The organism is Caulobacter sp. GW821-FHT11A05, assembly GCF_058809015.1.
In genome coordinates, this window is sequence record NZ_JBXASF010000018.1 from 57,010 (window position 1) to 99,746 (window position 42,737).

A 42,737-nucleotide genomic window follows, 5' to 3' on the forward strand; every position below is an offset into this window, starting at 1 on the left:
GCGCGCGAACAGGGCGCCCATCTTCGGCTGCAGCGACATGGCCAGACCCATGTCGGACAGCTTCAGACGGCCGCTCATGAAGGCCATGGTGGCGTCCAGCTTGCCCGCGCCCATTTCCAGCAGGTCGGCCAGCGAAATGGTCATGGTCAGGTCGGCAGGCGCGTCTTCGTTGGTGACCGTTCCGCCATCGATGTGGATGAAACCGTCGCCCTTCAGGTCGAACTTCAGGCTCTTGCCCAGGCCCGAGTCCTCGCCAACAGCGGCCTTCACGCGATCAGTCACTTCTTGCAGAGTCGTCATAGCCGCTCTCCCTAGTTGTCCGGCGGCAAAGCGATAGCTTGGCCCCGCAGTCCGGGCAAGCGAACAGCGGTTTGAGCCGATAAAAAAGTGACGGGGGCGACACTTTCGCTTACGCTGAGACTCATTCGCAACAGGAGACGCAGATGGCCGACCTGACGCTGGAAGACCTCGACCGCCTGTACAAGCCGATGAGCCCGATCGTGAAGGCCAAGGTGCTGGACCGGGTCGATCCGCACGGCGCGAAGTTCATTTCCCTGTCGCCGTTCTGCGTCGTCTCGGCGGCCGGACCGGACGGGGCCATCGACGTCTCCCCGCGCGGCGGCGAGCCGGGCTTCGTCAAGCTGGAGGGCGAGCGGACCCTGTTCCTGCCCGACCGGCCGGGCAACAACCGCCTGGACGTCATCCGCAGCCTGCTGGCCGGTCCCGGGCGGATCGGCATGATGTTCATGATCCCCGGCGTCGACGACGTCTACCGGGTCAACGGCAGTGTCACGGCCACCGACGATCCGGCCCTGCTGGCGCGCTTCCCCGAGTTCGGCAAGCTGCCCCGGCTGCTGCTGCGCGTCGCCGTCGAGGAGGCCTTCCTGCACTGTCCCAAGGCGCTGATGCGCTCACGGCTGTGGGAGGCGGACGCCCAGATCGACCGAGCCCTGCTGCCCAGCGGCGCCGAAATGGTCATGGACCAGCTGGGCCTGGGCAAGCCGCCGGTCAGCAACGAGGTGATTTTGGACGGCTACAAGGAGCAGCTCTGATCCTCCCTCCCCGAATGGGGAGGGCAGGCCGAAGGCCGGGTGGGGCAGTGGGTAACCACCGCCGCCCGGTAAGGCTTCTCAGCGCATCACCTCAAAAGCCAGTGACCGACTTCCCCACCCGACGCGCGTAACCGCGCGTCTGCCCTCCCCAATTCGGGGAGGGAGGTTAGCCAAACACCACGCCCGAGTGCTTCGGTCCGGCGAATTCCATCCGCATCGGGGCCTTGGTGAAGCGCAGCCTGGCGGCGCCGGACAGGGCGGTGGGGTTGAACGCCGGAGAGCCCTTGAACATCGGCAGCGGCGCGCTCCTGCCGTCGGCCATTACCGCCGTGCCGGCCCCGCCGCCCGGGAAGGCCACCTGGACCATCCGGGGAGCCACCAGGCCGAACTTGCCGGCCGCCTTCTTGACGATGGCGTTGGCGTCGTTGAGGCAGCCCGCCACCTGGTGGGCGTCCATCTCGATCGCCGGCTTGGAGCCCCAGACCAGGCCGATGCGCACCGAATAGCCGCTGGCGCTGGGCCCTTCGAAGACCATCTTCGACTTGTCGGTCAGCTGGCGCAGGTTCGGCTCCTTCTCGAACCGGCCGTCGGCGGCGATCGGCACGTCGGTGCGCTTGCCGTCCTTGTCGATCCACCAGGCCTTCACGCCCTTGGGCGGATTGCCATTCTGGGTCAGGTAGAAGTCGACCTTCAGCCGGGCCTGCTCGGCCGGGGTCATGCGCAGGAAGTTGTCGAGGAAGACGAACACCTTGGAGACGTCGGTCTCCCGCGTCGCCGCCGCCGCCGGCTGGGCCAGCAACGGCACAGTCAGGAGCGGGGCAAAGAACAGGACGCGGCGGCTGACGGTCATTTCGGCTTCACAAGCTTGAGGGTCATGCGGTCGCTCTCGCCGATCGCATCATACTTGGCGTGGTCGAACCCCGCCTTGGGCGGCTGGCCCCGCGGCGCGGACAGTCTGGTCGGCGGCAAGGTCCATACCCCATAGGGGTGCTTTCTGTCGTCTTTTGGGTTGGCGTTGATCTCACTGTCGGCCAACAGCAAGAATCCTGCCTCTTTCGCCAGTTGGATTGCATAGTCCTGCTGCACATAGCCGTCAGCGGCCAGCGGGTCCTGTACAGCGCCCGGGATGCCGCGATGTTCCTCGATGCCCAGCAGGCCGCCGGGCTTCAGGGCGGCGAAGGCGTCGCGGAAGGCCTTGTCGGCGATGCCGGCCGCCATCCAATTGTGCAGATTGCGCAGGAACAGCACGAGATCGGCGGTTCCGGCCGGGGCCACTGGGCCGCTGGTCGGGCCAAAGGCCGTGACCTCGACGGCGCCATAGACCTTCTTGTTGTCGGACAGTTTGCGCTTGTAGGCCTCGACCACCTCGGCCGCCTGGGGGTCGGTCGCCTCCAGGTTGGCGACGTAGAGCTTACCGCCGGTCGCATCGAGGAAGGGGGCCAGGATATCGGTGTACCAGCCAGCCCCGGGCCAGAACTCGACCACCGTCTGGCCGGGCTTGAGGCCCCAGAAGGCGAGGCTTTCGACCGGATGGCGCCAGGCGTCGCGGGCCTTGTCGGCGGCGGCCCGCCAGTCGCCGGCCACGGCGTCGGCGATGGTCGAAACCTTGCCGATCTCGGCGGCTTTGGGATCGCCCTTGGGGGCCTCTTCCTTCTTCTGGCCGCAGCCCGCCAGGGCCAGGCCGGCCGCGCCGGCCAGCAGCGCCCGGCGCGACGGAAGGAGGAGTTCTGAACGCATGCGTACCGTCACTTCAAGGATCGCCCCCGCGCTCGCGAACGTGCCCATAGCGGCTATGGGCGGCCGCGTCAAAATCCCGTGGCTACTTCGGCTTCACGAAGCGAAGCGTCATGCGATCGCTTTCTCCAACGGAATCAAAGGGCGTGTGATCGAAGCTGGGGTCGTCAGGCTGCCCGCGAGGGGCCGATTGCCGCACCGGCGGCAGGGTCCAGACACCGAAGGGGTGATCCTTGTCGTCCTTGGGGTTGGCGTTGATCTCGCTCTTGGCCGCCAGCTTGAAACCGGCCTTCTCGGCGGCCGCGACGACGAAGGCGGTCGACATGTAGCCGGTCGGCGCGCCGTCGGCCTGCGGCAGCGGGTCGGCCCGGTGGTCTTCGACGCCCAGCATGCCGCCGGGTTTCAGCACCGCGAAGAAGTCGGCCATCACCTTGTCCAGCATGCCGCCGCCCAGCCAGTTGTGGACGTTGCGGGCGGTGATCACCAGGTCGGCCGAACCGGGCGCTCCCAGCGGCGCCGACTTGGGCCCGAAGTTGGCGTAGGCGATGTCGCCGAACACCGCCTTGTCGGCGTACTTGGCCTCGAAACTGGCCCGGCCCTTCTTCGCCCCCTCCGAGAGGGCGGGATTACCGAGGTCGGCGACGCCGGCGATATAGGTCCCGCCGGTGGCCTTGGCGTAGGGGGCCAGGATCTCGGTCCAGTAGCCGCTGCCGGGGCTGATTTCGATCACCGTCTGCCTGGGCTTCAGCCCCCAGAACACCAGGCTGTCGTAGGGATGGCGGTGCGGGTCGCGGGCCACATGCGCCGCGCCGCGCTGGGGCCCGGCGATGGCGGCCTTCAGGGCCTCGTCGGTCTTGTCCTTGGCGAAGGCGGCCCCGCCGCCCAGGGCCGTGGCCCCCATCAAAGCCAATGCCGTGCGTCGCGCGATCATGCCGTCTCTCCCCGAAAACGAAGCGGCACCCTATCCCTCCATTTGGGTCGGCGAAACCCTGTTCCCCTGCCCCTTGAAACCAAACAGGCGCTCACCAATTTAGACCTCGAAGGCGCCGCAATCGGGCCTTCACGGGTTCGCGGACGAGGCCATTCGGGTCGTCCAGAGAGCTCGGAAACCGCAACCTTGCTTATGCAAAGAAGGATGTGACTGACCATGCGTACGATCGATTTTTCGCCCCTGTACCGTTCCGTCGTCGGCTTCGACCGGCTCGCCACCCTGCTGGATTCGGCGGCCGCTCAGGACAGCCAGGCGGGCTATCCCCCCTACAACATCGAGCGCACCGGTGAAGACGCCTACCGCGTCGAGATCGCCGTCGCCGGCTTCCGTCCGGAAGAACTGGCCATCGAGGTCAAGGAAAACCTGCTGACCGTCACCGGCCGCAAGGCGGCCAACGACGAGCCCCGCAAGTACCTGCATCGCGGCCTGGCCGAGCGCAACTTCGAGCGCCGCTTCCAGCTCGCCGACTATGTGGTGGTGACCGACGCCAACCTCGCTGACGGCCTGCTGGCCATCAGCCTTGAGCGTCAGCTTCCGGAAGCCCTGAAGCCCCGCACCGTGACCATCAACACCACCCCCGCCTCGACTTTGATCGAGAGCGACAAGGCCGCCTAAGCCCCAAGGCTGGCCTCACCAAGGAAAGGGCGGCGTCCCCAGCGCCGCCCTTTTTCTTTGGACGTCGACAAGGCGTCCTACTGCTGCTGTAGCCCAATCGCCGAGGCCAGGTCGGCGTCGCGGAAGCTGGTCGAGACCAGCCTGGCTCCCGTCAGGTTGGCGCCGCGCAGGTCGGCCCCGTCGAGGATGGCGCTGGTCAGGTCGGCGGATTGGGCGTGGGCGTAGCGCAGGCAGGCCTGGTTCAAGGTCGCCGGGCTCTCACGGCCGGGGCCCAGGGGCAGCACCCCGATCGCCGCCCCGCGCAGGTCGGCCTTGGTCATGTTGGCCCCGGCCAGCTTGGCGCCGCGCAGGTCAGCCCGCTGCAGGTTGACCCCACGCAGGTCCGCTCCCTCGAAGTTGGCCCCCTGCAGCTGCGCCCCGGCCAGGTTCATGCCGACCAGGCAGGCGCCTTTGGCGCTGAGCGCCGTCAGCCGCATCCCCTTCATCGCCTCGCCCAGCGGCCGCAGGTCGGCGCCGTCGATCTTGGCGGGGGTTCCTTCCTTGCCGCCCGTTTCACACCAGGCGTGGTTGGCCTTGAGCCGCTCCAGGCAGGCGACGGCGGCGGTCAGCGCCTCGCGCGTCGGGCCCGACAGGGAGCCGGCCAGCTTGGCCCCGCTCATCTTGGCCGTCGAGGTGTCGACCCCCGACAGCACCGCCCCCGACAGGTCGGCGCCCTCGAGGTTGCAGCCCCCGACACTGGCCCCGGCCAGGTCGGCCCCGACCAGGTTGGCGTCCTTCAGGTTGGCGCCGGTCAGGGTCGCCCCCTTCAGCGAGCAGTCGGTGAAATCGGCCGCGAAGGCGGAGACGCCATGGAACTTCGAGCCGTCCAGGGTGGCGCCGGTGAAGATGGCCTCGTCGGCCGAGCCGATGCGCGGCTCCTGGCGCAGGCTGTTCAGACCCTTCTGCGGATGCGGAATGGCGATCTGCCCTTCCCGGAAATCGGCCTGGGTCAGGTCGGCCTGGGTCAGGTTGGCGCCGCGCAGGCAGGCCCCGCGCAGGTCGGCCCGCACCAGCGAGGCCTGGGTCAGGTTGGCCTTGCGCAGGTCCGAGCCGAACAGGTTGCAGCGGTCCAGCCGGGTGCGGATCATCCGGGCGCCGTCGAGGACCGAGGCCGACAGGTCGGCGTCGGCGAGATTGCGGCCGGCGAAATCGAGGCCAGACAGATTGAGGAAGCGCAGGGAGGCGCGTTTGCCCCCCGGCCTGCCCTCCAGGAAACGCTCATGGGCCGCAACCATCATGTCCAGCTCGCCCTGGGTCAGGCGGCGCCGGCCGGTCATCGGCGAGTTGGTCAAGGTCACCAAAGCCCTTCCCCCCGAAAGGTCCGAATCAGAAGGGCCCGAGTTTAGCCGAACATTGGGCGCCGAAGCGTTAAGCTTAATCGGCTCAGCGCGCGTTCAGCGGACTCCAGTCCAGCCCCCGCGCCCCGGCCCGGATGGCGTCGGTCAGGTCGGCGCCCTTGGTCTGGGCGCCCGTGAAGTTGGCGCGCGACACATCGGCGCCGTTCAGCCGCGCCTGGCGCATGTCCGAGCGGGCCAGGTCCGAGCCTTTCAGCTGGGCCCCGGTCAGGTCGACCGGCAGCAGCCGGTCGGCGGTGATCATCAACGGCCCCAGTTGGGCCTCGCGCAGGTCCGAACCCGACAGCTTGGCCCCGGCCAGCCGCGCGCCCCGCAGGTCGGCGCGGCGCAGATTGCAGTTGCGCAGGTCGGCCCCCTCCAGGTGGGCGCCCTGCAGCTGCACCCCCTCCAGGTTCAGGCCGTAGAAGACGGCGGCCCGGCCCGACAGGGCGGTGAGGTTCAGCCCTTTCAGCGAGCCCAGGGCCCGCAGGTCCGCCCCGTCGAACTTCGACGGCGCCCCGGCCGCGCCGGCCGTCTCGCACCAGCGGGCGTGGTCGCGGATCATCTTCTCATAGGGCAGGTCGGAGACCGGGGCCCCCGCCGCCTTGTCGGTCAGGGCGCCCTTCATGTCGGCGCCGTCGACCTTCCACATGGTGGTCTTGGCCCCGACCAGGATGGCGTCGTGCAGGTCGGCGCCCGACAGATCCGCCCCGGACAGGTCGGCCCCGGACAGGTCGGCCCCGCCCAGCGAGCATTGCTTGAGGTTGGCGCGGACCAGCTTGGCGTCCTTCAGGATGGCGTCGCTGAAGTCGGCCTTGACCGCCACCACACCCGACAGCCGCGACCGCTCCAGGTTCGCCCCGGACAGGTTGGCCCCGCGGGCGTCGCCGGCCCGCACGGCGTGCTCCAGGATACGCAGGCCCTTCTCCGCGTCGGCGGCGGCGATGGCCCCCTCGCGCAGGTCGGCCTCGAACATGTCGGCGCCCGACAGGTTGGCCCCGCGCAGGCAGGAGCCGCGCAGGTCGGCGCGGCGCAGCGAGGCCTCGGTGAAGTCGGCCCCCTGCATGTCGGCCCCGAAGAAGCTGGCGTTGTCGAGCTTGGCCCCGACCAGTTTGGCTTCGCTGAGTTGGGCGCCGGTGAAATCGGCGTCGCACAGATTGCGGCCGGAGAGGTTCAGGCCGGTCAGGTCGGTGAAGCTGAACACCGCGCGCGCGCCGCCGCCCCGGCCCGACCACAGGCGGTCATGGCGGGCGCAGATCAGATCGACATCGGCTTGCGTCAGGCGTCTGGGCCCGGACGCCGGCGCGGCACTCATGCGCTGGGGCTCCAATTGGCCCTCACAGATGCCTGATCTTGCTTAACTTTCGCCTTACACCTTTTGGGTCAGGAACCAGGCGGCGTAGTCGAGTTCGACCATCGCTTCGTCAGCCAGCAGCCCGACCTCGACCGCGATTCCCGCCGCCCGCAGACGCTCGGACCCCCGCCCCGAGGCAAACGGCGAGGGATCGTCACAGGCGATGACGACCCGCGCCACGCCGGCCTCGACCAGCAACTCCGAGCAGGAGGTCCCGCCGGACGACCGCGCGCCGCACGGCTCCAGGGTGACATAGGCCGTCGCGCCCCTGGCCTCGCCGGCGGCTTTCAACGCCTGATCCTCGGCATGCGGCCGCCCGCCGGCCGCGGTGGCGCCGGTGGCCAGGATCACGCCGTCCCGCGCCAGCACGCAGCCGACCACCGGATTGGGCGCGGTCTTGCCGAGATTGACCTTCGCCGCGGCGATGGCCGCCCGCATGAACTGCTCGTCCGTCATGGGCCCCTAAACTCCGCTCATCCCCGCGAAAGCGGGGACCCAGGTGTTTTTAGCGCAGGTTCGGCCGCGATGTTTGCCCGCCGCATACCCAGAAAACAAAAAAGCCTGGGTCCCCGCTTTCGCTGGGATGAGAGCCTTTTACTAAATAACTAGAAACATTCAACAATTTTTGCTATGATCCTCTACACAAGGCCTGCACAGGTACGGCAAATCAATGACTTAGCGCCGCGACCTGCACAGTTTCTACACAGGGGGGAATTATGGCATTCGTCACCGACAAAGAGGAACTCAAACCGGGCCTCATCCTTTTCCGCCGCGCCGACGTGGCGCACCGGAACTGGTACTGCCGCGTCCGGGTCGCGGGCGCGGACCGCTACAAGACGGTTTCCCTAAAGACACCCGATATCAATGCTGCCCGCTCGCTGGCGTGGGACCAGGACGGCGAAGTGCGTTACGCCATCAAGCACGACGTGCCGATTTTCAATCGCCCGTTCCGCGATGTCGCGAGGGAGTATCTGGCGACGCAAGAGGCGCGCTCACGGCGCGGCGAGATCAGCAAAATGCGTCCCATCAAGATGCAGGCGGTGATCGAGCAGACGCTAAACGACTATGTCGGCTCGACGCAGGTGCACCGCATCGGCGACGAGCTTTGGGAGGGCTATCCCGCATGGCGCCGCGAGAACGGCGAGGGCCGCAGCGCCCGCAACGGCGTGCGCGAGGTCGGGCCGGAGCTTGCCGGCAAGCTGGTCGCTCAGGAACGCGCGATGCGAGAGAAGTCGCGCACGTCGCGGGGCTTCCGCGCCCGCCCGTCGAAGACGGCGGACGTGGAGGCAGCCATTGCATCCAAGCTCGCCGCGCCCGTGCCGTTCGTCAGCGACGCCACCATTCGTTTTGAAATGTCGATTTTCGCCGCGATCATGAACTTCGCGATCAAGAAGCGCTACGTCCCGGCAAGCCAGCGCTACGACGAACGCCCCAAGCTCAAGAAGATGCGGCGGGACGAGTTCACGGTCGAAGAGTACCGCAAACTGCACAGCGTCGGCCGCCAATGGATTGGATCGAACACGGCGGGCGAGCCCAACGCCGCGCCGGCGACGTGGTATCGCACCGTCACGTACAACATGATCCTCATTGCCTGTAACACCGGCATGCGGCCTTCGGAGCTGAAGAACCTGCGCTGGCGCGATATCGGGCCGGCGAAGGATCGCGACGGCCGCGAGATCGTCGTGCTGTTCGTCCAGGGCAAGGGAAAATCACGCAACCTCGTCGCCCCGAAGAGCGTGGGCGACTACCTCGAACGCATCCGCAAAATCTCGAAGGCGACCCAGCCCGATGATCGCGTTTTCACGACCATCGACGGCAAGCCGAGCCAGTCTCTCTACAAGCACCTCATCGATGATTTGCTGACCCGCGCCGGCCTTCGCCTCGGCGCGGGCGGCACGCTGCGCTCGACCTACAGCTTCCGCCATACCTACGCGACATTCCGCCTTGGCGAAGGCGTCGACGTGTATTTCCTGGCCGAACAAATGGGGACATCGGTCAAGATGATCGAGGACCACTACGGCCACGTGAACACCATCAAACATGCTGACCGCGTTCTGCAAGGCATGGCCGGATGGGACCCGGAAGGGATCGCAGACGATGTAAGTGAGCAGAACGCCAAGCACGCCAAGGCAGCCTCCACCCGTCAAGCGACGGAGCCGCGCCGACAGGGCAAATCCTCGACCCGCAGTCCGGCCGGAAACAAGCAGCGAGCCTCGCTGCGCCGGAACTGACGGCGGGCTTCCCTTCCTGTCAGCTTTGCCGATGCGCCGCTGGCGCATCTGAATCGGCGAAATGACGAAGCGGGCAAGTGGATCAAAGGCGCGTCGAGCCTCGATGCGACCCGCTTGCCCGCGTCTTCCGCAGCTTGGCCCAGCTGCCGCCGGCATCTGGGATGGGCAGAGCAAGGCCTTCGCTCAATCACGCGCCCGCCGGGCGCGGCTTGATCAGTTTGCTTCCCTCATTCACGGCGTCCATGACGCCGCCGCCGAGCCTCATGTCCAGCATCAGCATGAGGTCGGTGAGATCGGCGTACTGGACGAATGCGCCCAGCCGCCGGTTGGCCTTCATCTGGGAGTCCTCGCTATGCAGCGCGGCGCCCCAGTTTTCTGAAAAGGCGCTGCTGGAATTTGCCGCGCGCGAGGTCGGCGTCAGCCGGATGAAGTCGAATCCCTTCAGCTCAGCGATGCGGCGGTTCAGGGCGTGGCTCAGCACCAGGTCTTGAATATCCTTGTCGGGAAATGCCCGGCGGTAGGCTCGCCGATAACGGCCGTAGGCCCGGTGCACCCACACCTGGAGAGGTTGGTGAAAGATCGCCGAATTGGGATGATCCCAAATGGGATATTGGGTGTCGATTGGCGGGGCCGGGTGGGCCCTGACGAGGAACGCCGTGCGGGCTCCGCGCCCGGAGAGCACCTGCACGATATCCCCCACATAGTCGGTGATCGCCTGCTCGTTGACCGCGCCAATGGGCACATGAAGACAGGTCGGGACGCCGAACCTGTTGAGTGCCCGGTCGCTGGCGATTGGGTCGATCATCTTTCATTACATCCGGCGACCGGTGATCAGTCACATCAGCGTTAACACGGGCAGATGGCATTGTGGCGCGCCACAATCATCACCACCTCGATATCGAGAGTGTCTGCTTCCTCCCGACTGGCAATCAACCGGAAGGAGGCAAACATGGACGAAGGCCCATGTTCTCAACGACGGCGTCCCAATTCCCGCCAAATAGCTCGGCGACGAAAACGGGTTGCCGCCTACGGAACTCGGCTTTTTTCCCTAGTGAATGCGTTGGGTGGCACCGAGGTTGTGTTTCAACTTGGGAGCCTGAGAGTGAAGACCACTGTTGGAACAATCTTGATCCACTGGGCGGTCGGATATCTCACCCCGTCGTTTTTCCACTGGGGCGTTCTGTTTTTCGGCTGAGTCCCGGGCACTGATGAGTCCTGTTGGCTTGGACGAAAAATGACCCCTGTTTGCGACAGCCTCGCGCAGGGGGTCTTTTATGCCCAGCCTGGGCGGCTAAAGCAGGCGCTCTCACCCCACCCTGCGAATAGTACGCCCACGTTGGCGCTCCGCTCGCCGCCAGACGGCGAGCCCCTAAACCCGCCGCCTTATCGCCCATACGAGCCGTGAGAGCGCCGCGACCAAGGCGGCCAGCGCGCCGATTACTGTGCTGATGTCCGTGCATGTCATAGATCCTCCTTTGTTGCCCGCGCGCGCCATGCGCGACGGATGAGGAGGCCCGACCGAGCAGTTGGCCGGTTCGGAACAGGCTGCTTGCACCGCCACGCGGGGCGGAGCTGCACAAGCCGTCAGGCGCGGAAGCGAGCCGCCTTGCAGGATCGGCCTGCTCGGTAAACTCCTCCAGCCGCTCGTCATGGGCGCAAGGGCACGCGAGGGTCTGTGCCATCACGGGCATTGCCGGAAATCGTCCTGGCCAGCCTTTGGATTTCGCCGCCACACGGCGTCCTCGTAAGTCGCGCAAGGTGGGGCCTTGGGCGTCGGGTTCAACGAGAATTGTCCCCTGGCTACGCCATTCCTCGCGCCCGCTTCGCTGCAAAATTCACGTACCGCCTGCGGCGTGAGCCCGCCGCTCCCGCGGCTCCTGAGGATGCGCATACGAGGCCGCGCGGTGCGGCGTCGGCAACCAAAGGAGGACACTATGAATATCGGCAATTTCACGCATGACGGCAAAAATTTCACCGGCACCATCGCCACCCTGGCGATCACCGCCCGGGTGACCATTCGACCGGTCAAGACGACGGCGAAGAGCGCCCCGGACTTCCGGGTCTACGCTGGCGACTTGGAGGTCGGCGCGGGCTGGAACAAGATCAGCAAGGACAAGCGCTCATTCGTCTCGATCAAGCTGGATGATCCCAGCTTCACCGCGCCGATCTATGCGGCGCTGTTCGAGGGCGAGGATGGCGAACACAGCTTGCTGTGGAATCGCTAGGTCGAAGGGGCGGCGCAAGCCGCCCCTTCTTAGGCCGGCCGATAGGCTCAGGGCTTCTTCCGATCGCTGTTGCCACGCGGATCGACCGTCGCAACCCCCTTTTCGTTCGTTGGCCCCTTTGGACCTGGCACTGTTTGGTTGAGTGGCGGGGGCTCCGCTTTGTGGTGCGGCACCCCACTTTGCTCAGCCGGATGGAAGACAACGCCGACGGCGACCGCTAGCGCACCGAGAATACCGTAGAAGGCAGACAGCTTGACGTCACTGGCAATAAAATTGCGAAAAGTAACCACCCACTTGGGGTCACGCTGTGAGATGTTGAATTGGTCTTTTCGACCACGCAATGCGAACAGGCCAGCAATTGCAACTTGCACAGCGCCGAGCACCACGTAATAGGCCTCAAAATGGCTACCGAGAAACAGGCCCGGAACCATCGAGAGCACGCCAGCCACTACGAGTAGCAGACGAGTGAACACCTATCCCCCCTGGAAGGCGAAAACGGCTTCGATTAACGTTGCAAAGGATCTTGGCGTAAAAATGTGAAAACGCAGCCCGCTCACGATATCGCCGAAGACTTCTTGGTCCATCATCACGGAACTGAAATATTCGTTCCGCTCGGCATGCATTTTGGTGATACCGGTATCTTTGACCTTCGACTGCTTTCGCAGGAACTCGGAATTCATCATCGACTGAATGAATTCCATGGCGATGTACTCGCAGATCGGGAACGCTGCAGTCTGTACGTACTTGTCTTCGGCCGCAGTGTATTTTCTGTTTGCGCGGACAAGGCTGCTCCCCTGTGTGAGAGCCGCAGTGTTGCCTTGAACGGCTTCTTGGATGGCTAAAGTGGCCTTTTCTACGAAATAGCGCGGCCGCTGCGGCGGGCTGATCGTAATAGGCTTCAGTTCGGCAACCCAAAAACCCAAGTGAGCCAGCTCTTTGCGGTGGCTCAGTTCCTTGAGGTCGATCTTGTGGAACATCGCCGTGCTGATCGCGGCGTCGTAGGCCTGAACGACCAAATTGGGCTCGAGCCTCAAGGGTACCTGGAGGCGTCGTGCATGTGATTTGGATAGCTCAAGAAGCTGCTCTTCGAGAAGGCGAATGCCTTCCGCGCGATCCGTAAAAAACGATGACAATAGTGCCCCCCGAGCAGCGCAGTCTCTTACCGACTATCGTCAGTCCGCTGCGCTTTCAAGTTGTATGATGCGCCAAGCTACTTCCGGCTTAACATAGATGCAACGAGACGGTCGTGCCGCTCGCGCAAATCGGCCTGGGCTTGGGCGCCGAAGCGCGCCTTGGCGTCCAGCAAATCGGCATCACGCTTGTTGGCGAGAGGTTTATAAGCCGCAGATTCTTCGAGCGGGGGGATCGGCCCCCGAGGGGCGATCTCGACCTTCGGCTCATAGAGTTCGCCTTGGGGAGCTTGCGTCTTCTTCACAACCGTAACCTCCGGCCCCCCGCCGAGCGAGGGACTCACGTAAAAGTGTGTATATGCGGGCTCTGCACTCCTAAGCAAGAGATGAGTGAGAACGTCAGCCGGCCAAATTTCGATCCCAAATAACTGTGGTTTTTGGGTCAGCATCCCGCCGATGGTCCGCGCGGGCCCGTCAGCGCCGCAAGTCAGCCGACGCTGAATATGGTTACGAGAGCATGCGATTGCAATGCGAGCAAAATGTGTCGCCTTTATTGGCGAAATTGGAGGTTTTGCGACACGATCTAGCCGCCTCAGTGGTAACACTAGAGCAATGTTTTGTTGCAAACCCGCAGTAAATTTTTTACAATGCTAATGTAGATTTGAAAAGAAGGAAGACTAATTTTGGAGTAACCACATGCCTGGCAAGAAAATTAAACAACTCGATAAACTATATGAACCAATAGTTGAGATCGCTCCGCGCGCAAAGCTCATCCCTCGGGAGCCCGATCAGACGCCTCCGGTGCCCTTCTCGGAAAAGGTTGATAGGAGGAAGTCCCGCAGCGGCCCGCACGAGGGGCGATAATTGCTGTGGATCAGCTGTGAATTATTTTACTCCGCACAATTTTTGGGCGCTTTTAACGCCACCGGGCCGGACTCATCGCGTTCATGTTGGTTAACGAGTTCTTAACGACCGCCATGGTAATGTGGGGGCGAACTCAGGATGCAGGTAGTCTATCGACGCCGAGATTACAGACGACCGTCATCGGCCAAGAGCCGATGACGCGGAGGCTAGCCTCCGCGACGAGCTGACCGCCAAGCTGGCGGGAGCGCAGGACGGGCTCACCCTCTTCATCGAGAACATGCGAGACGGCGCAGCCCTCGGGGTCGGCTCGGACGCACTCGCCATGGCCGAAGCGCAGCGCCACGCCCTGGGCAGGCTTGAGCACCGTATTGCGAACGCCGGCCCCGGCGGCCTGGCCGCCCTTCGGGCCGAGGTGTTCGCGGCGGTGGCCGCCACCCAGGCGACCCTGCCGCAAGCTGCCGCCGCCGCTTCAACGAAGGCGGCTGACGCACGACTGCATGCCGCGAGCGCCGCCGCGCACCGGACGGTTTCCGGGTTCGTCGACGACTATTATGAGAAGAAAATCTTCGATCCCTACCTCACCTTCGCCTCGGCGGCGGAAGAAGAGGCCTACCGGAAACGCGAGGCCGAGCGCCGCGTCGCCATCGAGCAGGCACTCGCCGAGGATACGCCGGAGAGCAATCTCCGCGCCCTCAAGCTCTCGGAAGAACAGTTGCGCGATGCCGGCGCGCATGGCGCCGACCGCAGCCCGGACTACCGCCCAGGCCTGGCGCGATTGGAGGCGGCCAAGGGTCCGCTGGAGGAACAACTGGCGCTGGCGAGCGAGCGCAACGGTGGCGTTGCTGCGCAGCGGGAAGAACGGCTTGCGGCTGTAGAGGAAACTGGCAGCGGTGCTGCTGCCAGCTTGCCGCCCGACTTGCTTAGCCTCATCCGCGAGAGCGGCATGGCCCCCGGCGACAGCGGTGAAGCGATCCGCACTGTCACAGCAAGCGGGTCCGGGAAGGCGGCAAGCCAGGGGCGCGCTTGACGACTACATGAGCTTCAGCGCCTTGCAATCGGTCGCGACCTTTTTGAAGTAGCCACTATCGCGCAGCATAAGCGGAAGCTCACGGGACTGGGTCTGGTCGAAATCGCTCTGAATGCGCGGATCGGTGAGGCCGAGTTTGCGTCCTGCTTGAAACGCCATGTCGAACGAATGGGCGGCTTGTCGCTCGTAATAATCGGCCTTGGCACGGTCGCCGGCGTCACGGTGATCGCCAAAAACGATACCGTTGGCGATGAAGCATTTCATCGCCGCCTCGTAGAGCATCTGGTAGGCGGGCCGGTTTGAAGGTGAGGCCGGCTGCGCCTCGGCGCTTGTCGCCGACAGAGCCGCGACCGCCAGAGCGACCACGAACAAGCTCACCTTGGCCATTTTGCATCACCGGATCGAGAAATCGACCGGTCGAAGTTACAAAATGGGCCATACGGTTGCGGGAATTGCTGAATTCACCGTTGATTGTATTGGTTTATGTGGCGGGACCGAAAGTCACTCGTCGGCGAGGACTTTCAAGATAACTCAACAAACTTCGCTGCTTAGGCAGTGACCCCTTGCAACCGTATGGCCCATACGGTTGCGCGGGAGCGAGGATTAGTGACGGGACTGACGTTTGATGCGGATGTCACGCGGCTCTTCGATCCGCAGGGACACCGCAAGTACCTGTGCGACAGCGAGCGGCGGCGGTTCTTCGACGCCGCCGCCGGGCTCGACAGCGAGGGCTTTGCCTTCTGCTGGCTCCTGGCCTGTACCGGCTGCCGCCTCAGTGAGGCGCTGGCTCTCACCCCGGACCGCCTCGACGCCGAGACCGGCCGGGTGATCTTCCGCACGTTGAAGCGGCGGAAGCGTATCTTCCGCGCCGTGCCGGTGCCCGCAGAGCTGATGGCGAAACTGGTCGCCATGCCCGGTGGGACGAGGCCCGCCGCGCCGCTCTGGCCCTGGAGCCGCCAGACCGCCTGGCGGCGGGTCAAAGCGGTGATGCGGGCCGCCGGCATCACCGGGCCGCAGGCCACGCCGAAGGGCCTGCGCCATGGGTTCGGCATCGCCAATGCCGAGAACAACGTTCCCGCCACGCTGACCCAGCGCTGGATGGGGCACGCCAAGCCCCAGACGACGGCCATCTATCAGCAAGCCGTCGGCCAGGAGGAGCGAGCCTTCGCGCAGCGGGTGTGGGGTCCGATGGCCGGGCGCGGCTAGTTGGACCCGCCAAGCTCCCGCTGCGCCTTGCGCTCGGCGTATTCGGCCAGGGCCTCCGCACGTCCCTTGCGATAGCCGATGACAGCTTCCCCGGCCGCCATCCTGGCTGATAGCCAGAGCCATCGCAGGATGGAGAGGATGGGGTATGTCAGCAAGCTCGACACGCCGTTGCTGCAGCTGTCGTCAGGGGACCGCTTCACCCTGCGCGACGCCTGCCAGGGCGTGCACATCTTCGGCGGCATTGGCTCCGGCAAGACGAGCGGCAGCGGTCAGGCGCTGGCTGCCGCTTACCTGCGCGCCGGCATGGGCGGGTTGGTGCTCGCCGCCAAGCCCGACGAGGTCGGGCTGTGGCTTCGCTACGCGAAGAAGCACGGCCGAGCGAACTCGGTCGTGTTGTTCGGCGAGCATGGCGGCGGCTTCAATTTCATCACCTATGAAATCGCCCGCCAGGGCATGGCCGGCCTGGGCAGCGTCGTCGAATGCCTGATGCGCATCCTCGACGCCGCGCGCCTCACCAACCCGAACGCCGGCCGTTCCGGCGACGCCTTCTGGGAGGACGCCACCCGCCAGGTGCTGCGCAACTCCATCCCGATCCTCTACGCGGCGACCCGCAGGCGGATATGATCGTACGCCCCTTCGATCAGGTGCTTGGCCAGGCCGAGATAGGGCTCGGCCATGCGGAAGATGCCTTGCTTCTCCAGGGTGCGATGGTCGATCCGCGCCTCGGACCCGCCCGCCTCCAGCGCGCGGTTGCAGTCGGCCGCCCAGGCGGCGCGCCACTGGTTCACGTTGCGCAGCGCCTCGGCCACTTCAAGGGCGTCCCGGTCGACCTCGAGGCCGGTATCGTTGAAGCGCTTGCGCGCCTCATTTACCGCCTCCATGACCTCCTCGCGCTCGTTCCAGTCGCGCTCCTTCTTCGCCGAGAAGCCAGTCGGTGTCGTCGGGTCCAGCCGGCGCATGGTGAGCATCACATGCGCATGTGGCTGTTCGAGCCCGTCCGAAGCCTCCGGCTCATGGACGGCGATGTCGGCGACCATCCCCTTGGCGACGTAGTGCTCCTGCACATGCCGGCGAACGAGGTCGATCCGCTCGGTCCGGGGAAGCTCCCTCGGCAGGCTGATCTCCACCTCTCGCGCCAGCTGGGCATCGCCGCGCTTCTCCGACCGCTCAACGAGGTTCCACAGTGTTTGGCGGTCCCAGGCGACGGTCGCGCCAGCCGGGTAGAGGATCTCCGTATGGACCACGTCCGGCTTGTCGTAGCTGAACCATTGGCCCTGCGAATTGTCGAAGAGCCGCTCCCCCGAACGGTACGCGGCAGCGGCAAGCGCAGAACGTCGGGTCGCCCCGCCCGGGCCAGAGGCCCGACCGAGCGACCGCGAAATCACCTTCAGCCGGAGGTGATAGATAGCCATACCCAACCCCCATGCGTGACCAACGCCTGCCGAGCGACGGTACGGAAGAAAGTCTGGATGTGTGCACTTATACATCCTGCGGATGTGCACCCAACTTTCTCCTCGCCCATCGGTCGAGTGCGGCGTCGGAAATCCGCCAATGGTGCATCGCCGCAACATTGGCGGTGGGGGTCGGGAGGGGATTTACGTCACCCCCATTTCACCCCGACGGAGGGTCCGGCGCGGGGCACCGGAACGGGACCAGTCCCGTAGCCCAGGTCAGGGGCCGCGCCCCGACACCCTGTTTGCTAAGAGGCTGCCCGCGTCAGCGGGGGCAGATGATCGCCATCGTCATGAGTTGCGCCACCCACCTTGCGACGCGACCTCCTTTGCGGTGGCTCTTCGGCACCTAGCTCAGTTGCTCGGAACCATCGCCCCGGCTAGGCGCTTTGGTTGTACCACCCGGGCGCTGTGCTCGGGCCGAACCAGGCTTTTCCTGGTCGGACACTAGGCGGAATGTGGATGGCTCCGCCTACTGTTTTTTGGGCTCCTCGGTCGAGCTAGGAGTTAGGAATTATTCCTTCAGAGCCCGCGGTCCCTGACCATCCCTGGGACGACGGCATTTCGAATGAGACAGCGGCTTCGCTGTGTCGGTCGGATGCGTCGTCCAAAATTCTAGCGACCAAACGATCCCACAGAAGCTGCCCTGCGATGGAGAGTTGGGTTGTCTGTGGAGACAGTGTCGCTAATCGGCAAAATCGTGGTCTGCCTCGGCGCGGCATTAGAGTTGCGCCATCTGGCTCGCGCAATTGGCAAGCAATTCAGCGGATGCACAGGCTGGCGCAGCGTTGCCGCTCGGATCGTACAACTCGATGACGCCACCTTGGTGGGCGTCGTGATGTGCATGGTCCTTGCCTCGGCGAAGAGCCCCCGCATAGACTCCCCTTGGTGATCCTTTCGCAGCTGTGTGCGAAGGGCGCTATACAGCCGATTGTCCACAATGCTGAGCTGACCGGGCCCTAGGCGTCCGGCCGCGATCTCCTCTCCATACGCGTCTTTGAGAAAGCCGATCGGATCGGGCGCTTTGCGCAGACCCGGATAAGGGGCGCGCCGCTCCACTGGCCCTGCCGGCTCTGCCCGCACCTGACTGCGCAATTCAACTACGGCCGACAGCACCGGTCCCGCCGCTCTGATAAGTTCGGCAAGCTCCTCAGCCGAGAGTGCTGCCTCCCCAGATCGTGAAATCTGTGCCAGCGCGACTATCGCATCGTCAACTGTCTCATAGTCAGAAATGTTGCCTCAATATTGATGGTAAACTTAACGCAATTTAGAAACGTGTATGACAATTAGAAGCAAAGTAGCCAAGGCCCACCACACTAGCAAGTGACTTCATAGTATCCGCACTAATATTTGTTGCGAATTCTTGTTCATTCTTATCGAAAATGTTTTCACTGGGTCGGTGGATCAGCTCTACAACTTTCAGCTTCTGCTCACCGCGCTCCATATTTGTTCGCCGGCATCCCCCTTGTCCAAGATGCTCCCTATCTCCTCCGCCTGCGGGCTAGAGCCGTAGAAGGCGGTGCGGTCAAACGGTATGGCATCAATTTCCGCATCCAGGCACGGATCGCCTCGCACAGCGGCTTCGAGCGCATTGTTGAGGATGTTTAAGGCCTGGCTATTCGCAGATTTTACGTGTGGCACAACAGTACCGAGGAGCGACTTCAGCTTTTGATGTATGTCAGCTCGGTATGTGGTCCTCGAATATGGAGCGCCGTACTCCCAATCGCCATTGTCGTGCTTGAGGAGGACAAGGCGGTCGCTGTGCCAATCCTGTTTCTCTTCTGCGTCAAAGTGGGCGATTACGCGGTCTCGCACTTCTAAAATTTCAGCATGGTCTCGGCGCTGAGCGGGCGTCAGTCCCTTCTGAATATTCAGCTGTTGGTGCCGCCCTTTATCCCCTTGTGTCGTCGACCTAGCATACAAAATTATCGCCTGAGCGAGGATTGCCCCTTGGGCGTTGATCGCGTCCCGATCCAATCCCGTAAACCGCCCCGCTCCGGTCTCTTCCCTCAATGTTGACAGCAAATCTGTCAGTTCTGCTGCGTGCAGCAGATCGGCAAAGCGGGAGGCGCGGTGCATGTGCCGCTCGATTGTTGCGGCCAGATTGGTGTGGCGACCGGACGATCTCAGGTTTGCGGCGAGCTGTGTAAGATCAAGCTGTCGAGTGGCCATGGCCGGCTCTCCAAGGTGCCGTGTTTGGTATTTCTAATTGGGGCCTTTGTTTAGTTCTCGCGAATTCTTCGAAGCCGCAATGGCCGATGTGGCTCCAGTCCAATTTCTGCGACGTTGTCCAACTGCAGGCTTCAAACCAGCATGAGCCGGATGCAGTCCTGCCCAAAGGCCCTTGGCCTCACCGGCGCGCAATCCGCCGCCTGGCCCTATCCAACGCTAGGAGGGCTAATTTCCCGCCCGATCACGGATCGCACCGAGCCAAGACAAAACATCACCAGCTGCATCACGTGCTTGCAGGTGGGCTAGCGTCATTCGAGCCATAGCGCTCGTATTCAGCCGCTTCTTCGCCTTACCGACTTTCTTGCCCTTCGCCGCCTCGTCAACGTCGATCCAGGCGGCCAAACCGCCGCCTACCACGTGAACCTGTTCGGCCACCAGGTCGGGGACATCGCACCAATCGTCGACGGCGATGTTGCAAGCGAATTCGGCAAGAATTGCATCCGGGTGAATGTAATTTTCCAATTCTCGTTTGCTGGTCAGAAAGCCGATGTCGCTTGTACCCCGCGCATTCACGGCATCGACCTGGGCTTTGTATTTCGGAGCAACCTGATCGTCGGCGTCGTAGATATGGACCTCGATGAGACCAGCATTTGCGAGATATCGCTTGTCGACCCAATGCTGCAGCGTCCCGCCGCCCGTACCTCATCGTGCGGGACATCCCCCACCTTGACGCCAGCGGCGCGTCGCAACGGGGGGCCATCGTCGCAAAGCTCGTCTTCGAAGACGAGTTCAGCGTGCGCATGGACAACCATCAGGTCTGGTGGGCCGGCGACCTGCCCCACGGCACGGACGGCCAGCCGATCCCGAACCTTGGGGCGGGTGCGGCGACGCTCACGCTGAGCGACGTGAGCGCTGACGTTGTCGTCAACTTCCAGTTCTCCCACAAGCCCAAGCCCAACGGCCAGTTCCGCGACTACGTCGACTTGTTCGAAAAGGTCGAAACCTACGCGGCGGTCCTCGGTGGGCCGGCCATGGAGAAGTTCGGTGATGACCCCCTTACGTTCCGCGAGGTGGCGAGCGGCGGCGCGCACCCGATCTTCAAATTCCAGGACACGCTCACCAGTCGCGCGGCCATCGGCGACCTCGCCGCGAAGTTCGACGACGAAGTGGTCGCCGTCATCGGCCTTGGCGGGACCGGGGCCTACCTGCTCGACTTCATGGTCAAGACGCCGGTGAAGGAAGTGCGTGGCTTCGACGGGGATGTCTTCCATGTCCACAACACCTTCCGCGCGCCCGGCCGGCTGACGAAGGAGGAACTGAAGCAGCCCAAGGCGCAGGTCTACCGAGAGCGGTACACCAACTTCCGCCATGGCCTGAATCTCCAGGCGAAGTACATCGATGCCACCAGCCAGGACGACCTGGCGGGCGTCACCTTCGCCTTTGTCTGCGTCGATAAAGGTTCGGCACGTAAGGTCATCTTCGAACTGCTGATCGAACTGGGGATCCCCTTCATCGACGTCGGCATGGGCCTGAAGCGCAAGGGCGTTGGCCTCAACGGGATGATGCGGACGACCTACTTCCCGGCCGACAAGGCCCAGGCGGTGATGGACAAAGGTTGGGCCGAGGTCACTAGCGATCCGGACAATCTCTACAAAACCAACATCCAGATTGGTGAGTTGAACGCCCTCAATGCCTGCTTGGCGGTCATCCGCTACAAGCAGATTCGCGGCTTCTACCACTCCGACCAGCCGCTCTTTAATATGCTCTTTGAGATCGCCGACATGAAGAACGTCGGCGACGTGGAGATCGAATGACCTTCCGGCTCCAACGCGTCCAGTCCATGCCGAAGGTACTGGAGCCCGGCGTTCTCTACGTTGCGGAGCACTATGGTGCTGCCGCACACCTTTGCGCATGTGGCTGTGGTTCAAAGATCCGCAGCGAAGCTGCCGGGGGTCAGAAATGACCCCCTCTAACTCTCGGTCCGCCAACATCGCCGCCCTCAATGACGAGTTCCGACGGCTGGGGCCAAACCTCAGCCGGGTGAAGTTCGACGGGCTATGGCTCGTGACGCAGGGCGTGCAGGCCATGGGGCCGCAATTCACCTGGTCGGCGCTGGTCGGCACCATGAACTTTGCGGAGTTCCTGCCCGGCAACGATCCCTACGGTGAGCATGACTTTGGCTCGCTCGACATCGAGGGGACACGGGTGTTTTGGAAGATCGACTACCTAGAGCGCGGTACGCCTCATGGCGCGGAGGACCCCACCGACAACGCGCGGACCTGTCGGACGATGACGATCATGCTGGCAGAGGAATATTAATGTCGGACGAGAGTCCTTCACTCACTGTTGTTCACCAGCGGGTTGGTCTCGGGAAACGGCAGCCGCGCGCCGACCGCTTTGCCACCTTCGGGGCCATAGGTGGCCCGCACTGACTCTTCGAGCCCCTCAAGCAGCGGTGCATAGTCTGTTGCCCAAGGCCTGAGAGCGTCCCAAAGCGAAACGAAATAGAGTGAACGCAGCGCCAAGCCATCGTCGGAAGTGCCGCGCTCAGCAGTGAAGAGCCCGGTGATTGGATAGCCGGGCCCAGTAGCGAACCTCAGAAGCACCGAGGCCGCCGAACTGTTAAAGGACCTAGTCCCGCCCACGTTCCTCACGCCGAGGAGATTTTCGGTAGAAAGGAAGAGCTCGAACCGTTGATCCGTGCCGAATGCAACAAGTTGTGCAGGCAGAGACGGCTCCAGGTCGGTCAGAAGACGATTCAAGTCCCAACCGCCGACAAACTTGAACAGCCCAGAGACTCTGTAGGTGGGAAATGCATTGCCCCTCCTCAGGTCCTCCTCGCTGCCGATGCGACCGCTCGCGCTTAAAATCGACTCCATCTCTGCAACGAGGTTTGGAGCGTCGGCTGGCGGCCACTGGCCATGTGTCTGAGACCCGTCCATTCCATCCTTAGACCACTCACCGGAAACGGAAATCTTCGGTGCTAATCCGATGTCGAGTGAGGCCTTCAACCTATCCAGGGAGAACCAAGGTCGCCGCTTCTGCTTCGAAGGAAGGGCCGCCACTCGGGATCGCGATAGGTATATGACAAGCGGAAATTTCATCGACCGCCTCTGCGTTCTAGAGGCGAGCGTACCGCCTTCGACCGATTTCGCATAGCAGCTGGCGTGGCGACGGCGGATTGGCCGATCAGCCTATGAGGACCCCGTTTGGCCCAGCTTTGCGCCAGGAGGCGATGGGAAGGCGCGCGATCCTTGTGGACAAGGATCGCGATTGATTGGCCTGAACGAGCCGGGATTGATATCTGTGTAGGGTCGATGGCTACAATCTACCTACACAATTCCTACACAGGCATATTGGGTCAAAAATTCTCGTTAAAAAACAACATAGTATAAATCATCCATCATCTCGCGGGGATGAGCGGAGTGTGGTTCAGATCGCCGGCAAGGGTTGCGCGCGGTCCGCGTCCAGATACCGCGCTGAGGTCGGCTTCAAATCCCCGTCCAGCTCAATGACCAGCGGGTTGCCGGTCGGAATCTCGACCCCGACGATGTCGCTGTCGGGCACCGCGAACAGCAGCTTGACGATCGCCCGCAGGCTGTTGCCATGCGCCGCCACCAGCACCGTCTCGCCGGCCTTCAGGTGCGGCGCGATCTCGGCGGTCCAGTAGGGCTCGACCCGGTCCAGGGTGGTCTTCAGGCTTTCGGTGTCGGGGATGGCCTTGCCGGCGTAGCGCGCGTCCTTCGAGAAGTCCCACTCCCCGCCCGCTTCCAGCGGCGGCGGCGGCACGTCGTAGCTGCGCCGCCAGATGGTCACCTGGGCCTCGCCATGCTTGGCCGCCGTCTCAGCCTTGTTCAGCCCGGTCAGCCCGCCGTAGTGGCGCTCGTTCAGCCGCCAGTCGTTGGTGAAGGCCAGGTCCTCCTGCCCCGCCGCCGCCATCGCCAACGCGCCCGTCCGCTGGGCCCGGGTCAGCACCGAGGTGTAGGCCTTGTCGACATGGATGCCGGCCGCCTTGATCAGGGCGCCGCCATGCGTCGCCTGGGCTTCGCCCTCGGCCGTCAGGTCCACATCCACCCAGCCGGTGAAGCGGTTTTCGAGGTTCCACTGGCTCTGGCCGTGGCGGAGGAGGATGAGGGTAGCCATGGGCCGGTGGGCTAAGGCGAAGACGTCCGGCGGTCAAGCGCGGTAGCGCTCCAGCCATTTCTGGTCTATATTCTGGTCAGATCAGGAGCCGCTTCATGACCTCGGTCGGTGTTCTCGAAGCCAAGACACAGCTTTCCGCCCTGCTCGATCAAGTCGAGGCCGGCGGAGAGGTGACGATCACCCGACATGGCCGGCCGGTGGCAAGGTTGGTGGCCGCCGAAGCGATCGACACGGCGCGGGCGCGCAAGGCGGCTGACGAACTCCGCGCCCTGCGCAAGAAGAGTTCCCTGGGCGGTCTGTCCTGGAAGGCGTTGCGCGACGAAGGCCGTCGTTGAGATGCGGGTGATCGACGCGTCCGTCGCCCTCGCCTGGTGCTTCGACGATGAGACGACAGTCGATACGGAGGCCCTGCTGGACAAGGTTGTCGAGTCCGGCGCCCACGCGCCCGCCTTGTGGAAACTCGAGGTCGCCAACGTCCTGTTGCAGGCGGAGAAACGCGGCAGACTGGCCGCGGGCCAGGTCGATGACCGGGTGCTCCGCCTCGGCCGCCTTCCAATCGTGCTCGACCATGAGGCAGGCGGCTCGGCGCATCGCCACGTGCTGGCGCTGGCCCGCGACGAGCGCCTCACGACCTACGACGCCACCTACCTTGAACTGGCGCTTCGCCTGGGGCTGCCGATCGCGACCCTGGACAAGGATCTGGCGGCGGCCGCCTTGCGGCGGGGCGTCATGACGGTCCTCTAAGACCCCTGCCCTTCGCCGCGAAATCGGCTAAACCCCACCCATGCGTGACCGCTTCTTCTATCCCCTGGCCATCGCCCTGACCGCCGGCATGATCATGCTGGCCATGGTCTGGCCGCAGGGCCAGGGCGCCCGTTCGCCGGCCCCGTTCGGCCACGAGCCGATCACCCCGGCCAAAGCCGCAGGACTCCGCACCGCCCAATGAGCGACATCGATCCCGTGGCGGCCGGTCGCCGCGTGCTGAGCACCGAGGCCCGCGCCCTCGACCAACAGGCCGCCGAGCTGGGCGAGGACTTCGCCCGCGCCGTCGAGATCGTCTTCGCCTCCAAGGGCCGGGTGGTCTGCACCGGCATCGGCAAGAGCGGCCATGTCGGCCGCAAGATCGCCGCCACCCTGGCCTCGACCGGCACCCCGGCGATGTTCGTCCACGCCGCTGAGGCCAGCCACGGCGACCTGGGCATGTTCGGCGACGCCGACGTCGTGCTGGCCCTCTCCAAGTCCGGCGAGGTGCGCGAGCTGTCCGACATCATCGCCTACTGCCACCGCTTCGGCCTGCCGCTGCTCGGCATGACCGCCAATCCGCACAGCGCGCTCGGCAAGGCCTCAACCGTCGTCCTGAAACTGGCCGACTCGCCCGAGGTCACCGGCGACCTGCACGCCCCGACCACCTCCACCACCCTGCAGATCGCCCTCGGCGACGCCCTGGCCGTGGCCCTGCTGGAGCGGCGCGGCTTCACGCCCAAGGATTTCCACGTCTTCCATCCCGGCGGCAAGCTGGGGGCCATGCTGCGCACGGTCGGCGATCTCATGCACAAGCTGGCCGAGGCCCCGCTGGCCGGGCTCGACATGCCCATGCCCCAGGCCATGGAGGTGATGACCGCCCGCCGCCTCGGCGTGGTCGGCGTGGTCGACGCCGAGGGCCGGCTGGCCGGGGTGGTCACCGACGGCGACCTGCGCCGCAACTTCGACGGCCTCTCGTCCAAGACCGTCGGAGAGGTGATGAGCCGCAACCCCAAGGCCGTCACCGCCGAAACCCTGGCCGCCGACGCCGCCCGGATCATGAACGAGAGCCGCATCACCGTGCTGTTCGTCGTTGATGACGGCCGGCCGGTCGGCGTCCTGCACGTCCACGATGTGCTCAGCGCCGGAGTCGTCTAGGGCGCTGCCTAGCCGCCGCCGGCCAGGCGGTATAACCTCGTTATCAGTCCAGTTCCGCGTTCCCGCCGGCTTACCCGGAGGTCTCATGACGCGCCTGCCCAGCCTCGCCATCCTCGCCGTCGTCCTGGCCGGCCTGTTCGCGCCGCTGGCCTGGGGCCAGGGCGGTCCGCCCGCCGCGACCCAGGGCGGCGCCCCGAAGAGCCGGGCCCAGCAGCAGGCCGAACGGCGCGCCGAGGCTCGCCAGCGCTCCGAAGCCGCCCGGGCTGAACAGCGCCGTGTCGAGGCCGCCGAGGACGCCGCCGCCCAGAAGGCCTCCGACGAGGCCAACGCCCGCTGGGAAGAGATGCGGGCCCGCAACGCCGAGCAGATCCGGAAATTCGATGAGGCCATCGAGACCTGGGTCGAGGAGACGCCAAAGCCGCCCGGCACGGTGGAGAGCTTCATCTCCGCCAGCTACGCCGAGGAGACCGCGCTCGGCGAAAGCGCCCGGGTCGTCTTCTACAATCGCCAGGACGTGCCGACCCACCGGGTCGAGTTCGGTCCCGACGGCAAGCCCACCGGCCCCATCACCCTGACCCAGCAGGGCAAGGTCTTCGAGACCATCGGCCCGCAGCTGGTCGACGGCGCCACCTGGGCCCCGCTCTACGGCAAGGATCCCTATGGCGAGGAGATCATCGTCTCCGCCGAGATCGTCAAAGGCGGCCACGTGATCGGCTTCTACGAGTTCAACGGCGAGGGCCTGCCCTGGCGCGGCGAGCGCTGGAACCTCGACGGCGTGCGGACCGGCGGCTTCTACGATCCGCGCATGAAGCCGCCGCCGGACACCCTGGGCGCCGGCTTCGACGTGCCCGCCTCGCCCCGGCTGTTCACCGGCGTCTGCCCCGAGTGCCGCCAGAAGGCCGACCGCTACAACGACCTGGCCAACAGGGTCAGCGGCATCCTCAACCAGATGCGAGTGCAGTCCGAGGAGCACAAGCATTCGCACCGGGCGGCGCAGATCCCCATCGAGCAGCGGTTCGCCCATCTGAAGGCCGAACTCGACGCCCTGACCCCGCAGCTGGAGGCGGCCCGCGCCGCCGCCCTCGAGTGCGAGAAGATCTGCCGGCCGCAGACAAAGCCGGACGAACTGGCGACCACCGGCCCACCGACCGCCGCCGCGCCGAAACTCCCGGCCCCGGACCTGACCCGCCCCAGCCTGCTGCCGGTCGCCAAACTCGAACCGCCGGCCAGCTTCTGCGACGAGTTCGCCCGCGTCGCCTACATGAACGAGGTCTACACTCCGGCCGCCAAGGCCAGCCTAGCCAACGCCCAGACCGCCACCGCCCACCTGGGCAAGCTCGGCGGCATGTTCACCGACTACATGAAGAACGAGGGCGGCCCCGGCTGGGCGGCCGTGCGGGCCGAACAGACCGCCTATGGCCCCATCGCCGAGACGGCCACCGCCGAGTCCACGGCCATCAACGCCATGTACCAGCGCATCCTGGCCATCCCCATCCTCCCCTGCCCGGGCGAGCAGACCCGCGTCGCCACCGGCGACCCCGCCCCGCCGCCGGCCGCGCCGGTCTCCGAAGGCGTCGGCGTCATCCCCGCCCGCGCTCCGGACGGCAAGAAGCCCTGCCCGCCCAAACAGGGCCGCAAGCCCATCACCGTCGGCTCCAACGGCAAGGTCGGCTCCGGCGCCCAGCTGACCAAGAAGCTCGGCGGCATGCTGGTCGGCGGCCTGCTCGGCGCGGCCGGAGTCGGTGGTGGCGGCGGCGGGGGGGACGGCCCGACCCTCTACAAATGTCGCATCAAGGACAGCGAAATGACCGTCTTCACCGATCCCCTGACCGGGGTGTCGCTGAAGGTCGGCGCCAAACGCGGCAAGGGCGATGTCGTCAACGTCTTCGCCAACATCGCCAAATCGCCCGACAAGGGCACCTTCCAGACCGCCTTCCTCGAACGGAGCGGCGACCACCAGGTCCAGGCCCCCTTCGATGTCGGCCCCTGCGACCTGTGGGGCGAGTGGAAGCTGACCGTCTCCTGGACCCGCGATACCTACGTCGACGGCAGCCTGGTCAAGCACGAGGAAGGCGGCTGGTCCGAGGGCGGCAAGTTCTCCATCCCCGGCGTGCTCAGCAAGGTCGATGCGCCGACGGGCATGTGGAAGCAGATGGGCTTCTCCAACGCCAGCAACGGCGCCCGCGAGGCCTTCATGGCCTTCAAGGTCCCGCCCGGCTCCGGTCCCATGACCTTCGTCATCCACATCACGCGACCGGGCGGCGACCCCGTCACCACCGTGCCCTTCCTCATGACCATGACCGAGACCGCGCCCGGCGTCTTCGGCTTCAACCCGCTGAAGACCGAGGAGGACTGCCCGCCGGTCCCGGCCGACCGGGTCTACATCTCCGACGGCTCCGACAGCCCCCGGCTGCCGTTTGCCAGCAACCCCGGACCGGCCGCGCCCGAACGCGAAAAGGAGGCGCCGCTGCCGCCGCCCGACCTGCGCGCCACCACCCCGCCGCCGGCTCCGCTGGCCCCACCGCCTGCTGGCGCGATGGACCCACGACTCGCGGCCGGCGAGACAATCCCGCTCACCATCGCCCCCCTCAAGGAAATCGGCTCCCTGGCCGAGTACGAGGAGCGCTTCCAGCCCACCTTCGAGCGCCTGATGGACCTGAGAATGCTGGTGCAAAGGGCCGCCGAGGCCTGCGCCGCCGGGACGCCGCCGCCACGAGGGCAAGCGGGCTGGGCCGACTATGAGGCCCGCTTCCGCAAGACACTCGACGACTTTCTGAGCGACCTTGGTGAGCTGGACCCGGTCGGGCCGCAGGCCAAGGACATTACGGACAAGAGGATGGGCCACACCGTGTCGGCCCAGGCGATGCAGCGCGAACTGGACGCCACCCCGCCACCCACCTGCCCGCCGCGCCTGCCGGACGACCCCGGACCGCCCGAAAGCATCCTCGACGACGTCGATGACGTGCGGCCGCTGGGATGACCGATGGCCCCTGACGACCTCGGCCACAACGCGCTATAGGAGCCGTCCAAGAAAACGGCTCCCGAGTCCTTGCATGCCCTTCCTCCCCCGCGCCGACCTCGTCCCCAACACCGTCGCCTACGAGACCGAGCCGCTGGTCAAGGCCACGGGATTCCGCGAGTACGACGCCCGCTGGCTGTTCGGCCCGGATATCAACCTCTTGGGCATCCAGGCCCTGGGCCTGGGCCTGGGGACCTACATCCAGTCCCTCGGCCACCGCCGCATCGTCGTCGGCCACGATTTCCGCAGCTACAGCCTGACCATCAAGCAGGCCCTGAGCCTTGGCCTCATCGAGGCCGGCTGCGAGGTGCTCGACATCGGCCTGGCCCTGTCGCCCACCGCCTACTACGCCCAGTTCGACCTTGAGGCCCCCTGCGTGGCCATGGTCACCGCCAGCCACAACGAGAATGGCTGGACCGGGGTGAAGATGGGCGCCGCCCGCCCCCTGACCTTCGGCCCCGACGAGATGGGCGCCCTCAAGGACATCGTGCTCGGCGCCAAATTCAAACCGCGCGACGGCGGCAAGCTGACTCGCATCGAAGGCATGCACGAGCGCTACATCGCCGACGTCGCTCGCCGCGCCAGCATCAAACGCCCGCTGAAGGTCGTCGCCGCCTGCGGCAACGGCACCGCCGGCGCTTTTGTCCCCGACGCCCTGCGCCGCATGGGCGTGGCCGTGGTCTATGAGATGGACTGCGAGCTCGACTGGACCTTCCCCAAGTACAACCCCAACCCCGAAGACCACGAGATGCTCCAGGAGATGAGCAAGGCCGTGAAGGAATTCGGGGCCGACCTGGCCCTGGGCTTCGACGGCGACGGCGACCGCTGCGGCGTCGTCGACGACACCGGCGAGGAGATCTTCGCCGACAAGATCGGCCTGATGCTGGCCCGCGACCTGGCCCCGCTGAACCCGGGCGCCACCTTCGTCGTCGACGTCAAATCGACCGGCCTCTACGCCACCGACCCCATCCTCGAGGCCAACGGCGCCACCACCGTCTACTGGAAGACCGGCCACAGCTACATCAAGCGCAAGTCGGCGGAACTGGGCGCCCTGGCCGGCTTCGAAAAGAGCGGCCACTTCTTCCTCAATGAGCCGCTGGGCAGGGGATACGATTGCGGCCTGACCGCGGCGGCGGCCATCCTGTCGATGCTCGACCGCAACCCGGACAAGAAACTCAGCGACCTGAAGAACGCCCTGCCGGTCGCCTACACCTCCCTGACCATGAGCCCCCACTGCGCCGATGAGGAAAAATACGGCGTCGTACAAAGCATCGTCAGCGAGTACGAAACCCTGGCCGCCAGGGGCGGCGAGATCCTCGGCCGCGGGATCACGCAGGTCATCACCGTCAACGGCGTCCGCGTGGCGTTGGACGACGGCAGCTGGGTCCTGGTCCGCGCCAGCTCCAACAAGCCGGAGATCGTTGTGGTCGTGGAGAGCACCCGCTCGGCCGACGACATGCGGGCATTGTTCCACAAGGAAGTGAAGCCGAGGCTGGCCGCCTACCCGCAGGTTGGGAAGTATAATCAAGAGATCTGAAGGCCGCGCGCGACATTCCCTTCTCCCGCTTGTCGGGAGAAGGTGGCGGCCGAAGGCCGTCGGATGAGGGCAGCACCGGCCTAGACGATTGCGCGCGTTCTGGCGCGGATAGCGCAGTCGCTAGCCTTCCCTTTCCGCTCTGCCCTCATCCGACCCCTTCGGGGCCACCTTCTCCCGACAAGCGGGAGAAGGACCGAGCCAGGAGTGCCCAAAAGCCACCCTCCCCGCCAACCCGCACCACCCCACCCTTCCTATGGTTGCCCTCTCACCCCACGTCATGCTCAAAGCCGCCCATAAAAGCGGCGTCCACGCCCCAAACACAGAGACACTTCCATGCGTGTTGCGATGATCGGCACCGGCTACGTCGGCCTGGTGTCCGGAGCCTGCTTCGCCGACTTCGGCCACACCGTCTGCTGCATCGACAAGGACGCCGGCAAGATCGCCCGGCTGCATGACAACATCATGCCGATCTACGAGCCGGGCCTCGATGACCTGGTGGCCCGCAACGTCAAGGCCGGCCGGCTGTTCTTCGCCACCGAGGCCGATGACGCCGTCCGCAACGCCGACGCGGTGTTCATCGCCGTCGGCACCCCCTCGCGCCGCGGCGACGGCCACGCCGACCTCTCCTACGTCTACGCCGCCGCCGAGGAGATCGCCGGCCTGATGAACGGCTTCACCGTCATCGTCACCAAGTCCACCGTGCCGGTCGGCACCGGCGACGAGATCGAGCGCATCATCCGCGAAATACGGCCCGACGCCGAGTTCGCCGTCGTCTCCAACCCTGAGTTCCTGCGTGAGGGCGCCGCCATCGACGACTTCAAGCGGCCCGACCGCGTCGTCGTCGGCACGGACAACGCCAAGGCCCGCGAGGTGATGACCGAGATCTACCGGCCGCTGTTCCTCAACGAGACCCCGATCGTCTTCACCGGACGCCGCACCAGCGAGCTGATCAAATACGCCGCCAACGCCTTCCTGGCCTTGAAGATCACTTTTATCAACGAGGTCGCCGACCTCTGCGAAGCGGTCGGCGCCGACGTGCAGCAGGTGGCCAAGGGCATCGGCCTGGACAACCGCATCGGCGGCAAGTTCCTCAACGCCGGCCCCGGCTATGGCGGCAGCTGCTTTCCCAAGGACACCCTGGCCCTGGTCCGCACGGCCAGCGACGCCGGCGCCCCGATCGAGCTGGTCGAGGCCACCGTCCGCGTCAACGACCGCCGCAAGAAGGCCATGGCCGCCCGCGTCGCCAAGGCCCTGGGCTCCGAAGACCTGACCGGCAAGGTCATCGGTGTCCTCGGCCTCACCTTCAAGCCCAACACCGACGACATGCGCGACGCCCCCAGCCTCGACATCGTCCCGGCCCTGCAGGCCATGGGCGCCACCGTCCAGGCCTATGACCCGGAGGGCCATGAGGCCCGCCAGATGCTGCCGGGCATCGACTTCAAGGACGGCCCCTACGACGCCGTCGAGGGCGCCGACGCCGTGGTCATCATCACCGAATGGGACGAGTTCCGCGCCCTCGACCTCGACCGCGTCAAACTGCTGATGCACGCCCCCGTCGTCGTCGACCTGCGCAACATCTACCGCCCCGACGACATGCGCCGCCGCGGCTTCGAGTATTCGAGCATCGGGCGGGAGTAGGCGCCCTCCTTCTACCGCTCATCCCGGCGAATGCTGGGCTGAGCGGTCGTTGAGGGGATCTAGGCCGAAGCCGGAACCAGCCCCTCACCCTCCGCCACCCCGTCATAGACCGCCTGGTCCAGAATCCCCTGCCGCCTGGCCACCAGCGTCGGGACCAGCGCCTGGCCCGCCACATTCACAGCCGTGCGGCCCATGTCGAGGATCGGGTCGATCGCCAGCAACAGGCCCGCCCCCTCCAGCGGCAGACCCAGGGTCGACAGGGTCAGGGTCAGCATGACCAGCGCCCCGGTCAGTCCGGCCGTCGCCGCCGAGCCGAGCACCGACACCGCCGCGATCAGCAGGTACTCGGTCGGTCCGAGCGCGATGCCGTAGAACTGCGCCACGAACAGCGCCGCGATGGCCGGATAGATGGCCGCGCAACCGTCCATCTTGGTCGTCGCCCCCAGGGGCACGGCGAAGGCGGCATAGGCCTTGGGAACCCCCAGCCGCTCCTGGGTCACCGTCTCGGTCACCGGCAACGTCCCGATCGACGAGCGCGAGACGAAGGCCAGCTGGATCGCCGGCCAGGCCCCGGCGAAGAACCGCAAGGGGTTCAGCCCATGCAGCAACAGCAGGGCCGGATAGACCCCGAACAGCACCAATCCCAGCCCCAGATAGACCGCCAGGCTGAACACCCCCAGCTGCTGCAGCGTGTCCCAGCCATAGTGGGCCACCGCATAGCCGATCAGCCCCACGGTCCCGACCGGCGTCAGCCTGATCACCCAACCCAGCACCTTGCGCACGATGGCCAGGGCCGAGGCGTTGAACCGCAGGAAGGCCTCGCCGGCCTCGCCCACCCGCAGGGCGGCGACGCCGGCCACCAGGGCCAGCACCACGATCTGCAGCACATTGAACGACAGCCCGGTCTTGGCCGCGCCGTTGGTGATGCTGGTGGAGGCCGTCAGTCCGAGGATGTTGACCGGGACCAGGCCGGTCAGGAAGTCGAGCCAGGAGCCCGTGGACTTCGGCGGCGCGGCCAGGTCGGCGGCGACGCTGGTGTGCAGGCCCGGCTGCAGGAGGATCCCGAGCGCCAGGCCGATGACCACCGCGACCAGCGCCGTCACCGCGAACCACAGCAGCGTCCGCCAGACCAGCCCGGCGGCGTTCTTCAGGTCGCGCAGGCTGACCACACTGGCGACGATGGCGCAGAACACCAGCGGCGGAACCAGGACCCGCAACAGCTGGACAAAGATCGCCCCGACCTGCCGCAGAGTCTCGGCCAGCCACCAGCCCTGCTGCCCGACCTCGTCGCCCAGGCCGCGCGCCAGCAGGCCCAGCCCCAGCCCGACGACCATCGCCGCCAGGACCTGGACCCCGAACCCGGAAATGAAACGGCTGGACGCCTTGCTGGCCATGGAATGCTCCGCTGTATCCAAGCCACGGTTAGGCCAGGACGACGCCTCTCGCCTTCCAGAAGTTCTGCACGGGATGATTAGTTTCCGTGAACGGAAACCTCCGCTGGGATGATCAGGCCCCGCGGCCAGGCGAGCCTGAGGTCGGCGCGCCATGATAGAAATTCTGGCGCTGCCGCGCCTCGGCATGCGGGCGCCCGACCACGCCACGGCGGGCGCATGCCGACAGGCTGGTGAATATGTCTAGACATATTCACCAGCCAAAACCGCCCTTCGCCGACCCGGGCCGCGAGGGAGTGCCCAGGCCGGGCACAAGCCGGCCAACCTTCGGCAACCGGCGACCAACCCGATGGCCAACGTCCGGGGCTACCTTCACAGCGTCCCAACCAACCCGCCGACCACCCCAACCCGCTGATTTCACTGGCCTAAGGACGATGACCGTCCCTTCCGGCGTCGCGACGCGGTATAATGGTTGGCCGCTTCGACAAGGGTCGCGCTTGCGCCGGCCCCGCGCCTCATGGAGTCTGGCCGCCGGAGAATCCCCTTGCCGCCAGAGCCAGCCCCCGTCCCCTCGCCGCGTTTCGGGGCCTATCTGTTCACCCACGGCGCCTGGTTCCTGGCCTTCGGGGTGCAGCTGGTGCTGTTTCCCTACCTGGTGCGCGTCGTCCTGCAGGAGGATGAGATCCGCTTCGGCCTGGCCCAGATGTGCCTGCAGCTGCCGACCACCCTGCTGATCCTCATCGGCGGCTTCACCGCCGACCGCATTCCGCCGCGCCGCATCGTCGCCATCGCCTGCGCCCTCAGCGTCCTGACCTTCACGGCGCTCGGCCTGATGGTGATCAGCGGCCGGCTGACCTATGGCCTGGTCATCTTCTACGCCCTGTCGGTGGGAACCATCGGCGCCTTCGCCATCCCCGCCCGCGACAGCCTGCTCAGCCTGGTCGCGCCCGGCGACGACGCGCGGTCGGTCCATCGGGCCGTCAACTTCGCCTCCCTGGCCCAGTTCGGGGCCCAGATCCTCGGCATGGCCTACGCCACCCTGGCGCCCTTCGTCGGGGTCGGCCGCATGCTGCTCAGCCTGGCCGGGCTGATGGCCGCCGCCAGCCTGGCCGCCATCTCCCTGCGCCCGCGCCCGGCCCATGTCGCCGAGCGCGGCGAGGGGCACCTCATCCGCCGCATGGCCGCCGACATCGCCGGCGGCCTGAAAGCCGCCTTCGGCTCGCCGATCATCGCCCCGGTGGTGGTCTGCGCCCTGTTCGTCGGCATCTGCTTCATGGGCAGCTTCTTTGTGCTGCTGCCGCTGATCGTGCAGAGCTACTTCCCGCCCAACGACCCCGATCCCACCCACATCGCCACCGCGCTGGCCCTGTTCAGCCTCTGCTTCTGGGTCGGTTCGCTGATCTCGGCCCTGACCCTGACCCGGCTCGGCCACCTGCGCCGCAAGGGCCTGGTCTACATGGCCGCCCTGCTGAGCGGCGGCCTGGTCCTGATCGCCTGCTCGGTCACCGTGCCCTTCCCGGTGCTCTGCGTCCTCAACTTCGTCTGGGGCCTGGGCGGCGGCGTGGCCATGACCCTCGGCCGGGGCCTGGTGCAGCAGTACGCGCCGGCCGCCAGCCGGGGCCGCATCCTGTCGGTCTTCACCCTGGGCCTGATGGGCGGCGGGCCGCTCGGCGCGGCCGCCTACGGCTTCCTGGCCAAGGCCGTGGGCCCGCACACCGCCATCCTCGTTCCGGGCCTGCTGATGATCGGCCTGGTCGCCTGCGTCTTCACCTTCTCGCCCCTGCGCCACCTCGACGAGGACGCGCCGGTAGACGCCTGATCAGACTCCGGCGACTGTGACGCCCGCAACGGGAGGCCCCTCATGTCCCTCTGGCCGCTGATCGGCATCGCCGTCGTCGTCGCCGGCTTCGTGGCGCGGTTCAATCCGCTGCTGGTCGTGGCCGCCGCCGCCCTGGCCACCGGCATCGCCTTTGGACTGTCGACCGGCCTCGCCCCGCTGCCCGCCGCCATCCAGACCCTGGAGACCTTCGGCAAGGCCTTCAACGACAACCGCTACATCACCCTGACCTGGATGATCCTGCCGGTCATCGGCCTGCTCGAGCGGGCCGGCCTGCAGGAAAAGGCCCGCGATCTGGTGGCGTCCATCAAGGGCGCCACCACCGGCCGCCTGCTGCTGCTCTATCTGCTGGTCCGCCAGGTCACCTCGGCTCTCGGTCTCACCTCCCTCGGCGGCCATCCGCAGATGGTCCGCCCGCTGATCGCCCCGATGGCCGAGGGGGCCGCAGAGGCCAAACTCGGCCCGCTCGGCCAGGAGGCCCGCATGCGCATCCGCGCCTTCAGCGCCGCCACCGATAACGTCGGCCTGTTCTTTGGCGAGGACATCTTCATCGCCATCGCCTCCATCCTGCTGATCAAGGGCTTCCTGGAGCAGAACGGCATCGTCGTCGAACCGCTGGCCCTGTCGGTCTGGGCCATCCCCACCGCCGTGCTGGCCTTCGTCATCCACGGGGTGCGCCTCTGGCGGCTCGACGGCCAGATCGCGAAACTGAACGAAGCGGAGCCGACCCGATGATCGGCCTGCCGGTCCTCTACGTCATCGGCGGCGTCTTCTTCGCCGCCATGGCCCTGCTCGGCGCCTTCGACCGCGAAAACCCCAAGCGCTGGGGCAACCTCGCCTTCTGGGGCCTGCTGGCCGTCAGCTTCCTCGTCGGCTCCTACATCGGCGACCTCGCCAACGGCGTCCTGGTCCTTGCCCTCGCCGGCCTGGCCGGTTTCGGCGCGCTTGGCCAAGGCAAGCCCAACACCACCACGCCGGAAGAGCGCCGGATAAGCGCCGCCCGCCTCGGCGCAAAACTGTTCATCCCGGCCCTGGTCATCCCCCTGGTCACCCTGGTCGGCACCTTCGTCTTCAAGGCCTGGACCATCGGTGGCGCCCATGTCGTCGATCCCAAGCAGGCGACCCTGGTCTCCCTGATCCTCGGCATCCTCACCGGCCTGGTCATCGCCGTGATCATGATCCGGCCCCGGCCCACCGTGCCGGCCCAGGAGGGCCGCCGCCTGCTCGACGCCGTCGGCTGGGCCGCCCTGCTGCCCCAGACCCTGGCGGCGCTGGGCGCCGTCTTCGCCGCCGCCGGGGTGGGCCAGATCATCGGGGCCTTCGCCGGCTCCAGCCTGCCGTCCAGCGGCGCGGCCGGGGCCATCCTCGCCGTCGTCGCCTACACCTTCGGCATGGCCATCTTCACGGTCATCATGGGCAACGCCTTCGCCGCCTTCCCGGTGATGACCGCCGGCATCGGCCTGCCGCTGATCGTCGGGACCTTCCACGGCGACCCGGTGGTCATGGCCGCCGTCGGCATGCTGTCGGGCTTCTGCGGCACGCTGATGACCCCGATGGCCGCCAACTTCAACATCGTCCCCGCCGCCCTTCTGGAGCTGACCGACCGCTACGGCGTCATCAAGGCCCAGATCCCCACCGCCCTGATCCTGCTGATCGCCAACACCGTGCTGATGTATGTCTTCGTCTACTGAGCTTTCGGCCGAGACGGCCTCGAAATTTGCCGCCATTGCGCTCGGCCACGTCCGCCAGCCCTGGCCGCACAAGGCCGATCATGTGTTCGCGAGCGCCGCCGATGTCGCGCCGCACCAGGATTTCCACCCGATTTTCTTCGGCAGCTACGACTGGCACAGCTGCGTCCACGGCTACTGGACCCTGGCCACCCTGCTGCGCCTCTACCCCGACATCCCCGAGGCCCCCGGCATCCGCGCCCTGTTCGACGACGCCTTCACCCCCGCCAAGGTCGCCGTCGAGACCGCCTACCTGGCCCGCCCCGGTTCACGCGGCTTCGAGCGCCCCTACGGCTGGGGCTGGCTCCTGATGCTGCAGGCCGAGCTGCTGCGCCACGACGACGACTGGTTCGCCCACCTGCGGCCCCTGGCCGACGGCTTCGTCCAGCGCTTCCACGCCTACCTGCCGCTGGCCACCTACCCGGTCCGCACCGGCGTCCATTCCAGCACCGCCTTCGCCATCACCCTGGCCCTCGAATACGCCGACGCTGTCGACGACCACGACCTGTCAGCCCTGCTGAAAGCCGCCCTGCGCCGCTGGCACCTCGACGACGCCGACTGCCAGGCCTGGGAACCCTCCGGCGAAGACTTCCTCTCCCCGGCCCTGATGGAGGCCGAGGCCATGCGCCATGTCCTCGGCGCCGACTTCCCCGCCTGGTTCGACCGCTTCTTACCGAGAGCCGCCGAACGCCTGCCGGCTGCGCTGTTCCACCCGGCCACCGTCAGCGACCGCACCGACGGCAAGATCGCCCACCTGGATGGCTTGAACCTCAGCCGCGCCTGGTGCTGGCGAAACATCGCCGCCGCCCTGCCGGAGGGCCACCCGGCCGCCCCGGTCGCCCGCGACGCCGCCGCCCGCCACCTGGCCAGCGCCATCGACCACGTCGCCGGCGACTACATGGGCGAGCACTGGCTGGCGAGTTTCGCGCTGTTGGCGCTGCGGCCGTGACAGTTCCTCCTCCGGCGCGAAGCGACGGGGGAGGGGGACCGCCGGCCCGACTTCAGGGCCGGTGGTGGAGGGGGCAGCGCCGGCCCGTGGGGTTGAAGAGCGTTCTGGCGCGGTCGCAACGACAGCGTTCAGGGTCAGCCCGCCCCGCCGGCGCTGCCCCCTCCACCACCGCCTTCGGCGGCGGTCCCCCTCCCCCGCCCTGCGGGTCGGAGGAGGATTACCCCGCCGCCTTCACCGCCCCGGCGATCTCCCCGACCAGCTGGGCCACCAGCGCCTCGTCGTCGCCCTCGGCCATCACCCGGATCAGCGGCTCGGTGCCCGAGGCCCGCACCAGCACCCGGCCCGAACCGTTCAGCCTGGCCTCCGCCGACAGGATGGCGTCCTTGACCTTGTCGTTGTCCAGCGGCTTGGCGCCCTTGGAGAACCGGACGTTCTCCAACAGCTGCGGCACCGGCTCGAACTGGCGGGCCAGGGCGCTCATCGGCTGGTCGGTCTGGACCATCACCGCCACCACCTGCAAAGCCGCGATCAGCCCGTCGCCGGTCGTCGAGAAGTCCGACAGGATCACATGCCCCGACTGTTCGCCGCCCAGGTTGAAGCCGCCCGAGCGCATCCGCTCCATGACATAGCGGTCGCCCACCCCGGTCCGCTCCAGGGTCAGGCCCTGGGCGGTCATGAACCGCTCCAGGCCCAGGTTGCTCATCACCGTGGCGACGATGCCGCCGCCGCTGAGCTTCTCGGCCTTGGCCCAGGCCCCGGCCACGATGGCCATGATCTGGTCGCCGTCGACGACGACGCCGTTCTCGTCGCAGATGGTCACCCGGTCGGCGTCGCCGTCCAAAGCGATGCCGATGTCGGCGCGGTATTCCTTGACCGCCGCGCTCATCGTCTGCGGATGGGTCGAGCCGCACAGCTCGTTGATGTTGAAGCCGTTTGGCTCCACCCCGATCTCGATGACCTCGGCGCCCAACTCGTACAGCACCGCCGGCGCCACCTTGTAGGCCGCCCCGTTGGCGCAATCGACGACGACGCGCAGGCCGTTGAGGTTCAGGGCTTTCGGGAAGGTCGCCTTGACGATCTCGACGTAGCGCGCCTGCGCATCGTCGATCCGCCGCACCCGGCCCAGCTCCGTCGGACCGACCAGGTTCTCCTGCAGGCCCTCGTCCATATGCCGCTCGATCTCCGCCTCGCGGGCGTCGCTGAGCTTGTAGCCGTCCGGCCCGAACAGCTTGATGCCGTTGTCGCTGAAGGCGTTGTGGCTGGCGCTGATCACGACGCCCAGGTCTGCCCGCATAGAGCGGGTCATCATCGCCACCCCGGGCGTCGGCAGCGGCCCGAACAGCCGCACGTCCATGCCCATGCTGGTGAAGCCGGCGACCAGGGCCGGCTCAATCATGTAGCCCGACAGGCGGGTGTCCTTGCCGATGACCACCAGGTGGCGGCGGTCGGCCTCGGTGCGGAACAGCTTGCCGGCGGCCAGGCCCACGCGCAGCGCCACCTCCGCCGTCATCGGATGGCTGTTGGCGCGGCCGCGGATGCCGTCGGTGCCGAAATAGGAGCGTTTGGCCATAAGTCCCTCTTATCGGAGGCGTTTTGCATCCGGCCGCGCCGATCGCCAACAAACTTTTGGCGACAGTCTGTTTCGGAACGAAAAGTCTTAACGCAACAGTCTGCAACGCATTTTCATGCCCCGCCGGCGCCGGGCGGTGCTAATGGCGCCTTCGCGTTATCGGTGAAACAGGACGGTCCCCAGCATGTGCGGCATCATCGGCATTGTCGGCAAGAGCTCCGTCTCCGAGCGGCTGATCGAGAGCCTCAAGCGGCTCGAGTACCGGGGTTATGACTCGGCTGGGGTCGCAGGCGTGGTTGGCGGCAAGGTCGAGCGCCGTCGCGCCAAGGGCAAGATCAAGGCCCTGGAGGAGGTGCTGGTCGCCGAACCGTTGACCGCCACGGTCGGCATCGGCCACACCCGCTGGGCCACCCATGGCGTCCCCAACGTCCCCAACGCCCACCCGCACAAGGCCGGCAAGGTCACCCTGGTCCACAACGGCATCATCGAGAACTTCGCCGAGCTGAAGGCCGAACTGCAGGCCGCCGGCCGCAGCTTCGAGAGCGACACCGACACCGAGGTCATCGCCCAGCTGATCGACAGCCGCATCGCGGCCGGCGACGAACCGCTCACCGCCCTGAAGTCCACCCTCGACCGCCTGACCGGCGCCTTCGCCCTGGCCGTGCTGATCGAGGGCCACGACCGCCTGGTGCTGGGCGCCCGCCGCGGCAGCCCGCTGGTGGTCGGCGAGGGCGATGGCGAGATGTTCCTGGGCAGCGACGCCCTGGCCGTCGGCCCCTTCACCAACAAGGTCGTCTACCTGGAAGAGGGTGATTACGTCGCCATCGACGACACCACCGCCCGCATCTTCGACGAGGACGGCCAGCCGGTCACCCGGCCCGTGAAGCTGGTCAGCGCCTCGGCCGCCCTGGTCGAGAAGGGCAACCACCGCCACTTCATGGTCAAGGAGATCTACGAGCAGCCCGACGCCTGCCAGCACACCCTGACCGCCTACCTCGACGCCGTGAACGGCAAGGTGAAGGCCCCCGGTGACTTCGACTTCAAGACCGTTGAACGCATCCAGATCGTCGCCTGCGGCACCGCCTTCTACGCCGCCTCCATCGCCCGCTACACCTTCGAGCGCCTGGCCGGCCTGCCCTGCGACGTCGAGATCGCCTCGGAGTTCCGCTACCGCGACCCGGCCGTGACGCCGGGCACCCTGGCCATCGCCGTCAGCCAGTCGGGCGAGACCGCCGATACGCTTGCCGCCCTGCGCTGGTGCCAGGCCAAGGGCCTGAAGACCGCCGCCGTGGTCAACAGCCACGAGAGCACCATGGCCCGCGAGGCCGGCGTCCTCTGGCCGACCCACGCCGGCCCCGAGATCGGGGTCGCCTCGACCAAGGCCTTCACCAGCCAGGTCACCGCCCTGCTCGCCCTGGCCGTCGCCGCCGCCGCCGCCCGCGGCCGCATCGACGAGGCGCAGGAGCATCACCTCGCCCGCATCCTGCTGGAGGCCCCGCGCCTGGTCGGCGAATCCCTCGACGTCGAGGCCGCCGTCACCGCCCTGGCCCCCAAGATCGCCCGGGCCCGCGACGTGCTCTACCTGGGTCGTGGCGCGATGGCCCCGCTGGCCTATGAGGGCGCCCTGAAGCTGAAGGAAATCAGCTACATCCATGCCGAGGGCTATGCGGCGGGCGAACTCAAGCACGGCCCCATCGCCCTGGTCGACGAAGAGACCCCGATCATCATCATCGCCCCCTCGGACGCCCTGTTCGAGAAGACGGTCAGCAACATGAGCGAGGTCGTCGCCCGCGGCGGCAAGGTGGTGCTGATCACCGACGCCGCCGGCGCCCGCCACGCCCCCGAAGGCGCCGACGTCATCGTCGCCCCGACCTGTGATCCCCTGATCGCCCCGCTGGTCTTCGCCGCGCCGATCCAGCTCTTGGCCTACCATGTGGCGGTGCAGAAGGGTGCGGACGTGGACCAGCCGCGCAACCTGGCGAAATCGGTGACGGTGGAATAGGGGGCGCTGGCCCCACCCCACAACCGATTATCCCGACGAAAGTCGGGACCCAGTGTCCACCAGCATCGCGGACGCTGGTGCTGATCAGAGCTGAACCCGTTGGCGGCTTGCCAGCTGGGTCCCGACTTTCGTCGGGATGGTCGGATTGGGGTTACTGCCCCTTCGGCGTCTCACCCGGCGGCGGCGCGATGACGTCCGGCGGGACCTTGGTCGGGTCGGTCGGTGGCGGGTTGGCCACTGGCGGCAGGGTCGTCGCATCGTTCGGCGGCGGCGGACTGTCCGAAGGCGTCACCGGCGCGGTCGTCGTCTCGGGGGCCGACGGAGCCTGCGTCGCCGGCTTGCCGCAGGCCATCAGGGCGAGGGTCGTTCCGGCCGCGACGGCAATGGTCAGGAAGGTTCTCATGGGCGGCTCCTCCAGCGCTATGATCCCAGAACCGCCACCCAACCCCGGCGTTCCGTCCCGGCTGGAATTGTGATCGTCCTTCGGATACCTCATCTCCCATGAAACCTGTCCGCAAAGCCGTTCTTCCGGTCGCGGGCCTGGGCACGCGCGTGCTGCCCGGCGCCAAGACGACGCCCAAGGAAATGCTCAACATCGTGGATCGGCCGATCCTCAGCTACATCATCGCCGAGGGCCGGGCGGCGGGCATCGAGCACTTCGTCTTCGTCACCGGACGCGGCAAGGAAGCCATCGAGGCCTATTTCGACCACCACATCGAGCTGGAAAGCCAGCTCCAGGCCAAGGGCAAGCTCGACATCCTGGAGGCCGTGCTGGCCGACCTGCCCCGCCCTGGCGAGATGAGCTTCGTGCGCCAGATGTCGCCGCAGGGCCTCGGCCACGCCGTCTGGTGCGCCCGCGACATCGTCGGCGACGAGCCCTTCGCCGTCATGCTGCCCGACATGCTGATGCATGCCGAGCGCCCCGCCCTGGCCCAGGCGATGGACGCCTACAAGCAGGTCGGCGGCAACATCGTCGTCGTCGAACCGGCCCCGGCGGGCGAGACCCACAAATACGGCATCGTCGCCCTGGACGGCCAGGACGGCCGCCTCAACCGGATGACCGGCATGGTCGAGAAGCCGCCGCTGGGGACAGAGCCCTCGAACCTGTTCATCTCCGGCCGCTACATCCTGCAGCCGGAAATCTTCAGCCTGCTGGCCGACCAGGGCAAAGGGGCCGGCGGCGAGATCCAGCTGACCGACGCCATGGTCCGGCTGATGGCGCTGGAGCCCTTCCACGCCCTGGAATACGACGGCGTCACCTACGACTGCGGCGACAAGATCGGCCTCTTGCGGGCCAACGTCGCCTATGCGCTGCAGCATCCGGAACTGGGCGCGGCGGCGCGGGCGGCGGTGACGGCCCTGCTGTAGGGCGGGGTCTCGCTCCAGCCCCCCTCCCGCTATCGTCATCCTAGGCCTTGTGCCTAGGATCCCGCTGTCCGCTTGGCTCTCACGGTGGGGTGGAGGCGCAGCCGCGCCTCCAGGGCAGGGCTTGTCGCGGCTGAGCCCGGGATCCTAGGCACAAGTGTTCAGCCCGGGGACATAGCGGACACCTGTTCGGGGACATGGCTGACACTTTGCGAGCGGGTCAAGTCGATGCTTG

General features: G+C 66.3%; 43 protein-coding genes (1 of these 43 running past the window's edge). 23 read left to right on the forward strand and 20 right to left on the reverse strand.

Annotated elements, in window-relative coordinates; genetic code table 11:
* A protein-coding gene (locus tag AC1RSK_RS21110) for an SCP2 sterol-binding domain-containing protein (protein WP_492909657.1) crosses the window boundary here: on the reverse strand, nucleotides 1–300 show its 5' portion. Its footprint begins 9 nt before the window's first position; the window shows 300 of its 309 coding nt (coding positions 1–300); it begins with the start codon at nucleotides 298–300; its stop codon lies beyond the left edge, outside the window.
* Between the two features lie 143 nt (nucleotides 301–443).
* On the opposite strand from AC1RSK_RS21110, the gene AC1RSK_RS21115 reads away from it, so the two are divergent.
* Nucleotides 444–1,052 carry an MSMEG_1061 family FMN-dependent PPOX-type flavoprotein gene (locus tag AC1RSK_RS21115; protein WP_492909658.1) on the forward strand — a complete coding sequence of 203 codons (609 nt, stop codon included), beginning with the start codon at nucleotides 444–446 and terminating at the stop codon, nucleotides 1,050–1,052.
* A 166-nt stretch (nucleotides 1,053–1,218) separates the two neighbouring features.
* Here the strand turns inward: AC1RSK_RS21115 and AC1RSK_RS21120 are convergent, their stop codons facing one another.
* From AC1RSK_RS21120 to AC1RSK_RS21130, 3 genes are all read right to left on the reverse strand, one after another.
* The gene (locus tag AC1RSK_RS21120; RefSeq protein ID WP_492909659.1) at nucleotides 1,219–1,902 is read right to left on the reverse strand and encodes a hypothetical protein; all 684 of its coding nucleotides are present in this window, start codon (nucleotides 1,900–1,902) and stop codon (nucleotides 1,219–1,221) included.
* Entirely contained in the window at nucleotides 1,899–2,789 is an 891-nt protein-coding gene (locus AC1RSK_RS21125; protein ID WP_492909660.1) for a class I SAM-dependent methyltransferase, read from the reverse strand. The genes AC1RSK_RS21120 and AC1RSK_RS21125 overlap by 4 nt, the downstream gene beginning before the upstream one ends.
* Before the next feature lie 82 nt (nucleotides 2,790–2,871).
* Nucleotides 2,872–3,717: a class I SAM-dependent methyltransferase gene (locus AC1RSK_RS21130; RefSeq protein ID WP_492909661.1), complete on the reverse strand. Its 846-nt coding sequence runs from the start codon at nucleotides 3,715–3,717 to the stop codon at nucleotides 2,872–2,874.
* 216 nt (nucleotides 3,718–3,933) lie between these two features.
* Between AC1RSK_RS21130 and AC1RSK_RS21135 the strand changes: the two genes are divergently transcribed.
* Nucleotides 3,934–4,392 (forward strand): Hsp20 family protein, encoded by a 459-nt coding sequence (locus AC1RSK_RS21135; RefSeq protein ID WP_492909662.1) that lies wholly within the window; start codon nucleotides 3,934–3,936, stop codon nucleotides 4,390–4,392.
* A 77-nt stretch (nucleotides 4,393–4,469) separates the two neighbouring features.
* Here the strand turns inward: AC1RSK_RS21135 and AC1RSK_RS21140 are convergent, their stop codons facing one another.
* The 3 genes from AC1RSK_RS21140 to AC1RSK_RS21150 all read right to left on the reverse strand — a co-directional run bounded on the left by AC1RSK_RS21140 (nucleotide 4,470) and on the right by AC1RSK_RS21150 (nucleotide 7,575).
* Nucleotides 4,470–5,729 (reverse strand): pentapeptide repeat-containing protein, encoded by a 1,260-nt coding sequence (locus AC1RSK_RS21140; protein ID WP_492909663.1) that lies wholly within the window; start codon nucleotides 5,727–5,729, stop codon nucleotides 4,470–4,472.
* 85 nt (nucleotides 5,730–5,814) lie between these two features.
* A complete protein-coding gene (locus AC1RSK_RS21145) occupies nucleotides 5,815–7,080 on the reverse strand; it encodes a pentapeptide repeat-containing protein (protein WP_492909664.1) in 1,266 nt (421 codons plus the stop codon).
* A 54-nt stretch (nucleotides 7,081–7,134) separates the two neighbouring features.
* Nucleotides 7,135–7,575, reverse strand: a complete 441-nt coding sequence (locus AC1RSK_RS21150; protein ID WP_492909665.1) for a bifunctional diaminohydroxyphosphoribosylaminopyrimidine deaminase/5-amino-6-(5-phosphoribosylamino)uracil reductase RibD — start codon at nucleotides 7,573–7,575, stop codon at nucleotides 7,135–7,137.
* A 260-nt stretch (nucleotides 7,576–7,835) separates the two neighbouring features.
* Here AC1RSK_RS21150 and AC1RSK_RS21155 point away from each other — a divergent pair, with 260 nt between their 5' ends.
* A complete protein-coding gene (locus tag AC1RSK_RS21155; protein WP_492909666.1) occupies nucleotides 7,836–9,350 on the forward strand; it encodes a tyrosine-type recombinase/integrase in 1,515 nt (504 codons plus the stop codon).
* Between the two features lie 187 nt (nucleotides 9,351–9,537).
* Here the strand turns inward: AC1RSK_RS21155 and AC1RSK_RS21160 are convergent, their stop codons facing one another.
* Entirely contained in the window at nucleotides 9,538–10,155 is a 618-nt protein-coding gene (locus AC1RSK_RS21160; protein WP_492909667.1) for a hypothetical protein, read from the reverse strand.
* Nucleotides 10,156–11,284: 1,129 nt separating this feature from the next.
* On the opposite strand from AC1RSK_RS21160, the gene AC1RSK_RS21165 reads away from it, so the two are divergent.
* On the forward strand, nucleotides 11,285–11,575 hold the full coding sequence (locus AC1RSK_RS21165; protein ID WP_492909668.1) for a DUF736 domain-containing protein: 291 nt from the start codon (nucleotides 11,285–11,287) through the stop codon (nucleotides 11,573–11,575).
* Nucleotides 11,576–11,622: 47 nt separating this feature from the next.
* Here the strand turns inward: AC1RSK_RS21165 and AC1RSK_RS21170 are convergent, their stop codons facing one another.
* The 3 genes from AC1RSK_RS21170 to AC1RSK_RS21180 form a co-directional block, all read right to left on the reverse strand.
* Nucleotides 11,623–12,048: a hypothetical protein gene (locus AC1RSK_RS21170; RefSeq protein ID WP_492909669.1), complete on the reverse strand. Its 426-nt coding sequence runs from the start codon at nucleotides 12,046–12,048 to the stop codon at nucleotides 11,623–11,625.
* Nucleotides 12,049–12,591: a hypothetical protein gene (locus AC1RSK_RS21175; RefSeq protein WP_492909670.1), complete on the reverse strand. Its 543-nt coding sequence runs from the start codon at nucleotides 12,589–12,591 to the stop codon at nucleotides 12,049–12,051.
* A gap of 194 nt (nucleotides 12,592–12,785) precedes the next feature.
* Nucleotides 12,786–13,010, reverse strand: a complete 225-nt coding sequence (locus AC1RSK_RS21180; protein ID WP_492909671.1) for a hypothetical protein — start codon at nucleotides 13,008–13,010, stop codon at nucleotides 12,786–12,788.
* A gap of 881 nt (nucleotides 13,011–13,891) precedes the next feature.
* Between AC1RSK_RS21180 and AC1RSK_RS21185 the strand changes: the two genes are divergently transcribed.
* The gene (locus AC1RSK_RS21185) at nucleotides 13,892–14,596 is read left to right on the forward strand and encodes a hypothetical protein (protein WP_492909672.1); all 705 of its coding nucleotides are present in this window, start codon (nucleotides 13,892–13,894) and stop codon (nucleotides 14,594–14,596) included.
* Nucleotides 14,597–14,599: 3 nt separating this feature from the next.
* On the opposite strand, the gene AC1RSK_RS21190 is transcribed toward AC1RSK_RS21185, so the two are convergent.
* A complete protein-coding gene (locus tag AC1RSK_RS21190; protein WP_492909673.1) occupies nucleotides 14,600–14,983 on the reverse strand; it encodes a hypothetical protein in 384 nt (127 codons plus the stop codon).
* 219 nt (nucleotides 14,984–15,202) lie between these two features.
* On the opposite strand from AC1RSK_RS21190, the gene AC1RSK_RS21195 reads away from it, so the two are divergent.
* Nucleotides 15,203–15,802: a tyrosine-type recombinase/integrase gene (locus tag AC1RSK_RS21195; protein WP_492909674.1), complete on the forward strand. Its 600-nt coding sequence runs from the start codon at nucleotides 15,203–15,205 to the stop codon at nucleotides 15,800–15,802.
* A 138-nt stretch (nucleotides 15,803–15,940) separates the two neighbouring features.
* Entirely contained in the window at nucleotides 15,941–16,426 is a 486-nt protein-coding gene (locus tag AC1RSK_RS21200) for a hypothetical protein (protein WP_492909675.1), read from the forward strand.
* Here the strand turns inward: AC1RSK_RS21200 and mobQ are convergent.
* From mobQ to AC1RSK_RS21215, 3 genes are all read right to left on the reverse strand, one after another.
* Nucleotides 16,399–17,214 (reverse strand): MobQ family relaxase, encoded by an 816-nt coding sequence (gene mobQ, locus AC1RSK_RS21205; RefSeq protein ID WP_492909676.1) that lies wholly within the window; start codon nucleotides 17,212–17,214, stop codon nucleotides 16,399–16,401. The genes AC1RSK_RS21200 and mobQ overlap by 28 nt on opposite strands.
* Before the next feature lie 1,458 nt (nucleotides 17,215–18,672).
* Nucleotides 18,673–19,425, reverse strand: a complete 753-nt coding sequence (locus AC1RSK_RS21210; RefSeq protein ID WP_492909677.1) for a hypothetical protein — start codon at nucleotides 19,423–19,425, stop codon at nucleotides 18,673–18,675.
* Between the two features lie 225 nt (nucleotides 19,426–19,650).
* Nucleotides 19,651–19,998, reverse strand: a complete 348-nt coding sequence (locus AC1RSK_RS21215) for a hypothetical protein (protein WP_492909678.1) — start codon at nucleotides 19,996–19,998, stop codon at nucleotides 19,651–19,653.
* Between the two features lie 77 nt (nucleotides 19,999–20,075).
* Here AC1RSK_RS21215 and AC1RSK_RS21220 point away from each other — a divergent pair, with 77 nt between their 5' ends.
* The 3 genes from AC1RSK_RS21220 to AC1RSK_RS21230 are packed head-to-tail and all read left to right on the forward strand — an operon-like array spanning nucleotide 20,076 to nucleotide 21,744.
* The gene (locus tag AC1RSK_RS21220) at nucleotides 20,076–21,239 is read left to right on the forward strand and encodes a ThiF family adenylyltransferase (protein WP_492909679.1); all 1,164 of its coding nucleotides are present in this window, start codon (nucleotides 20,076–20,078) and stop codon (nucleotides 21,237–21,239) included.
* A gap of 26 nt (nucleotides 21,240–21,265) precedes the next feature.
* Nucleotides 21,266–21,388 carry a ubiquitination-like system serine protease family protein gene (locus AC1RSK_RS21225; protein WP_492909700.1) on the forward strand — a complete coding sequence of 41 codons (123 nt, stop codon included), beginning with the start codon at nucleotides 21,266–21,268 and terminating at the stop codon, nucleotides 21,386–21,388.
* Nucleotides 21,385–21,744, forward strand: a complete 360-nt coding sequence (locus AC1RSK_RS21230; RefSeq protein ID WP_492909680.1) for a DUF3768 domain-containing protein — start codon at nucleotides 21,385–21,387, stop codon at nucleotides 21,742–21,744. Before AC1RSK_RS21225 ends, AC1RSK_RS21230 begins: the two co-directional genes overlap by 4 nt.
* A gap of 17 nt (nucleotides 21,745–21,761) precedes the next feature.
* Here the strand turns inward: AC1RSK_RS21230 and AC1RSK_RS21235 are convergent, their stop codons facing one another.
* Together AC1RSK_RS21235 and gpmA are read right to left on the reverse strand one after the other, a co-directional pair.
* Nucleotides 21,762–22,529: a hypothetical protein gene (locus AC1RSK_RS21235; RefSeq protein WP_492909681.1), complete on the reverse strand. Its 768-nt coding sequence runs from the start codon at nucleotides 22,527–22,529 to the stop codon at nucleotides 21,762–21,764.
* A 328-nt stretch (nucleotides 22,530–22,857) separates the two neighbouring features.
* Nucleotides 22,858–23,568 (reverse strand): 2,3-diphosphoglycerate-dependent phosphoglycerate mutase, encoded by a 711-nt coding sequence (gene gpmA / locus AC1RSK_RS21240; RefSeq protein ID WP_492909682.1) that lies wholly within the window; start codon nucleotides 23,566–23,568, stop codon nucleotides 22,858–22,860.
* Between the two features lie 95 nt (nucleotides 23,569–23,663).
* On the opposite strand from gpmA, the gene AC1RSK_RS21245 reads away from it, so the two are divergent.
* The 7 genes from AC1RSK_RS21245 to AC1RSK_RS21275 all read left to right on the forward strand — a co-directional run bounded on the left by AC1RSK_RS21245 (nucleotide 23,664) and on the right by AC1RSK_RS21275 (nucleotide 31,661).
* Entirely contained in the window at nucleotides 23,664–23,903 is a 240-nt protein-coding gene (locus tag AC1RSK_RS21245; RefSeq protein ID WP_492909683.1) for a type II toxin-antitoxin system Phd/YefM family antitoxin, read from the forward strand.
* Nucleotides 23,904–23,910: 7 nt separating this feature from the next.
* Nucleotides 23,911–24,312: a type II toxin-antitoxin system VapC family toxin gene (locus tag AC1RSK_RS21250; RefSeq protein WP_492909684.1), complete on the forward strand. Its 402-nt coding sequence runs from the start codon at nucleotides 23,911–23,913 to the stop codon at nucleotides 24,310–24,312.
* A gap of 40 nt (nucleotides 24,313–24,352) precedes the next feature.
* Nucleotides 24,353–24,514: a hypothetical protein gene (locus tag AC1RSK_RS21255; RefSeq protein WP_492909685.1), complete on the forward strand. Its 162-nt coding sequence runs from the start codon at nucleotides 24,353–24,355 to the stop codon at nucleotides 24,512–24,514.
* The gene (locus tag AC1RSK_RS21260) at nucleotides 24,511–25,467 is read left to right on the forward strand and encodes a KpsF/GutQ family sugar-phosphate isomerase (RefSeq protein WP_492909686.1); all 957 of its coding nucleotides are present in this window, start codon (nucleotides 24,511–24,513) and stop codon (nucleotides 25,465–25,467) included. The genes AC1RSK_RS21255 and AC1RSK_RS21260 overlap by 4 nt, the downstream gene beginning before the upstream one ends.
* A gap of 85 nt (nucleotides 25,468–25,552) precedes the next feature.
* Complete coding sequence (locus AC1RSK_RS21265; protein WP_492909687.1) at nucleotides 25,553–28,447, forward strand: hypothetical protein; 2,895 nt, start codon at nucleotides 25,553–25,555, stop codon at nucleotides 28,445–28,447.
* Between the two features lie 73 nt (nucleotides 28,448–28,520).
* Nucleotides 28,521–30,023, forward strand: a complete 1,503-nt coding sequence (locus tag AC1RSK_RS21270) for a phosphomannomutase/phosphoglucomutase (RefSeq protein ID WP_492909688.1) — start codon at nucleotides 28,521–28,523, stop codon at nucleotides 30,021–30,023.
* 333 nt (nucleotides 30,024–30,356) lie between these two features.
* Nucleotides 30,357–31,661: a UDP-glucose dehydrogenase family protein gene (locus tag AC1RSK_RS21275; RefSeq protein WP_492909689.1), complete on the forward strand. Its 1,305-nt coding sequence runs from the start codon at nucleotides 30,357–30,359 to the stop codon at nucleotides 31,659–31,661.
* Between the two features lie 59 nt (nucleotides 31,662–31,720).
* On the opposite strand, the gene AC1RSK_RS21280 is transcribed toward AC1RSK_RS21275, so the two are convergent.
* Nucleotides 31,721–33,055 carry a dicarboxylate/amino acid:cation symporter gene (locus AC1RSK_RS21280; protein WP_492909690.1) on the reverse strand — a complete coding sequence of 445 codons (1,335 nt, stop codon included), beginning with the start codon at nucleotides 33,053–33,055 and terminating at the stop codon, nucleotides 31,721–31,723.
* A 541-nt stretch (nucleotides 33,056–33,596) separates the two neighbouring features.
* Here AC1RSK_RS21280 and AC1RSK_RS21285 point away from each other — a divergent pair.
* The 4 genes from AC1RSK_RS21285 to AC1RSK_RS21300 are packed head-to-tail and all read left to right on the forward strand — an operon-like array spanning nucleotide 33,597 to nucleotide 37,565.
* Nucleotides 33,597–34,871: an MFS transporter gene (locus tag AC1RSK_RS21285; RefSeq protein WP_492909691.1), complete on the forward strand. Its 1,275-nt coding sequence runs from the start codon at nucleotides 33,597–33,599 to the stop codon at nucleotides 34,869–34,871.
* 42 nt (nucleotides 34,872–34,913) lie between these two features.
* Nucleotides 34,914–35,624 carry a DUF969 domain-containing protein gene (locus AC1RSK_RS21290; RefSeq protein ID WP_492909692.1) on the forward strand — a complete coding sequence of 237 codons (711 nt, stop codon included), beginning with the start codon at nucleotides 34,914–34,916 and terminating at the stop codon, nucleotides 35,622–35,624.
* A complete protein-coding gene (locus tag AC1RSK_RS21295) occupies nucleotides 35,621–36,580 on the forward strand; it encodes a DUF979 domain-containing protein (RefSeq protein ID WP_492909693.1) in 960 nt (319 codons plus the stop codon). The genes AC1RSK_RS21290 and AC1RSK_RS21295 overlap by 4 nt, the downstream gene beginning before the upstream one ends.
* On the forward strand, nucleotides 36,564–37,565 hold the full coding sequence (locus AC1RSK_RS21300; protein WP_492909694.1) for a DUF2891 domain-containing protein: 1,002 nt from the start codon (nucleotides 36,564–36,566) through the stop codon (nucleotides 37,563–37,565). Before AC1RSK_RS21295 ends, AC1RSK_RS21300 begins: the two co-directional genes overlap by 17 nt.
* Before the next feature lie 217 nt (nucleotides 37,566–37,782).
* Here AC1RSK_RS21300 and glmM read toward each other — a convergent pair whose 3' ends face one another.
* The gene (glmM, locus tag AC1RSK_RS21305; RefSeq protein ID WP_492909695.1) at nucleotides 37,783–39,135 is read right to left on the reverse strand and encodes a phosphoglucosamine mutase; all 1,353 of its coding nucleotides are present in this window, start codon (nucleotides 39,133–39,135) and stop codon (nucleotides 37,783–37,785) included.
* A gap of 184 nt (nucleotides 39,136–39,319) precedes the next feature.
* On the opposite strand from glmM, the gene glmS reads away from it, so the two are divergent.
* Nucleotides 39,320–41,137: a glutamine--fructose-6-phosphate transaminase (isomerizing) gene (glmS, locus tag AC1RSK_RS21310; protein ID WP_492909696.1), complete on the forward strand. Its 1,818-nt coding sequence runs from the start codon at nucleotides 39,320–39,322 to the stop codon at nucleotides 41,135–41,137.
* Between the two features lie 151 nt (nucleotides 41,138–41,288).
* Here glmS and AC1RSK_RS21315 read toward each other — a convergent pair whose 3' ends face one another.
* On the reverse strand, nucleotides 41,289–41,540 hold the full coding sequence (locus AC1RSK_RS21315) for a hypothetical protein (RefSeq protein WP_492909697.1): 252 nt from the start codon (nucleotides 41,538–41,540) through the stop codon (nucleotides 41,289–41,291).
* Nucleotides 41,541–41,638: 98 nt separating this feature from the next.
* Between AC1RSK_RS21315 and AC1RSK_RS21320 the strand changes: the two genes are divergently transcribed.
* Nucleotides 41,639–42,505 carry a UTP--glucose-1-phosphate uridylyltransferase gene (locus tag AC1RSK_RS21320; RefSeq protein ID WP_492909698.1) on the forward strand — a complete coding sequence of 289 codons (867 nt, stop codon included), beginning with the start codon at nucleotides 41,639–41,641 and terminating at the stop codon, nucleotides 42,503–42,505.
* Nucleotides 42,506–42,737 lie beyond the last annotated feature (232 nt).

Excerpts from the sequence above, each read along its gene's own strand:
- AC1RSK_RS21115 (WP_492909658.1), top strand. The coding sequence starts at position 444 with ATGGCCGACCTGACGCTGGAAGACCTCGACCGCCTGTACAAGCCGATG.
- AC1RSK_RS21120 (WP_492909659.1), bottom strand. The coding sequence starts at position 1,902 with ATGACCGTCAGCCGCCGCGTCCTGTTCTTTGCCCCGCTCCTGACTGTG.
- AC1RSK_RS21125 (WP_492909660.1), bottom strand. The coding sequence starts at position 2,789 with ATGCGTTCAGAACTCCTCCTTCCGTCGCGCCGGGCGCTGCTGGCCGGC.
- AC1RSK_RS21130 (WP_492909661.1), bottom strand. The coding sequence starts at position 3,717 with ATGATCGCGCGACGCACGGCATTGGCTTTGATGGGGGCCACGGCCCTG.
- AC1RSK_RS21135 (WP_492909662.1), top strand. The coding sequence starts at position 3,934 with ATGCGTACGATCGATTTTTCGCCCCTGTACCGTTCCGTCGTCGGCTTC.
- AC1RSK_RS21145 (WP_492909664.1), bottom strand. The coding sequence starts at position 7,080 with ATGAGTGCCGCGCCGGCGTCCGGGCCCAGACGCCTGACGCAAGCCGAT.
- AC1RSK_RS21150 (WP_492909665.1), bottom strand. The coding sequence starts at position 7,575 with ATGACGGACGAGCAGTTCATGCGGGCGGCCATCGCCGCGGCGAAGGTC.
- AC1RSK_RS21155 (WP_492909666.1), top strand. The coding sequence starts at position 7,836 with ATGGCATTCGTCACCGACAAAGAGGAACTCAAACCGGGCCTCATCCTT.
- AC1RSK_RS21160 (WP_492909667.1), bottom strand. The coding sequence starts at position 10,155 with ATGATCGACCCAATCGCCAGCGACCGGGCACTCAACAGGTTCGGCGTC.
- AC1RSK_RS21165 (WP_492909668.1), top strand. The coding sequence starts at position 11,285 with ATGAATATCGGCAATTTCACGCATGACGGCAAAAATTTCACCGGCACC.
- AC1RSK_RS21185 (WP_492909672.1), top strand. The coding sequence starts at position 13,892 with ATGGCCGAAGCGCAGCGCCACGCCCTGGGCAGGCTTGAGCACCGTATT.
- AC1RSK_RS21190 (WP_492909673.1), bottom strand. The coding sequence starts at position 14,983 with ATGGCCAAGGTGAGCTTGTTCGTGGTCGCTCTGGCGGTCGCGGCTCTG.
- AC1RSK_RS21200 (WP_492909675.1), top strand. The coding sequence starts at position 15,941 with ATGGGGTATGTCAGCAAGCTCGACACGCCGTTGCTGCAGCTGTCGTCA.
- mobQ (WP_492909676.1), bottom strand. The coding sequence starts at position 17,214 with ATGGCTATCTATCACCTCCGGCTGAAGGTGATTTCGCGGTCGCTCGGT.
- AC1RSK_RS21210 (WP_492909677.1), bottom strand. The coding sequence starts at position 19,425 with ATGGCCACTCGACAGCTTGATCTTACACAGCTCGCCGCAAACCTGAGA.
- AC1RSK_RS21225 (WP_492909700.1), top strand. The coding sequence starts at position 21,266 with ATGCCGAAGGTACTGGAGCCCGGCGTTCTCTACGTTGCGGAGCACTAT.
- AC1RSK_RS21230 (WP_492909680.1), top strand. The coding sequence starts at position 21,385 with ATGACCCCCTCTAACTCTCGGTCCGCCAACATCGCCGCCCTCAATGAC.
- AC1RSK_RS21235 (WP_492909681.1), bottom strand. The coding sequence starts at position 22,529 with ATGAAATTTCCGCTTGTCATATACCTATCGCGATCCCGAGTGGCGGCC.
- gpmA (WP_492909682.1), bottom strand. The coding sequence starts at position 23,568 with ATGGCTACCCTCATCCTCCTCCGCCACGGCCAGAGCCAGTGGAACCTC.
- AC1RSK_RS21245 (WP_492909683.1), top strand. The coding sequence starts at position 23,664 with ATGACCTCGGTCGGTGTTCTCGAAGCCAAGACACAGCTTTCCGCCCTG.
- AC1RSK_RS21255 (WP_492909685.1), top strand. The coding sequence starts at position 24,353 with ATGCGTGACCGCTTCTTCTATCCCCTGGCCATCGCCCTGACCGCCGGC.
- AC1RSK_RS21260 (WP_492909686.1), top strand. The coding sequence starts at position 24,511 with ATGAGCGACATCGATCCCGTGGCGGCCGGTCGCCGCGTGCTGAGCACC.
- AC1RSK_RS21265 (WP_492909687.1), top strand. The coding sequence starts at position 25,553 with ATGACGCGCCTGCCCAGCCTCGCCATCCTCGCCGTCGTCCTGGCCGGC.
- AC1RSK_RS21270 (WP_492909688.1), top strand. The coding sequence starts at position 28,521 with ATGCCCTTCCTCCCCCGCGCCGACCTCGTCCCCAACACCGTCGCCTAC.
- AC1RSK_RS21275 (WP_492909689.1), top strand. The coding sequence starts at position 30,357 with ATGCGTGTTGCGATGATCGGCACCGGCTACGTCGGCCTGGTGTCCGGA.
- AC1RSK_RS21280 (WP_492909690.1), bottom strand. The coding sequence starts at position 33,055 with ATGGCCAGCAAGGCGTCCAGCCGTTTCATTTCCGGGTTCGGGGTCCAG.
- AC1RSK_RS21290 (WP_492909692.1), top strand. The coding sequence starts at position 34,914 with ATGTCCCTCTGGCCGCTGATCGGCATCGCCGTCGTCGTCGCCGGCTTC.
- AC1RSK_RS21295 (WP_492909693.1), top strand. The coding sequence starts at position 35,621 with ATGATCGGCCTGCCGGTCCTCTACGTCATCGGCGGCGTCTTCTTCGCC.
- AC1RSK_RS21300 (WP_492909694.1), top strand. The coding sequence starts at position 36,564 with ATGTCTTCGTCTACTGAGCTTTCGGCCGAGACGGCCTCGAAATTTGCC.
- glmM (WP_492909695.1), bottom strand. The coding sequence starts at position 39,135 with ATGGCCAAACGCTCCTATTTCGGCACCGACGGCATCCGCGGCCGCGCC.
- glmS (WP_492909696.1), top strand. The coding sequence starts at position 39,320 with ATGTGCGGCATCATCGGCATTGTCGGCAAGAGCTCCGTCTCCGAGCGG.
- AC1RSK_RS21315 (WP_492909697.1), bottom strand. The coding sequence starts at position 41,540 with ATGAGAACCTTCCTGACCATTGCCGTCGCGGCCGGAACGACCCTCGCC.
- AC1RSK_RS21320 (WP_492909698.1), top strand. The coding sequence starts at position 41,639 with ATGAAACCTGTCCGCAAAGCCGTTCTTCCGGTCGCGGGCCTGGGCACG.